The organism is Marinobacter sp. NFXS9 (genome assembly GCF_040148665.1).
Classification (GTDB): Bacteria; Pseudomonadota; Gammaproteobacteria; order Pseudomonadales; family Oleiphilaceae; genus Marinobacter_A; species Marinobacter_A mangrovi.
Genome location: NZ_JAGDDW010000005.1, coordinates 57,672 through 115,064, shown reverse-complemented (window position 1 = coordinate 115,064; position 57,393 = coordinate 57,672). Strand labels below are relative to the sequence as shown.

The following is a 57,393-nucleotide window of genomic DNA, read 5'->3' as shown; positions in this document are numbered from 1 at the left end:
CGCGGGCTTGCGGGTACCGGCCACCGGTGCATCCAGGAAACGAATGCCCGAAGCCTTGGCTGCTTGTGCCGCCTCGCGGGAGAACGACGGATTCACGGTGGAGCAGTCCACCCAAAGGCTGTCGTTGGGCATTGCCTGCAGGAAGCCTTCTTCGCCGAACGCCTGGGCGGCCACCACTTCGGGTTTGGCCAGCATGGTAAAGACGACGTCCGCTTCCGCAACGGCCTCAGTGAGAGAGGTTGCGGCGGTTGCGCCGTCCGCGGCCAGCGCTTCCACCGGCTGCGGTGAGCGGTTGAATACGGTGAGTGTGCAGTGCGGGAGCAGGTTGCGGGCCATGTTCTGGCCCATGATGCCGAGACCGATAAAAGTGACGTTCATGGTGTCCTCCTGTTTCGCGGGCGGGCGCGCTGGGACGCAGCCCGTGATTCCGGTGACTCTGGAACATCATGATACGCGTGACATCGGCGTCGGATCGATGCCTTGCCGGAGGGAGTTGAGTTGGATCAACGACCGCCGAAGAAGCGATGCAGCTCGCCGATGATGCCACGGCGGAACACCAGTACACAGACCACGAAGATGGCCCCCAGGATCACCTGCACCCAGGAGCCAAAGGCGCTGAGTTCGTGGCTGAGTGAGCCGACCGTGATCGCGCCGATCACCGGCCCGAACACCGTACCGAGGCCACCCACCAGCGTCATCAGGATGACTTCGCCGGAGGTCTGCCAGTGGGCTGTGGTCAGGGCGGCGAACTGGAACACCACGGCTTTGGTGGCTCCGGCCAGACCGGCCAGGGTGGCGGAGATCACGAACGCCTGCAGCTTGAACTTGTCCACGTCATAGCCGAGGGACAGTGCCCGTGATTCATTCTCGCGAATGGCCTGCAACACCTCGCCGAAGGGCGAATTGATGGTGCGGTAGATGACGCAGAAACCGAACAGGAAAACGGCGAACACGAAGTAGTACATGGCCAGCGGCTGGTTCAGATCGATGAAGCCCAGCAGCTTGCCCCGGGGGACGCCCTGCAGACCGTTCTCCCCACCGGTGAAGGGCAGTTGCAGGATCATGAAGTAGATGATCTGGGCCAGGGCCAGGGTAATCATCGCAAAATAAATGCCCTGGCGTCGGATCGCCAGGAACCCGAAGATCGCGCCCAGCACCGTCGCAAACAGGGCGCCGGCGGCGATGCCCAGCAACGGCGGGAATCCCCAGGCCTTGATCACATAGCCGGCGATGTAGGCCGCGCCGCCGAAGAAAGCCGCGTGACCGAAAGAGAGCAGCCCCACGTAGCCCAGCAGCAAATTGAACGCGCAGGCGAACAGGGCGAAACACAGCAGGTCCATCACGAAGACCGGGTAGGCGTAGAAGGGTGCCGTCAGTCCGAAGACCAGCATGATGACCCAAAGCACGCGATTAACCATGATGGATCACCTCTCCTTGCCAAACAGACCGGCGGGACGGAACAGCAGTACCAGCACCATGAGGAAGAAAATCACGGTACTGGCCGCTGGCGGATAGACCACCTTGGTGATCCCTTCCACCAGCCCCAGGGCGAGACCGGTGAGGATGGCGCCCATGATCGACCCCATGCCGCCGATCACCACCACCGCGAACACGACGATGATCAGGTCGGCCCCCATCAGCGGGCTGACCGAGTAGATCGGCGCGGCCAGCACCCCGGCCAGGCCTGCCAGGGCACAGCCGAAGCCGAAGGTCAGGGTAATCATCAGCGGCACATTGAGACCGAAGGCCTGGGTCAGGGTGGGGTTCTCCACGCCGGCCCGCAACCTTGAGCCCAGCCGGGTGTGTTCGATCACGAACCAGGTGGCGAAGCACACTACGATCGAGAAGACGATGGCAAACAGCCGGTAGGTGGGGAAATACATGAAACCGAGATTGACCACGCCGCTCAGTGATTCCGGCTGGCCCGGGTAGGGTGTGCCGGAAATGTTGAAATAGTTGGAGAAGAGCCCCTGCAGGATCAGGGTGATGCCGAAGGTCAGCAGCAGGCCGTAGATGTGGTCCAGTTCGTAGAGCCGCTTGAGCATGGTGCGTTCGATGATCATGCCCAGGACGCCCACAAACAGTGGCGCAACGATCAGCGAGGCCCAGAAGCCGATCTGCAGGCTGATGCCGAACCAGTCGTCCAGCAGGCTGTAGCCGATCAGGGCAACAAAGGCGCCCAGCATATACATCGCCCCATGGGCGAAGTTGATGATGTTGAGCAGCCCGAATATGACCGCCAGACCAAGGCTCAACATGGCGTAGAACACGCCCACATTCAGCCCCAGTAGCGCCTGGGCCAGGATCACCTGCATCGACACGTTAGCAACTCCTCAAAAGCCCGGCCGGACAGCGGCGTGCTGCCCGGCCGCAGCGTTTACTTCAGCAGCGAACACTTGCTTTCGGACAGCGGGATGTAGGCCTGCTCAGCCGGGATCTTCGAAATCACCTTGAGCAAATCCCAGTCTTCCTTGGATTCGTCCGGCTTCTTGGCTTCCACCAGGTACATGTCATGCAGCATCAGGCCGTTGGGGAGAATCTTGCCGCCCTTCACGAACATGTCGTTGAGCTCCATCTCACCCAGCTGCTTGCGCACGGCATCGGGATCGTCGGAGCCCACGGCGTCGATCGCCTTGAGATAGTTGGTTACAGCGGAATAAACCCCGGCCTGCACCATGGTCGGCATCGCGCCCTGCTTTTCATAGTAACGGCGGGACCATTTCTCGGCCTCGTCATCCTGGTTCCACACGAAGGCGGTGGTGAACTGGAGACCCTGGGCGATGTCCAGGCCCATACTCTGGATGTCGGTGATGAACACCAGCATGCCGGCCAGTTTCTGGCCGCTCTGGACGATGCGGAACTGGTTGGCCTGCTTGATGGCGTTAACCGTGTCCTGACCGGCGTTGGCCAGGCCGATCACGTCAGCGCCGGAGGACTGGGCCTGCAGCAGGTAGGACGAGAAGTCGGTAGTGCCCAGCGGGGCGTTCACGTTGCCGACCACTTCACCGTCCAGGCTTTTGACCACCGCAGAGGTGTTTTCCTGCAGGGAGTGTCCGAAGGCGTAGTCCGCGGTGATGAAGAACCACTTTTTGCCGCCGTTCTTGACCATGGCCGTGGCGGTGCCCACCGGCAGGGCGTGGGTGTCATAGACGTAGTGGATGCCATAGGGCGTGCACTGGTCCTCGGTCAGGGCGGTGGTGCCGGCGCCGGTATCCATAGTGATGACTTTCTTCTCGGACGCCAGGCCCTGGACGGCGAGGGCGACCGAGGAGTTGTCCAGCGCGGTGATCATGTCCACCTGCTTGGCGTCGATCCACTCCCGCGCCGTGCTGGCGCCGATGTCAGGCTTGTTCTGGTGGTCGGCGGAGACAATTTCGATGGGCTTGTCCAGCACCTTGCCACCGAAATCCTCCACCGCCATCTTGGCGGCGACAACGGCCCCGGGGCCTTCCAGCGACTTGTAGACGCCGGACATGTCACTCAATACGCCGATCTTGACCTTGCCGTCTGACAGGCCTTCGGCGGCGCTCAGCGGGCCGGCGGCGACCATCAGGCCCAGTCCGGCAACAATGCCATGTAGCAGTTTGCGTTGGTTGAACATAATCCTTGCCCTCACTTTCGCTCTTGTTGTTGGTTACCCCGGTTGGCGGGGTCATTGCCGGGCCAGTCACGACGTCAACGTGGTGGCGACCAAGCTTCAGACACTCAGGTGTCGGTTCAACTGCTCCTGTTTTTCCTCCAACTCGTCCGCGGCGATCTGCTCCACCACACGACCGTGTTCGATCACGTAATGGCGATCGGCCAGGGGCGCCGCGAAGCGGAAGTTCTGCTCCACCAGGACGATGGTAAAACCGCGCTCGCGCAGCTTGCGGATAACCTCGTCCAGCGAGCGCAGAATGACCGGAGCCAACCCTTCAGTGATTTCATCGAGCAACAGCAGGGTAGCGCCGGTGCGCAGGATGCGGGCAATGGCCAGCATCTGCTGCTCCCCGCCGGAGAGCTTCGAGCCCTGGCTCTTGCGGCGCTCCTCCAGGTTGGGAAACATCCGGTAGATCTCGTCGATGGACAACCCGCCGTCCGCCAGTTTCGGCGGCAACGCCAGGTTTTCGTCCACATTCAGGCTGGCGTAGATGCCGCGCTCTTCCGGGCAATAACCCAGGCGTCCCACATGGGCGATACGGTGGGTGGGCAGGTGGATGGTTTCCTGCCCGTGCAGCTTGATCGAACCGGTGCGCCGGCCCACCAGGCCAAGAATGGACTTGAGCGTGGTGGTGCGCCCGGAGCCGTTACGCCCCAGCAGGGTAATCACCTCACCCTCGTGGACGGTCAAAGTCATGCCATGGAGGATGTGCGATTCGCCGTACCAGGCGTGCAGGTCTTCGATGCGCAGCAGTTCGGCGTGACGGTCACTCGGCATCGCTGGCCCCCATGTAGGCTTCCATGACTTCGGGATTGCGGGACACCTCGTCGTAGGGGCCTTCGGCCAGGATCTCGCCGCGGTTGAGTACCGTGATCCGATCCGCCAGGGTCGAGACCACATTGAGGTTGTGCTCCACCATGATGATGGTGCGCCCCTTGACCACGCGGCCGATCAGGTCGGTGACCGCGCCCACGTCCTCGACACCCATGCCCTGCGTGGGCTCATCGAGCAGCATCAGGCGGGGTTCCAGGGCGATGGTGGTGGCAATTTCCAGTGCGCGTTTGCGGCCGTAGGGCATCTCCACGGCGCGGGTTTCGGCGAAATCCTGCAGGCCCACCTGTTCCAGCAGGGCGACGGCTTGCTGGTTCAGCTGGTCGAGTGTTCGGATCGAACGCCAGAAATGGTAAGACACGCCCAGCTTGCGCTGCAGTGCAATGCGGACGTTGTCCCGGGCCGTCAGGTGCGGAAACACGGCGGAAATCTGGAACGAGCGGATCACGCCCTGCTGGGCGATGGCGGCGGGCTTGCGACGGGTAATGTCGGCGCCGTCGAACACGATGCTGCCGGCACTGGGCGTCAGGAACTTGGTCAGCAGATTGAAAAAGGTCGTCTTACCGGCGCCATTGGGGCCGATCAACGCATGAATGGTGCCTTCCCGCACCTTGAGGTTCACATCCTTGACGGCGGTAAAGCCCTTGAAGTCTTTGGTCAGACCTCGGGTTTCCAGAATACAACGACTGTCCTGGCCTGGCTCGCTCACTGGTTGTGGCCCCGCGTGGTATGCTCCGGATCAAGCCGGTCAGGCTTTAATCCAGGCGTTTGTTATTATTGGAAAATCTGATGCTCCGGTGCGCCGGAGGATAACCGGTACGCCTGCCGGAACATTGCAGCGATCGCGGCACGATTGAATTCGATCTGTTCGATTGAGTTAAGACGGTGGGAGGCTGAGCTGTCAAGGCAGCCCCCTTAGACGTTGGCATCATGAAAAATGTCGCGCGCCGATGGCTCCGGCCTGACAGGCCGGGTATTGTCAAAGGTGGAGAGCGGCCCGAATATCGAGGGAAAACCTATGACCACTGTGGTCGGAATATTCTTGTTTGATGACGTCGAGGTGCTGGATTTTGCCGGTCCCTACGAGGTGTTTACGACCGCTTCGCGGGTCTATCGCAAGGCGCACCCGGTCGGGCCGGAACCTTTTTCGGTAGTGACCATTGCCCAGCATGAGGCGTTGGTCCACTCGCGAGCCGGCCTGAAAGTGTCTGCGGATTACACCATCGCCAATCATCCGTCGATTGACCTGCTATTGGTGCCCGGTGGTGTGGTGACGGCGGAGCTGGAAAAGGGCCCGGTGATTCGCTGGATCGAGAACACAGCCGAACAGGTACCGTTGACCGCTTCGGTGTGTACCGGCGCCTTCCTGCTGGCCGCCGCCGGCCTGCTCAACGGCCACACTGCCACCACACACTGGGAGGATATGGACGACCTGCGTCATATGTTCCCCGCCGTGAAGGTGTTGCCCGGCCGCCGCTGGATCGATCAGGGCGACGTGGTGACTTCGGGCGGCATCTCCGCCGGAATCGACATGAGTCTGCACCTGGTGGAGCGGATTGCCGGTCGCGACCTGGCCCTCAAGACTGCACGTCAAATGGAATTCGACTGGACTGAAAATGGCTGACACCGACGCGCTGATTGCTGACACTCCCGAGCCGCCGTATTACGTGGTGATCTTCACGTCCCTGCGCACGGACGTCGATCAGGGTTACGACGCCATGGCCCGGAAGATGGTGGCCTTGGCCGCCGAGCAGCCCGGTTTCCTGGGCGTTGAATCCGCCCGGGAAGCGGTCGGCATTACCGTCTCCTATTGGCGCGACACCGGCGCCATCCGAAGCTGGAAAGCCCATGCCGAGCATCTGGTCGCACAGGAACTGGGACGTGGGGCCTGGTACCGGCAGTATGCCGTTCGGGTGGCCCGGGTCGAACGGGCCTATTCATTCGGGGAGGCGTAACCATGGCTCACTGGCTGGTCAAGAGCGAACCGGACGAATGTGGCATCGATGATTTCGCCGCCAGGCCCGACGACACGATTCCGTGGGACGGAGTCCGCAATTACCAGGCCCGTAACTTCCTGGCGAAGATGGCGCCGGGGGATGAGGTCTTCCTGTATCACAGCAGCTGCAAACGAATCGGTGTGGCAGGGATCATCCGCGTGATGCGGGCGGCCTATCCGGATCCCCTTCAGTTTGATCCCGATTCGTCGTACTACGACGCCAAGAGCCCGCCGGATAAGCCCCGCTGGCAGGCGGTGGATATGCAGTTTGTCGAAAAGTTCGACGACGTCGTCCCGCTTCAAACCCTCAAGGCCCAGGCAGAGCTGTCTGATTTGCCCCTGGTTCGCCGAGGGGCCCGCCTCTCTGTCATGCCCGTGTCCGACGGGGAATGGCATCACATTTTGTCACTGGCCATTCGGGAAAACCCAGCAAAATAAGCCGATCCGGGGTTTGCAATGACTGACTCCACCGTGTTAATTGTCGGGCCTGCTCAGCCAGGGATGGGCTGTGAGTTGGCTTCGGAACGGCGTTGTCCGGGCATCCGCGAATCTTCGTACTTGGCGCCCGTCGCCATGCTGATAATGTGCATCCCCTAATAGATGCAGTCAGGGGCCGTTCCAGCCTCGTTGCCACCGACCCGTCGTTCTTCTTCCAGAAGAGAGTCTCTGGCAAGCCGTGTGACAGGCAATCCCTGTCCCGGTGATGCCGTTCATGTTTCGCCTCCCGATGGTTGGGCGGGCGTATCTGACGACAACGATCCCTTCCGCTGTTTGCATCCTGCGGTGCCCTTGAGGCCGAAAAACATTCTCGGGGGCTTCCGTAAAATCCGTGCAAACTTGACGGGCGTCATTGTGTACATAAAAAGCGCCATGTTCCGATAGATTGTCAACATGGGGTTGTATGGAATTCCCAGAGATGAAAGAAAAAGAAAATAAACTCGTCAACGCACGCAAACCGACCCAGGAGCGCAGTCGCGAGCGGGTGGAACGCATGTTCCAGGCTGCTGAAAAACTGCTGCTCGAGCAGGGGCCGGAATCCCTGTCCATTCCCGAAGTCGCCAAGACGTCAGGCTTGCCGCGCTCGTCGGTCTACCAGTTTTTTCCCAGCAAATACGCGCTTCTGCTGGCCATTTCTGATCAGTACGAGCAGAAGCTGGTGGATCGGATAGCGGGCCTTGATGCGGTTCTGGGGAACCTGGCACTTGCCGACGTCATGGGCAGCCTGGCGCGCACTGCGGCGGATTTCTACAACGAACACCCGATAGCCTGCATCCTGATTCTGGGAGGACCCATGAGTCGGGACGGATTTCGCGCCGGGGAGGACAGCCGCATGGGGACCGTCAACAGCATCCGTTACCTGATCGAGAAACGGATGTCCGGTGTCGAGTTCCCGACAGAGCCGGATGTGATTGCGTTTGCCATCGAAATCGCCCGTGGGTGTTTCAAGTACGGCTATTTCCGGGAAAAGACCATCAGCGACCAGACGGTGGCCGAGACGCGCACAGCGACTTACGGCTACCTCAGTACCCGCCTGCGCGCATCAAAGCCAGCCACCGTAGACTGAGCGCAGGCAGTCCACCAGCCAGGGCAACAACGCCGAGGTGGCGAACGCCGACAGGGCCATCGCCAGTCCGGAGAACGCCCCCATCACCGGGCTGACGTGGAAGGCCCGGGCGGTCCCTATGCCATGGGCGGCCACGCCCATGGCAATGCCTTTCACCCGGTCATCGCGAATGTGCAACAGGGCGAACAGGCGGGTGCCCATCAGCGCGCCGAGAATCCCCGTGACCACCACCAGCACGGCCGTCAATGACGGAATCCCGCCAATCTGCTCTGAAATCCCCATCGCCACCGGAGCGGTCACGGATTTGGGCGCCAGCGACAGTTGGGTCTCGGGAGAGGCGCCAAACAGCCAGGCAATCGTGATCGAACTCACCGCCCCGACCACCACGCCGATCAGGAGCGCGACCACCACCGGTACCAACACCGCGCGCAACCGGGAGAACTGCTGATACAGCGGGACAGCCAGGGCCACGGTGGCCGGCCCCAGCAGGAAGTGGACGAACTGGCCGCCTGCAAAATAGTCCTCGTAGGAGGTGCCGGTCAGCTTGAGAAAAGCGATCAGCATCAGAATGGCCGTAATCACTGGGTTGAGCAGCGGGTTCTGGTTGGCCAGCACATAGAGTCGATGAGCGGCCAGATAGGCTACCAGGGTGACCGTCAGTCCCAGCAGGGGCGAGGCGGACAGGTAAACCCAGATTTTCGTGAGATCCGTCTCAACCATTGCGGCGTTGCCCCCGGGTCAGCACCTTCTGGGTCGCCAGCATGGCGCCGGCGGTCACCACCATGGTGATGGCGGTGCCGAGCACCAGCGACAACGCAATGGGTAGCCATTCCTCCAGGATACGACTGAAATACACCATCATGCCCACGCCGGCGGGTACGAACAGCAACGACAGGTGGCTGAGCAGGCCATTGGCGGCCGTGTCCAGGGACTCGCTGCTGCGCTTGCGGATCACCAGTGTCAGGAACAGCAGGACCATGCCCAGGACCGGGCCGGGAATGGGCAGGCCGAACAGGCGCACAGTGACTTCGCCCACCAGTTGATAAACCAGCAGGAGCGTGATGCCATTGAGGAATTGCATGCGGGATCTCTTCCGGCAGACAGGCTGATATCGGCCTATGAAACCATTGCTGCCGGGCGATGTCACCCCACGCCCTGACGGGGTGCCAGGGCGTGGGCCGTCAGGGCCGGTTAGTCGTCGTCATCCAGATGGTGCGGGGGAATGTGGAATTCCTCCACCACAGTGCCGTCGTCGACACTCTCCAGGTGGACATCGAAGCCCCACAAGCGGTGGACGTGACGAATGACCTCCACGGTGCTGTCGCCAAGTGGTACGCCATCGACCGGCACGTGGCGCAGGGTCAGCGAGCGATCACCGCGCAGGTCCACGTTCCAGACCTGGATGTTGGGCTCCCGGTAACTGAGGTTGTATTGCCGGGCGAGTTTTTCACGTAGGGCGCGGTAGCCCATTTCGTCGTGGATGGCGGTTATGCGGTAGACGTCTTCCTCTTCATCGCTGGAGATCGCGAACAGCTTGAGATCCCGCATCACCTTGGGCGACAGGAACTGCTGGATGAAGCTCTCGTCCTTGAAGTTCTTCATCGCGAAATGCAGGGTTTCCACCCAATCCGAGCCGGCGATGTCCGGGAACCATTCCCGGTCCTCGTCGGTCGGATCCTCGCAGATGCGGCGCAGGTCGGAATAGATCGAGAAACCCAGGGTGTAGGGGTTGATGCCGGAATACCAGGGACTGTCGAACGGCGGCTGGTAGATGACGGCGGTGTGGCTTTGCAGGAATTCCAGCATGAAGCCGTCGGTGACCAGGCCCTTTTCATACATCCGGTGGAGCAGGGTGTAGTGCCAGAAGCTGGCCCAGCCCTCGTTCATCACCTGGGTCTGGCGCTGGGGATAGAAATACTGACCGATCTTGCGCACGATGCGGATCAGCTCTCGCTGCCAGGTTTCCAGCAGCGGCGCGTTCTTCTCGATGAAATAGAGCAGGTTTTCCTGGGGCTCTGACGGATAGCGCTTGCGCCGGCGTTCGTCGTCATCGCCGTCGGCGCCCATCCGGGGAATGGTCCGCCACAGGTCGTTAAGCTGGCGTTGCAGGTATTCCTCCCGCTCTTTCTGGCGACGCTGTTCCTCCGACGCCGAAATGGGGGCCGGGCGCTTGTAGCGATCGACGCCGTAGTTCATCAGCGCGTGGCAGGAGTCCAGGATCTGTTCCACCGCGTCCACGCCGTGCCGTTCCTCGCACTCGGCCACGTAATTGCGGGCGAACACCAGGTAATCGATGATCGCGCTGGCGTCGGTCCAGGTGCGGAACAGGTAGTTGCCCTTGAAGAAGGAGTTGTGGCCGTAGCAGGCGTGGGCGATCACCAGCGCCTGCATGGGCAGCGTGTTCTCCTCCATCAGGTAGGCGATGCAGGGATCGGAGTTGATCACGATCTCGTACGCCAGGCCCATCTGCCCCCGGGTATAGCCTTTCGACGTGTTCAGGAACTGCTTGCCGAACGACCAGTGATGGTAGCCCACCGGCATCCCCACGGAGCTGTAGGCATCCATCATCTGCTCGGCGCTGATCACTTCGATCTGGTTGGGATAGGTGTCCAGACCGAACTCCGCGGCGCACTTGGCGATTTCCTCGTCGTATTTGCGAATGAGATCGAACGTCCACTCGGACGTGGTCGATATCGGCTTGTTACCAACGGGCGGCTTTTCAGCGGTACCGGTCATGCGGCTTTCCTCTCGAACAACTGGCGGAAGACCGGGTAAATGTCGCCCGGATCCGCGATCTGCTGCATGGCAAAACTGTTCGGGTCCTGCTTCAGGATCTTCTCGTATTCGTACCACAGCATCTGGTGATCCTGCGGCGTGATCTCCACATAGGCGTAATACTGCACCAGTGGCAGGATCTGGTCGGCCAGGATCTTGCCGCAGATGGGGGAGTCGTCGTTCCAGTTGTCCCCATCCGACGCCTGGGCCGCGTAGATGTTCCACTCCGACGGCGAGTAACGCGCATCCACGATCTGTTTCATCAGCTTCAGGGCGCTGGAGACGATGGTCCCGCCGGTTTCCCGGGAGTAGAAGAACTCTTCCTCATCCACTTCCTTGGCGCTGGTGTGATGGCGGATGAAGACCACTTCGATGCGCTTGTAGTTCTTCTTCAGGAACAGGTACAGCAGGATGAAGAACCGTTTGGCAATGTCCTTGTGCACCTGCGTCATGGAGCCGGAGACGTCCATCAGGCAGAACATCACCGCGCTGGTGGCGGGTTTCGGTTTCTTGATGTGCTGACGGTAGCGCAGGTCGATTTCGTCGATCCAGGGGATGCGGCGGAGGTTGCCTTTCAAGCGCTTGATCTCCGCCTCCAGCGCGTCGATCTGGTCCTGCGGGCTGAAGGCGGGATCCGGTTCCTCCGGATGGGCCTTGAGTTCGGCGAGTTGGGCTTCCAGCTCCCGCAGCTTGCGCTTGCGGGCCCCGCCCAGACCCAGCCGTCGGGCGTGCGCGCCGCGAAGGGAGCGAACCACATCCAGCTTCGCCGGGATGCCCTGGGAGGTAAAGCCGGCGCGTTCGTACTTGAACGCCTCGGTATCCTTCAGCTTCTTGCGGGCCAGGTTCGGCAACTCGAGATCGTCGAACAGGAAGTCCAGGAACTCGTCCTGGGTGATCTGAAAGGCGAATTCGTCCATCCCCTCACCGTCGGGGCTGGCGCTGCCCTGACCCTGGCCGCCACCGCCGCCCTGGGGTTTCGGCACGGTGTCGCCAGCCACGAATTCCTTGTTGCCCGGATGAACGACCTCACGATGGCCGCCCGGACCGTGGTGGAAAATCGGCTCGTCAATATCCTTGGTCGGGATGCTGACATGCTCACCCCGTTCGATATCGGTAATCGACCGACGGTGGACGGCATCCGTCACCGCTTTCTTGATGTGGTGGCGGTAACGGCGCAGGAAGCGTTCGCGGTTCACTGCGCTTTTGTTCTTGCCGTTCAGGCGGCGGTCGACGACATGAGTCATCCCCATAACACTCTCCAGTTCTCGGTGGAGGTCGTCCCTGAAGGCGCAAATTGCTGCGTTGCGCAGTGCTCACACGCTCACCTACCGGACGGTATGCCTCGCGTGTTGCGCGCTGGGCGCCTTGCACTTTGCACCTTCATGAACGCCCCGGACCTCGAGTCAATTCCAGGGAGTTTCACCTTTCCTTTTTGCTGACTCCCAACCTGGTTCAGGGTCGGGTCGCTGCCGCGGTCAGGCGGCGAGCGGCCGTTCCGTTACTGGGACTTCCTGACCCGCAGGTACCATTCGGCGAGCAGGCGGACCTGCTTCTCGGTGTACCCGCGTTCGACCATCCTTTCGACGAACTGTTTGTGTTTTTTCTGATCTTCCTGCGACGCCTTCGGGTTGAAGGAGATGACCGGAAGCAGGTCCTCGGTGTTGGAGAACATTTTCTTCTCGATCACGCTGCGCAGTTTTTCGTAGCTGAGCCAGGAGGGATTCTGGCCCTGGTTGTTGGCGCGTGCCCGCAGGACGAAGTTGACCACTTCGTTGCGGAAATCCTTGGGATTGCTGATGCCGGCCGGTTTTTCGATCTTTTCCAGCTCGTCGTTGATGGCGGAGCGGTTGAGGATCTCGCCGGTTTCCGGATCCCGGTATTCCTGGTCCTGTATCCAGAAGTCCGCGTAGGTCACGTAGCGATCGAACAGGTTCTGGCCGTACTCGCTGTAACTCTCCAGGTAGGCGGTCTGGATTTCCTTGCCGATGAACTCGACGTAGTGCGGCGCCAGGTACTCCTTGATGAAGCGCAGGTAGCGTTCCTGTACTTCGTTGGGGAATTGCTCCTGTTCGATCTGCTTCTCAAGCACATAAAGCAGGTGGACCGGGTTGGCCGCGATTTCGGTGGTGTCGAAGTTGAACACCTTGGACAGGATCTTGAAGGAGAAACGGGTCGACAGACCGTCCATGCCCTCGTTCACACCGGCGGAATCCCGGTACTCCTGGATCGACTTGGCCTTGGGGTCCGTGTCCTTGATGTTCTGGCCATCGTAGACCCGCATCTTGGAGAAGATGCTGGAGTTTTCCGGCTCCTTCAGGCGGGACAGCACGGTGAACTGGGCCAGCATGTCCAGGGTGTCCGGCGCGCACGGGGCACCCTGCAGCGAGCTGTTACGCAACAGCTTGCGGTAGATGTCGATTTCTTCGGTCACCCGCACACAATAGGGCACCTTGACGATGTAGACCCGGTCGAGGAACGCCTCGTTGTGTTTGTTGTTGCGGAAGGTCTGCCACTCGGACTCGTTGGAGTGGGCGAGGATGATGCCGTCGAACGGCACCGAACCCATGCCTTCGGTGGTGTTGTAGTTGCCTTCCTGGGTGGCGGTCAGCAGTGGATGCAGCACCTTGATGGGCGCCTTGAACATCTCGACGAATTCCATCAGACCCTGGTTGGCCTTGCTCAGGCCGCCGGAGAAACTGTAGGCATCCGGATCATCCTGGGAGAACTCTTCCAGCATGCGGATGTTGACCTTGCCCACCAGGGCGGAGATGTCCTGGTTGTTGTCGTCACCGGGCTCGGTCTTGGAAATGCCGATCTGGTCCAACACCGAGGGATAGCGCTTGACCACCTTGAACTGGCTGATGTCCCCGCCGAACTCATGCAACCGCTTCACCGCCCAGGGCGACATGATGGGCTTGAGATAGCGGGTGGGGATGCCGTATTCCTCTTCCAGGATGGCGCCGTCCTCGTCCGGATCGAACAGACCCAGCGGGGACTCGTTCACCGGGGAATCCTTGATGGCGTAGAACGGCACTTTCTGCATCAACTGCTTGAGCTTTTCCGCCAGGGAGGACTTACCGCCGCCCACCGGGCCCAGCAGGTAGAGGATCTGTTTCTTCTCTTCCAGGCCCTGGGCCGCATGCTTGAAGAAGGAGACGATGTTCTCGACGGCGTCTTCCATGCCGTAGAACTCGGAGAATTCCGGGTAGCTCTTGATGACCTTGTTGGAAAAGATGCGTGAAAGGCGCGGATCACGGGAGGTGTCTATGTGTTCCGGTTTGCCGATTGCCATCAACATCCGCTCGGCTGCGGTGGCGTACGCCGACTTGTCGCTTTTGCAGATCTCCAGGTATTCCTCAAGAGTGAATTCCTCCTCCTGAGTTGATTCATACCGATCTTTGAAGTGCTGCAGAATGCTCATATAGGCCCCTCGCTCGCAATATGTTACGCACAACTACACGTGTCAGTTCCCCGATTCAGATCGTCAGGCTTGCCTTATACCGGCGCCCAGTAGATGGATGGAAAGTTTGGAAATGGGAGTGTCGAAACCCGAATGCGCCGGTCGTCGGATTCCGGTTCGACTGCTTTCAGCTTAGTTCAGCTTCTGCACCTTGGACAGTTACGAAAGGTTTTTGTTTCAGGATTATTGCTGCACATTTTTGAAGCATTATGTAAGCCGCCTGAAGACACACCGAACGCTGTTAGCGTCATGGTAGTTCGGTATGAGTCCGTGCAGGATAGAACCTCTCAATGGCTTTGATAAGGAATGCAGGATGGAGTTCAGTGAAGTCATGGCACGCCGCCACAGTGTGCGCTCCTTTGCCCCGGAACCGGTGCCGGATGCGGTGTTGAAGGATCTACTGGCGACAGCCGTGACGGCGCCCAGCTGGTCCAATACCCAGCCCTACCAGTTTGCGATTGCCCGGGGTGACGCGCTGGAATCCCTGCGCACTGAGTTGCCCCGGCGTTTTGACCGGGTGGCCGAGCTGCAGAGGGCTCCGATGCTCAAAAAGGCATTGGCCTGGGCCACTCGGGGTGGCCTGCCGGATGGCGACTTCCAGCCGGTCCACCAGTATCCATCCGATCTTCAGCCCCGTCGGGCCGCCACCGGCTATGGCCTGTATGAGATGTTGGGCATTGATCGGAAAGACTTCAAAGCCCGGCACGAACAGATGGCGGAAAACTTTCGCTTCTTCGGCGCGCCGGTCACCCTGTTCCTGTTTGTCCACGAAGGCCTGGGCGTCTACAGCGTGCTGGACGCGGGCATTTTCCTGCAGAGCCTGATGCTGGCCGCCACCGACCGGGGGCTGGGCACCTGTGCTCAGGGCGCGCTGGCCCTGTGGCGATCGCCACTGGAAAAACACTTCACGATCCCGGAGCGCTATAAACTGCTGTGCGGCATTTCCATCGGCTATCCATCCGATCACAGAATCAACGATTTCCAGCCCGAAAAGTTGGGCGTGGACGCGCTGACCATTCCCGAACGGTCATAAGCTGCTCATTTTCATCCTGATATGCCTTGCCTTCGTATATGGGTTGCTTAGACTTGAAATCAGACTGCCCTGAAAAAAATCAGCAAGGAGAGTGTCCGTGTCCCTCATTTCGCGTATTCGTCGCAGCCTGCCTGCGCTGCTGTTGGTCGTGGCCGGACCGGTGCTGGCCGCCGAGCCGGTCGTGGTGTCCTCAAAGATCGACACCGAAGGCTCGGTGCTGGGGCAGATGATCCTGCAGAGCCTGGAGCGGGCCGACATCCCGGTGGAAAACCGGATCCAGCTCGGGGCCACCCATATTGTGCGTAACGCCATCAAGGCCGGCGAAATCGATATCTATCCCGAATACACCGGCAACGCCGCCTTCTTTTACGACAAGACCGACAGCGACGTCTGGAACAAGGCGGGCCCGGCCTATGAGATGGCCAAGAAGCTGGATTACGACGCCGAGAAAATCGTCTGGCTGACGCCGGCCGATGCCAACAACACCTGGGCCATGAGCGTGCGCGGCGACCTGGCTCGCAAGGAAAACCTGGAAACCCTCGACGACCTGGCCGCCTACATCAACAACGGCGGTGCCTTCCGATTTGCGGCCAGTGCCGAGTTCGTGGAATCTGCCAGCGCCCTGCCGGCGTTCCAGAAAGCCTATGGCTTCAGTTTGAAGTCCGACCAGTTGCTGATCCTGTCCGGCGGCAACACCGCGGCCACCATGCGCGCCGCGGCGCTCAACGACAACGACGTCAACGGCGCCATGACCTACGGCACCGACGGCGGCCTCAACGCCCTGGACCTGAAAGTGATGACCGACACCAAAGGCGTGCAGCCGGTCTACCAGCCGACGCCAATCATCCGCGAGCCGGTGCTCAAGGCGTATCCGCAGATCCGCGACATCCTCAAGCCGGTGTTCGAGTCCCTTGACCTGGAAACCCTGCAGCGCCTGAACGGTGAAGTGGCCGTTAACGGTGCCCCGGCCGAGAAAGTGGCCCGGGATTACCTGGATTCCCTCAAACAGGATTGAGTTTGCCTTCCCTCGACGAACCGCCCAATCGGGTTATCACCGCACTGGGGCTATTGGCCCTGGTGCTGGTGTGGGTGCTGGATCTGGGAACGGTCCAGCCCAACCGGATCGTGCCCGGAACCGGATATGGCCTCTTTGATGCCGCCGGCTGGCTGGGGGCAGCGACCGTCTCTGTCGGATTGTGCGCCCTCATTGTGCTGGCGATCCTCCCGCTGCGCCGGCGTTATGTGCTACTTGGCCTCTTACTGACACTGGCGCTGGCGGCGCTGCCGGACCTGCTGGTCCTGTTCACCTCCGCCCACCTTCCCAAGGATTCGCCCTACGCTCGTACCGCCGTCGGCGCCGGCTTCTGGTCGCTGCTGTTCCTGCTCGTGCTGATGCTGATTGAAGTGGTGGGCCGGTTACGGATCGGGCGGCGGGGCCAGCTCGGCATTCTGGCGGTGATCTTGGCGGGCTGGGCCCTGCTGATCCGACAGGGTGGCCTCGACAGCCTGTCCCTGATGCGCGAGTTCGACAACCGGCCCGACCAGTTCCTTCAAGCCCTCTGGGCCCATCTCACGCTGGCGCTGGGCGCGGTGGCGATCAGCTTCGTACTGGCGTTTGCCCTGGTGTTGAAAATGATGCGCTCGGAAGCCTGGCGCCGGCCGGTGTTTGGTGTCGTCAGCTTTCTGCAGACCATTCCCAGCCTGGCTTTGTTCGGGCTTCTGATCGCACCGCTCAGCGCGCTGACGGCCGCATTCCCGCTGCTGCAAAGCCTGGGCATTCGTGGCATTGGTTGGGCCCCGGCGCTGCTGGCGTTGATCGCCTACAGCCTGCTGCCGATGGTGCGCAATACGTTTGTAGCGTTGACGGAAGTCCCGGACTCGGTGATCGATGCCGGACGGGGCATGGGCATGACCGAACGCCAATTGTTCCTGCAGGCGCGATTGCCGCTGGCGATCCCGGTCATCATCGAAGGCGTTCGCATTACCACTATCCAGGCGATGGGACTGACCGCAGTGGCGGCACTGATCGGCGCAGGCGGTTTCGGCACCTTTATTTTCCAGGGGCTGGGGCAGGCAGCCATGGACCTGGTCATGCTGGGCGCCTTGCCGACGATCGGACTGGCTCTCGCGGCCGACGTGGTGCTGTCCACCCTCGCCAACGCCTTGCAGCCGCGGCCCGCAGCCGCACTCCCGCAATAAGAGGACATCCAGCGGATGATCGAACTGAAAAACGTCACCCGCCGGTTCGGCCAGACCGTGGCCGTGGATCACATCGACCTGACGGTGGAAACCGGCGAAGTCTGCGTACTGGTGGGCAGTTCGGGGTGTGGCAAGTCCACCACGCTGCGCATGATCAACCGACTCCTGCCGGCCAGCAGCGGCGAGATCCTGGTCGACGGTGAGGACGTCACCGGTATGGACCTGCAGCGTCTGCGCCTGAACATGGGCTACGCCATCCAGGGCACCGGCTTGTTCCCGCACTGGACAGTGGCGCGCAACATTGCGCTGGTGCCCCGGCTCCTCAAGTGGCCGAAAGAGCGCATCGACGCCCGCGTCACCGAACTGCTGCAGATGCTGGAAATGGACCCGGCCAGCTTCGCCGACAAATACCCCCAGCAACTGTCCGGCGGCCAGGCCCAGCGGGTCGGTGTCGCGCGAGCGTTGGCGGCGGATCCCAACATCCTGCTGATGGACGAGCCGTTTGGCGCGCTCGATGCCATCACCCGGGAAAACCTGCAGCTGGAGATGCTGCGCCTGCAACGCCAGCTGAAGAAAACCACCGTCTTCGTCACCCACGACATCGACGAGGCCCTGCGCCTGGCGACGCGGATTGCCGTGATGGACCAGGGCCGCATCGTCCAGCACGACACGCCGGAGAACATCCTGCGCCGACCGGCGTCAGACTTTGTGGGAAACCTGGTAGGCAAACAGGATCGCGGCCTCAAACTGATGGCCCTGCGACCCGTGCGTGACCTGATGACGCCCCATGACAAGCCGCGCCCCGCCGAACCGGGTGCCGACGGTTTGAAGGAAGACGACAGCCTGCGGCTGGCCCTGTCGGTCATGCTCTGGCAGGACCTCAGACAGGTGGCGGTGTTCGACCACCAAGGCAACGAAACCGGTGTCCTGCTGCGTGAGCGCCTGATCGAGGGAGGCGTTTAATGCGCATCTGGCGGACGCCGATTCTATGGTTGGCCGTGTTGCTGGCGCTGACGCTGGGCATGGATGGGCTGGAACCCCTGTTCCGACTGATCCAGCCGGACACGCAAAGCGTGATTTACCAGCGGGAGACGTTCCTGTTCCTGCTGGGCAATCACGTGCTGTTGGTGCTGATTTCGGCGACGATCGGCACATTTGCCGCAGTTGCCGGCGGCATTTTCGCAACCAGGCCGTCGGGCCGGGACTTTCTGCCGCTGGTCAGCCAGATCGCCTCCATTGGCCAGACGTTCCCGCCGGTGGCGGTCCTGGCCCTGGCCGTTCCGGTGCTGGGGTTCGGGGAAGGGCCGACGCTGGTGGCACTGGTGCTGTATGGCCTGCTGCCGGTGCTGCGCAACACCCTGGCGGGACTGGACGGCATCGATCCCGCCGTCACCGAGGCGGCCCGGGGCATGGGCATGTCGGCCCGTCAGGTGCTGTTCCAGGTGGAAATTCCGCTGGCGGGCCGTGTGATCCTGGCAGGCATCCGCACCTCGGTCACCATCAACATCGCCACCGCGGCCATCGGATCGACCATTGGCGCCCGCACCCTGGGGGACCCGGTGATCGCCGGATTGGTCAACGGCAATACCGCTTACGTGCTGCAAGGTGCGCTGCTGATCGGCCTGCTGGCGCTGATGACGGACAGTCTGTTTGAAACCCTGGAAAAGCTCTGGGCCCGGCGATTGGCGCCGACGGTTTCACCCGCCTGAACCGTTCCCGCGCCGGCAAACAGCACCTATGATGGCGGAGTGTTCAGCTGATAGGGAGACCACGATGAAATACATCTTCGAAGTCCGCATCAAGGAAGGGCACACCGCCGAGGAATACGCGGATGCCTGGGTGCGTGCCAGCGAGCTGATCCAGCAGGCGCCGGGTGCCCGGGGTACCGAGCTGCACCGGATGATCGGCGATCCCATGCGTTTGATCGCCATTGCCCAGTGGGACAGCAAGGCCAGTCGGGATGCGATGGAGGGCGAGCCTAACGACGAGATTCGGGCGATCATTCGCAGCGCGGCGCCGTTTGTGGAGATTCGCCGCATCGGTGAGTTTGAAGATCCGGAATGGGTGGTGATGCCGGACAAGTCGAAAAACTGAACAGCAGTTCACGGACATTCGGTATATTGTGTGTACTATTGCGATAGTTTTCGATAGTACTGACGAGCTGCCCGCCGGGGGTGGCGATTTCACAGGGATGCGACATGTCCGTCAGCTTGCTGGTGAATGCTGCTGAAATACTCACGTTGATGTTGCTGGGCCTGTTGGGCGGTCAGATCTGCCGTCTTTGGCGCGTCGATCAGCGGCCGGCGGTTTCCAGCCAAGTGATTGCGCAGTCACCTGCCGACCTTTCCGGTCAACCGGACGTCATTCTCGCGGACTACATCGGTGAGCTGATGGCCGGCACGCAGGCGCCGCTGCCTGAACTCGCTCTACCGGACCGTGTCCCGGTCGTACCCCCGCCAGCAGACATACAGCCGAAACCCCTACCGAGTCAGCCCGAGGCAACCGCCCGGCCGTCTGATTACCCGTCGGTCGCTGCGTTGCTGGCCCACCGCTGCGACACGTCATCCGCCTGATTGATTGCCGTCGTTGGCCGGAAGCTGCTGATACCAATCCGCGTAGGGCGTGTTTGCGACCAGGCAGCGGTTATAGTCCGGCGCTCCATTGGTCCACCAAACCTCACCGCGCTCGCCCAGCGCCCGTTTCGCCTCGTCCACTGATGCCCGTGCTGCTTTTAACGCCCTGCTGTTATCGGTCTGTTTCGCATCTCGGACCTCGCGGCGGGCTGCCATCAACTGCTTCGTCCAGTACTCGCGGTCGCTGGCCGGCAGCTCTGGATTCGTGGCACGCCAGAGCCGGCCCCGTACGACGATGTAGCGATCATCCGGTGTTTTCAGCGCGGGCACGTCGCTCTTCCTCCCATCCATGACAGAATCGTCAGGTGAACCGTTCAAGTATGCTCCGGTTTGTGGGTTACACTGAGGATCAGGTCGTCGGCCATTGGTTGAGGTGGCCGGCAAACGTCGCCGTCAGACTACGGAGGACGCCGAATGGAAATCAAGACGTTTGAGGACCTCATCGACTGGGCGCGTCAACTACACGCGCACCTGGCCCGTTCCCTGAAGGAATCGGCCGGAGGCAACCAGAACGAGCGGGCCAGCGCTCTGCTCGGCTACCTGTCCGAACACGAGTCGGAGCTGGAACGCATCACCGCGGAATTCGAGAAGCAGGCGGATCCCAAGGCGATGAAGACCCGCCTGTATGATTTTTACAACCATAAGCCGTTCGACTCCTACCGCAAACCCGACCACGATTACGCCAAACTCAGCTTTGACGAGATTGCCGAGGAAATCTTCCATTTCCACGATGAGCTGATGGCGCTCTATCAGGCGTTGCTGCGCAAGGCCGAGCTGCGCGAAGTCGCCGACCTGGTTCAGGAGCTGCTGGACATGGAGCAGAACGAATCCATGCGCCTGGCCCGCCAGGTGCGCAGTATGGACGACGTCTGAACGCGTCCGACCGGATCAGGCCCGTCTTGCCCGCATTCGGGTGCCAGTGAGACGGGGCCGCCCATTCACTCCTGCACGCACCGTAAGGAGCGCGCATGGCCAGAGAAACCGCAGTCGCCGCCGACCATACGGCTGACATCGATTCATTGGTGACCGCCCTGGAGGCGGTCATCGACGGTGAAGTCCGTTTCGAAATGGGCAGTCGGGCCCTGTACGCCACCGACGCCTCCAATTACCGTCAGGTGCCGACCGGCGTCGTCATTCCTCGTCACGAGCAGGACATTGAGCAGGCGGTTGCCGTGGCGCGCCGGTTCGACGCGCCCATCCTGATGCGCGGGGCAGGGACCAGCCTGGCCGGCCAGACCTGCAATGCCGCTGTGGTCCTGGACACCTCGAAATACATGAATCGTGTGCTGGCGGTGGAACCGGAGGATCGGACCGCGGTCATCCAGCCCGGGGTTGTCTGTGACGTCCTCCGGGACGCCGCCGAGCAGCACGGCCTGACCTTCGGGCCGGATCCTTCGACCCACACCCAATGCACCCTGGGCGGCATGATCGGTAACAACAGCTGCGGTGCCCATTCCGTGATGGCCGGCAAGACCGACGACAACACCGAATCCCTGGAGATCCTGACCTACGACGGTGTGCGCATGACGGTCGGGCCCACGTCCGAGGACGAGTTGGCCGATATCATTGAGGCCGGTGGCCGCAAAGGTGAGATCTACCAAGCTCTGCGCGATCTGCGGGACCGCTACGCCGATCACATCCGCAGCGGTTTTCCCGACATCCGGCGGCGGGTGTCGGGCTATAACCTGGACGCGCTGTTGCCGGAAAACGGCTTCAACGTAGCCCGCGCGTTGGTTGGCAGCGAAGGCACCTGTGCGGTCACGCTGTCGGCCCGCATGCGATTGGTGGACAGTCCGCCGCACCGGGTGCTGGTGGTGCTCGGGTATGAGGACATCTGTCAGGCCGGTGACCAGGCACCGGCGATCCTGAAAACCGGGCCGCTTTCGGTGGAAGGCCTTGATGAGCGCATCGTCGAGGACATGCGCAAGAAAGGCTGGGGGCTGCACGCCATCGAGGGGCTGCCGGACGGCAATGGCTGGATCCTGTCGGAGTTTGGCGGGAATTCCATTGAAGAGGCGACCCGGGCTGCACAGAAGGCCATCGACAGCCAGCAGGCTCACTGCGTCGACAGCAAACTCTACACGGACCCCGACGAGGCCAATCTGGTCTGGAACGTTCGCAAGAGCGGTTCGGCCGCCACTAACGCACTGCCGGGCGAGGACGAGAGCTATCCCGGCTGGGAAGATGCGGCGGTGGACCCCGAACGGGTCGGCGACTACCTGCGCGACTTCCGCAAACTACTGGACCGCTACGGCTATCGGTCCTCACTCTACGGGCATTTTGGCGACGGCTGCATCCACGGCCGCATGACGTTCGACCTGTCCAGCCACGAGGGCGTTGCCACTTGGCGCCGTTTCCTCGATGAAGCCGCCGACCTGGTGGTGGCCTATGGCGGGTCGCTGTCCGGCGAGCACGGCGATGGGCAGGCACGGGCGGAGCTCTGGCCCAGGATGTTCAGCCCGGAATTGATGGATGCTTTCCGGGCATTCAAGACGATCTGGGACCCGCAGGGCCGTCTCAATCCCCACAAACTGATCGATCCGTACCGCATCGACGAGCACCTGCGAACCGGCCCGGACCATGACCCCGTCGAACCGGAACCGCTGTATTTCAGTTTTCACCGGGACGAGGGGCGTTTCTCCTCCGCGGCCCATCGTTGTGTGGGCGTGGGCAAGTGCCGCAGCTACGCCGGGGGCACCATGTGCCCGAGCTATCGGGGCACACAGGAAGAGAAGCATTCCACCCGGGGACGGGCGCGGCTGCTGTTCGAGATGCTCCACGGCGACACGCTGGAAGGTGTCTGGAACAACGAGTCCGTGCATGAAGCCCTGGACCTCTGCCTCGCCTGCAAAGCCTGCCGGCAGGAGTGCCCGGTGCAGGTGGACATGGCCACCTACAAGGCCGAGTTCATGGCCCACTACTACGAGCATCACCGGCGCCCGCGCCAGGCCTGGACGCTGGGGCTGATCCACGAATGGTCCCGGGTGGCGGGAAAGGCGCCGCGCCTCTTCAACGGGCTGACGCGGCTGCCCGGCGCCGCCGCTGTCGTTCGCCAACTGACCAGTATGACCGCTGAACGGGATCTGCCGTCATTTTCGCCCCATCCGTTCACCCGGGATTATCGATCGGTATCGGTGCCGGAAGGGCGCCCGGCGGTGATGCTGTGGCCTGATACGTTCAACAACTTCCTGCAATCCGACTGTCTACAGTCGGCATCTCGGGTGCTGGAGCACCTGGGCTATGCCGTCCAGTTGCCGGGGCGACCGGTCTGCTGCGGCCGGCCGCTGTACGACCACGGCATGCTCGAGCGTGCCCGCTGGCGCCTGAGGCAGGTGCTGGAAACGCTGGCACCGGCGATCGAGGCCGGTATTCCGGTCGTGGGGCTGGAGCCCTCCTGTATGAGCACGTTCCGCGAGGAACTGCTGAACTTCTTCCCGGACGACCGGCGCGCCCAATGGCTGGCGGAGAACACCTGGTTGTTCCCGGACTTCCTGGCGCAGCAGACGGATCTGTCACTGCCGAGTCTCGATGGGGACGCCTGGGTGCATGGCCACTGTCACCAGAAGGCTCTGGCCGGCATGGCAGGCACCCGCTCGCTGCTGGAAGGTCTGGGGCTAAAGGTGAGCCTGCCGGATAATGGTTGCTGTGGGATGGCGGGCGCGTTCGGCTTCGATGCCGACAAGTACCCGGTCTCCATGCGCATTGCCGAGTCGGCGATGCTGCCGTCACTTCGGGAGACGCCGCAGGACACGTATCTGATTGCGGACGGCTTCAGTTGTCGCGAGCAGATCCGGCACGGCAGCGGTCGCACGGCGTTGCACACGGCCCAGTTGCTGGACCGGGCCATGCAGGGCAGGGAAGGCTAGCGTGCGGCTTTATGCGGCTGGCTTGACCGGTGTCATACTGGGAGCCCGGCCGCTGTGAGAGCATCAACCGATCAGCCCCTTGGCGATCTCGTCAGACTTCGATGGCGCGCGGGGCGCTACTACGGCGGGGATGCTTCTTATGGAAATCAGGACCTTTGAAGATCTCATCGACTGGGCGAGGCAGCTCCACGGGCATCTGTCCCGCAGCCTGGATGAGTGCAGTGGCCGCAATGAAAACGAGCGGGCCAGTGCCTTGCTCCATTACCTGTCCGAGCACGAGGCGGAGCTTGAGCGTATCACCGCCGAATTCGAGCGTCAGGCCGATCCCAAAGCGCTGAAAACGCGGCTGTACGACTTCGTCCGCCATCATGCCTTCCAGACCGACCGCAAGACCGATGCCCACTACGCCACGCTCGGTTTCGACGACATTGCCCGGGAAATCTTTGCCTTCCACGATGAGTTGATCGCCCTTTACGAGTCGCTCGTCCGCAAGGCTGAAATCCCCGAAGTCGCTGAGCTCATGGCGTCGCTGTTGGCGATGGAAACCAATGAGTATATGCGTCTCGCCCGACAGGTGCTCAGCATGGATGATGTCTGATCCTGGCGGAGCGACAGCCAGGTGCTCCGCCAGGGCTGAGATTAATGGGTGTTCGTGATTCGGGTGACCACCGCGTCCACCACGTCGGGATGCCAGAGCAGGCGATGATGGCCCAGACCGCGAGTCTGAAGCACGTCAGCGACCGTCCAGCTGACCCGGACCCGTTCACTCTGGGGCGGCGGAACATGCCGGTCATCGCTGTCGTACACCACCAAACCGTTGCCGGGCAGTCCCGACGCCAGATGCGGGAGTGACAGTTGGTTCCACAGGTCCTCCCCAAAACGGTCTTCCATCATTCGGCGGTGATCGCGCAGGACGCCGGTGGGAACGCCCAGCGTAGCCCCCAGCCCATTGACCACCGATGATAAGTCGGACGGCGGCGCCAGCAGAACCAGGTGAGTCGTGCCCAAGCCGCGCGTTAACGCCCGGGCGGCCGCCAGTGAACCCAGAGAGTGGGCCAGGATGGCACGCACGGGCCCGGCACTCTGTCCGACACGCCGAACCACCTCCGCCATTTCAAACAGATCGGTCTGCGAACCCTGGGCCCGTCCATGGGCCGGCGCATCGAACAGCACCACCCGATAGCCGGCGGCCACTAACGGTTTGACGTAGGCACCGAACTGGATACCCGCACCGGACCAGCCATGCACGCCCAGCACCGTCGGCCCTTCACCCCAGCTGTAGATCGGGATGGTATGGGCGCCGTGGTGGAGCTGGGTGTGGCTGTCGGCTTCGTCCAGCAGGTACTCGTAGCGGGAGGGCATCGGCAGTCGCGAAGGACGGAAGAATTGCCGATTCACCAGACTGGCGGCTCCGGTCGGCGAAACCCGGGCGTACAGCGAAAGGCCTAGTCGCCGCAATGAGCGGTTCAGTCCCGGCCGCGCGGATCGGGGCTTGTCAGGGAGACGGGTGACGGCCGGAAAGGCTTTGACGGGAACGTTCATGATCAGCACTCCTGGCAGGGATCCTCGGTGGATCCCGGTGGATGACAGGATCAGGTTACGGCTTGCCCCGATTCGCCAGGAGTGTCATATTTGACATATAAAGTGCTGAATAGGTCATTGCGTCATGATCACGGTTGCCATCGTTGCCCAACCATACTGCCATGCCAGCGGCGTCCATGGCGTGATGGATTTCTTCGCCACCGCGAACTACTGCGGCCGCAAGATGTCCGAACAGCCCCTGTTTGAGTGCCACATCGTGACGGCCGACAGCGAGCCGGTGCGAGGCTATAGCGGCGCGCTGGTCACGCCGACGGCGCGCCTTGACGATCTCAAGCCGGATCTGATTGTGGTGGGGTCGGCGCTGGAGGCCGTGGTGGTCGATACCTACGTCGAGCGCGCGCTGGACGCCGCCCGGCCGTTGTTTGGCTGGTTGCGATCGGGGGCGGATCGCGGCGCCCTGTTGGCGAGCGTCTGTACCGGCAGCTTCGTGCTGGCGGAAGCCGGGCTGCTGGACGGCATGGCTGCCACGACACACTGGCGCGCAGCGAACCTGTTTCAGCAACGCTATCCCGACGTGCGGCTGGAGGTGGATCAACTCCTGGTGGATAACGGCCCGGTGATATGCGCCGGCGGGGCATCGGCGTTTTCCGACCTCTGCCTGTACCTGGTGGAACGGCTGGCTTCACCGGCGGTGGCGCTGGCGTGCAGCAAACTGCTCGTGTTGGACAACCGGCGCATGGAGCAGACGCCCTACATGCGATTCTATGGCCACAAGGCGCATCAGGACGCGTCCATCCTCAAGGCGCAGACCTGGCTGGAGACCCATTACGCCGAGCCTGTGGCCATCGATCAGGTGGCCGACATCGCCGCGCTGGGGCCGCGCACGTTCAAACGCCGTTTCAAGGATGCCACCGGGGAGACGCCCATTGGTTACCTGCAGCAGCTGCGGATTGAAGCCGCCAAACATTTCCTGGAATCGAGCCGCGACCAGACGGCGCAGATCATCTGGCGGGTGGGTTACGAGGATGCTTCATCCTTCAGACGCCTGTTCAAGCGTTCCGTGGGCTGCACTATGGAGCAGTATCGCAAGCGGTTCAGCTACGTCGTGCCGCTGACGGCATAGCTGCCAAGGGCGTAGCAATTTGGATGTTTGAATGGGGTTGTGCTGACGACAGCGTCGGCCTAATCTTCCTGAACAGGCAGAGGGGAAGTTGCCTGCAGTCGCACCAACACTGTCACCATGTCACCGTACATCCTCCACGGAAAAGGAGTGGTTGCCATGTCCGATGTTCCCGTTACATCCATTCTGGTTATCGCCTCGACGTCCACCGTCGCCAATGCCGGGTCCAATATGTTCGTGGAGGTCCTGATCCCGCAGGTGGCGGCCTCTGAGGTATCGCTGCCCGGATCGCAGGGCTCGACGCAGGTCATTACCATGCCGGCCTCCGGCACCAAAACCATCAGCGAGATCACACCGGCCGATATCAACCTGAGTACCGAGCCGCCCAATGAGGGGGACGCCTGGCTGCCCTCGGCGTTCTATGTGCTGGGTAAAGGGGATTCCGGCGATTATGAGGTCATCTGCGCGATTCCCGAGTGGCCCACCGACGTCTGGTTGAGTGAGGATCCCAATGACCCCAATGCCTATCCGGCGGTCACGCTGGCTCAGGTCCTGAGCCACGTCTGATCCAGCTCCAACCGTTCATCAACACGTGCAGTGAATGCAGGCCGGAGCGTGAATCCGGCCTGCCGTTCAGTTCTTGCGGCGCAGACGAAACACGCTTTCAGAGCCGTTGTTCAGGCCTTTGCGTTTGGCGAAGGGATGGTCCTTTTCCAGTGGGTTGGTCAGTATGCGGTCGATCTCGAATTCATCGCCGAACAGGGCATGCACTTCGTCGTTACTCACGTTGAACGGCGGGCCTTTCATCTCGCCCGGATCGTAATCCAGAGTAATCAGCAGGATGGCCGCCTGATCCGGCAGGATGGCCTCCAGGTGATCGGCGTAATCCCGGCGCATCTCGGGCGGCAGGGCGATCAGCGCCGCCCGGTCATAGACCAGGCGCACATGGCGGACATCGTCGGGCACCAGCTGGAAAAAGTCGCCGCACCAGAGTTCCAGCTCATCGTCGTGGATATACCGGGTGAAGGGCTGGCCGGGCAACACCCGCGCCTTGGCTTCGGCCTCCTCGAAGAAGTCCTTGCAGGCAATGGCGCTGAGTTCGATACCCATCACCGGATGACCCCGGTCGTGCAGCCACCACAAATCTTTTGACTTGCCGCACAGGGGCACGAGAACCGTCTCGTTACCGTGGTGGACCATCTCGGGCCAGTGCTCGTGAAGATAGCGGTTGACCGTTCCCTCGTGGAAACCGATTTCCTGGTTTTTCCAGCGGGCGTGCCAGAATTCGTGCTCCATCGGCGAACCTCCTGCCTGTTATTTGCCAAACAGTATGGACCGGGATGGCGTCCGGTGTCAGTGGGTACCTGAACATACAGATCAACGGCATGGTCATACGTTCCTGTCATGGACTCGTCTGTCGTCTTTGTCATGATGGAGGACGTGAAGCCGACCTGGCGAGCGTGTAATCTGTTGGCAATACTGACATTTGCCGCCAAGGACACCTGCTTATGAAAGCCGTTTTCCTCGATGCCGCCACCCTGGGTCATGATGTCGATCTCGCCCCGATCCGCGAGGCCGTCGACGAGCTGGTCCAATACGAGCAGACCACACCGGACCAGGTCGAAGAGCGGATCGCCGGTTTCGATACCGTGATCACCAACAAGGTGGTGCTGGGCGAAACCCATTTTGACGCCCACCCGGACATCCGCCACATCGTGGTGACGGCCACCGGCACCAACAACATCGATCTGGAGGCGGCGAAGGCTCGCGGCATCAAAGTGGTGAATGCCATCCGCTACGGTCGCGCGTCCGTTGCCCAGCACACCATGACCCTGATCCTGGCCCTGGCCACCCGGCTGATCGACTACCACCAGGACGTGGGCGCAGGGTGCTGGGAGCAAAGCAGCCAGTTCTGCCTGATGGACCACCCCATCATGGAGCTGGAGGGCAAGACGCTGGGCATCGTTGGCTACGGCGATCTGGGCCAGGGCCTGGCCGAGCTGGCGAAGGCTTTCGGCATGAACATCCTGCTGGCCGCCCGGCCGGGGCAGGAGGCCGGCGAAGTGGACGGCATACCGCGCATTCCTCTAGACGAGCTGCTGCCACGGGTGGATGTCCTGTCGCTGCATTGTCTGCTGACGGACGACACGCGCAACCTGATCGACGCCGACGCCCTGTCGAAAATGCAGAAGCACGCCTTGCTGATCAACACCAGCCGCGGCGGCCTGGTGGACGAAAAGGCCCTCGCCGACGCCCTGCGCAAGGGGCGCATCGGCGGTGCCGGATTCGACGTACTGACCGAGGAACCGCCAGCGAATGGCAACGTCCTGCTGTCACCGGATATTCCCAACCTGATCGTCACACCGCACTGTGCCTGGGCCAGCAAGGAAGCCCGGCAGCGGATGGTGCAACTGACGGCGCAGAATCTGAAAGGGATCAGCAACGGCACCCAGTCTCGCTGGGTGGTGTGAAACGGATCGGGATGCGGCCCCGTCAAAGACCGCTGGGTGATTTTTGCGCAAAATTTGCATTCAAACGCTAGACTTGGCAACACAGGACAGTATCGTATCGGTATCTCAGACGGGCCATCCTTTAACACCGGATCTGTTACGCTGCCCGTTGAATGATGCGGTCAGGCCTTCGGTGCTGACGGACCACCACAGGAGAAACGCGTGTGAAGCGGATGATTTGGCCATTACTGGGTTGCCTGGTCGCACCCTTCGTCCAGGCTGCTGGCGATCAGGTCCAAATGCGGACGCAAGTGGATACGGACTACACGCTCAGCGAATTCACCGGGTCACGCAGTCACACTCTTTATTTGCCGCAGCAGTCCGGTGGCGATCTGGTCTGGCGGGAACGGAATACCAGCGGCGGTGTCTATATCGGGCCCCGGGTGGGAGCCTCGCACATGGCAGATCACGATGTAGACGATGCGACTCTCAGTTCAGCTCTCGGTGTCGAGGCGGGCTATCTGCAATCCCTGGCGCCTCTGGATCCACAGCTGAAAACGCTTCAGTTTGGCCTTTACTTCCGTCAGATTTACTCGAACCTCCACAATCAACGGTCCATCAGCGCCGGCTCGGTTGGGCAGGATGTCGATGGTGACGGTCAGTCCGAACTGGGCCTGCAATTCCTCTGGCAGCCTGAATAGGACTGCCTCCAATCCTGGGTCATTGCGGCGTTACTGGTGATGATCCGGGGTTGCGCCCCGGCGACGAGACTCTACGCCGGTAACCTACCCCCCCACTTTTGTCCTGCCGGAATGACGCGGGTCTTGTGCGTCGTCCCATACACTGACTCCCTGGCGCACTCCGGGACGATAACGCCTGGCTTTGCGCTCCCATGACAATAACAAGACCGGTGTGTCCGGGCCTGCCCGCCACACCACGGCGACTGTTGTGCCGGGGATGGTGCAAGACCTCCACTTGAGCCGTTCCGCGTTCGCGCATCTGGGCGCCGGCTATTGGTGGAGTCGACCATGCGTATCGCAAGCATCCGTTTTATCTGTGTTCTGCTTTTTCTCTTCAGCGTGCTTACCCAGCCTGCATGGGCGGTGGAGCGTGGCACATTGCACATCTGGATCAACAACGACAAGGGCTTCAATGGGCTGGCCGAAGTGGGTCGGCGGTTCGAGGCCGATACCGGCGTTCCCGTTGTCGTGGAGACTCCGGCCGACCTGACCAGCCAGTTCGATCACGCCGGCTACACCCGCGAGGCGCCGGACATCATCATCTGGCCCCACGACCGGTTCGGGTCCTGGATCAACGAAGGCCTTCTGGAAGCGGTCGAACCGTCCGCGCCCGTGAAGGAGGCCCTGGCTCCGTTTGCCTGGCATGCGGTCACCGTGGGCGACAAGGTCTACGGCTACCCGATCGCGACGGAAGTGGTCAGCCTCATCTACAACAAGGCGCTGGTCAGCCAGCCGCCCCGTACCCTGGATGACGTGGCCGCGCTGGATAGCGCGCTGCGTAAGAAGGGCAAGCGGGCGATCGCCTGGGATTACAAGAACGTCTATTTTTCCTGGCCGATCATCGCCGGTGCCGGCGGCTTCAGCTTTGGCAAGACCGACGGCAACTACGACCTGGCCAAGGTGGGCGTGGACCAGCCGGGCGCCATCGCCGCGGTTGACAAGATCCGGGCGCTGCTGCGCCAGGGCGTCATCCGGGAGGACGACGACTATGGCCGCATGATGACGGGCTTCAAGGCCGGCGATACCGCCATGATCATTAACGGCCCCTGGGCCTGGAGCGAGCTGCGCGAAGCCGGCATCGACATTGGTATCGCCGATGTGCCGGGTATCGATGTCAAACATCCGGGCAAGCCCTTCGTGGGCGTGTTGGCCGCCGGCATCAGTGCCGCCTCGCCGAACGCGGAACTCGCCCAACGGTTTATCGAACATTACCTGCTCACCATGGACGGGCTGACAGCCGTCAATGACGACAAGCCCCTGGGCGCTGTTACGCATCTGGCGATGGAGCAGACCCTGGCCCAGGATCCGTTCATTCGCCACACCTTCGAGTCCGCCAGTACCGGTGAAATGATGCCCAACGTGCCGGAGATGAAACGATTCTGGGATCTGCTGACCCGCCGTTTCGCAGACATGATGGCCGGCGAGAAGCCCATACGTCCCACTCTCAACCATGCTGGCGACCTGCTGCGACGCCTTGATTCGATGCGCGGCTGGAACCGTCGCCACTATCTGGTTCAGTCATCTGCTCGTGGTCACGAGAAGGAGTAATCGTCATGCGTCTGTCTGCTGCTTCAGCACCGCGCGGTCTCCGCACGCTGTCTATTCGGGCCAAAGTCATTGTGTTGTTTGCGCTGCTGACCGCCATTGCGGTGGGCGCGTCGGCGTTGGTGATCCAGCGCATCGGGACCATCGGCCAAAGCGTCGACCGCCAGCAGGCCAGCATCACCCGACAGCTGGAAGCCACCCGCCACCAGGGCGAGTTGATTCGCCAGCAGCGGGAGCTGGCGCAGCGCGCCCAGGGCGTCAATGAAGCGCAGCGCCAGCTCGAAGCGCTGCAGTACTGGTATTCCCATGCCGCGTTGACCGCCGACCAGGAATCCCTGGACAACGCACACGCGGCGGACAAGGCCTTTGTGGCCGAGCTGGACAGTCTGGTGGCGGATAATCCGGATCTCGGCAAGACCGTCGAGTCGATGAAGAAAACCCTCAAGGAATACCGCATGCTCGGCGAGAAGATGTTCAACTTCTTCGAGAAGTCGATGATGCTGATGGGGCGCTCGATGGGGGAGGCGGCCCGGGAGCGGGCGGTCACCCTGACCAAACAACTGGATGGCATCCGCGAGGATTACCGGCAGCAGGAGCAGGCGCTCGGCGACGGCGTGCTGGGCGCCGGCGACGACGTAGAGGCGGCCAGCGGTGCCGTGGCGGATTCGGTGACGGCCATCCGCGGTGACATCGACCAGGCCACCACAGTCAGTCTCGGCATGATGGTCGCGATGGCGGGTTTTGCGGTGCTGTTCGGCGGCATCTTCCTGTGCTCGGTCCTGAAGCCGATCCGTGCCCTGGGGCGGCGTATCGATCACATCCAGACCCACAACGACCTGACGGCCAGTCTCGATTATCGCCGCAATGACGAGTTGCAAGTGATCAGTCAGGCCTTCGACGGCATGCTGGCCCGCTTCCGCGAGTTGATCCGCCAGTTGGGACTGTCCACCTCCGAACTGGGCGAGGTTGCGACGACGGGGCGTGAGGGCAGCCAGGCCCTGGCCACCCAAGTGGACCAGCAGTTACAGGAAACCAGCCTGGTGGCCACCGCCACCAATCAGATGACGGCAGCCGCCGAAGGCATCCAGCAGAGTACCGGCGATGCGGCGCGCCTGGCGGAGGCCGTCAGCGAACTGACCCGACAGGGCGGCACGGCGGCCGAAGAGTCTGTACAGGCGATGGAATCGCTGACCGGCCGCATCGACACGGCCAGCGGTGTGATCCATCAACTGGCCGAGCGCAGTGAATCCATTGGCACCGTGCTGGATGTGATCCGGGGCATCGCCGAGCAGACCAATCTGCTGGCTTTGAACGCCGCCATCGAAGCCGCTCGCGCGGGCGAATCCGGCCGGGGCTTTGCCGTGGTGGCCGACGAAGTGCGCGGGCTGGCCAGTCGCACGGGGGATTCCACCGTGGAAATCCAGAGCCTGGTGGAAAACCTCCAGACCGACGCCCAGCGCGCCGTGGCGGAAATCCGGGAAAGCCTCGAAGAGAGTCGGGTCACCGTCGACCGCATCCGGCACTGCCGCAGTAGCCTGACCGACATCGAATCCAAGGCCGGTCAGATGCAGGACCTGAACCAGCAGGTGGCCCAGGCCACCGCCGAACAGAGCGACGCCATCCAGAGCATCGACCGCAACCTCACCAACCTGGCGCGCCAGATTGAAGCGATTAACGGGCACGCGTCGGATACTGGCTCAAGGACCGAAAGGCTGGCGTCAATGGGGGATGAGTTGCAGGCAGCAGTGTCGCAGTTCAGGTATTGAAAATATGGAGTAGGTCGACTCCCCCTCTCCCATGGGGGCGAGGGGAGCTTATGCGCCTAACTCGGGGATGACCTCCCTCTCCCCTGGCGGGAGAGGGTTGGGGAGAGGGGGGAGAATCCGATGAATCAGGTACGGCTGGTCACTTCCAGCAGGTGATAGCCGAACTGCGTCTTGATCGGCCCCTGAACCGTATTCACTTCACCGTTAAAGACCGCCTTGTCGAACTCCGGTACCATCTGGCCCGGGCCGAAGGAGCCCAGATCGCCGCCGTTGCGGCCGGATGGGCAGTTGGAGTGGGCGCGGGCGATTTCGGCGAAATCGGCGCCGTCTTCAATCTGCTTTTTCAGATCGTTGCACTGGGCTTCGGTGTCGACGAGGATGTGGCGTGCAGTTGCTTGTGCCATGATGAGGTACCTTTTCTCGATCGTTGCTGGTTGAACCGGGAATGCTGCCGCGCCATCGCGCCAGTGGCAAGCGGTTTGTGAACCAATAACGTGGATTGGCTGTCTAGCAACCTGATAAATCGCCCATTTCCCGGAATCAACGCCGAAGGACCCGGATCACCCGAGCATGACGTTTTACTCGAGATCACACCGTTTGCTGGCGGCCCTGGCGCTGATCGGCCTGCTGTCCGGCTGCTCTGTGTTCCAGCAGCGGGACGAAATGGCCCGCTTCAACAGCGCCTACGACCGCGGCGACTACGGGTTGGCGGCCAGCGTCATGGCGGTCAGTGACAAGAGCGATTCCGAAAGCAAGCACGTGTTGCAGTACCTCCATCGCGGCGAAGCGCTCAGGCTTGAGGGAGACTACCAGCCATCCATCGACGCGTTCGACCGGGCTGAAGCCGGCATGAAGTACCTGGACACCGAAGGTTTTGCGTCGGCCGCCTCGGAAAATGTGATGTCGGTGCTGGTAAACGATTCGACCCGCGACTACCGTGCGCTCATGTCCGAAGCCATCCTTGTGAACACCTACAAGGCACTCTCCTTCCTGGCCCTGGGCAACGACGACTACGCCCGCGTGGAATTCAACCGGGCCGACGATCGCACCCGCCGGGCGGTGGATTTCTTCTCCGAGGAGATCGCCGAGCAGAAACGCGCCCTACAGAACGACCCGGCCAACGCCCGCACCGTCCAGCGCAGCATCGACAGCGGCAGCATGCGCTCGGTTATCCAGAGCAACTACGGCGATCCCTCCGCCTGGAGCGTCTACCCCGACTACATCGTGCCGGCCAGCACCTATCTTTACGGGCTCTACTTCCTTGCGAACGGCGGCTCCGACGTCCAGCGCGCGGTGACGTCCTTGCAGCGGGTCTCGGATATGGCGCCGGGCAATGCGACGGTGAAGGCGGATGCGGATCTGGCCGAGGGCCTGGCATTGGGCAAGCTGTCGCGGCAGGACCAGCCGGACCGTGTCTGGGTGGTTTATGAGAACGGCCTGGGGCCGGTACTGGAGGAAGTCCGGTTCGACGTGCCGCTGTTCTATTCCTATCACGGCGATGCGCAGGTCATCCTCACCGGCATAGCGCTGCCGCGCTACCGGGACCGGACGGCCGTCAGCGGACACCTGAGCGCCAACGCGCAGACGACCACGGATTTTGCCCAGATGGGCAAGGTGATTCGTACCGAGATGCAGGAGCGGTTTCCCAGTGTCCTGACCCGCGCCATCTCGGCGGCGGTGGTGAAAGGGCTGATCCAGCACAAGGCCACGGAGTCGTTTGGTGCCGCGGGTCAGCTCGGGTCGATTATCTATACCCTGGCCACCACCCAGGCGGACCTGCGGGGCTGGCAGGCAATGCCCGACCACTGGGAGGTCGCACGGCTGGAACGTCCGGCGGACGGACGTGTCGAACTGACGGACACCTTGCGAGGGGATCTGGGAACGGTGAGTGTCCCGGATCAACCCTATACCCTGATCTACGTGAAACGGCCTACCGCGGAAGCGCCGGCTACAGTAATGTTACTGGACCTGCAGGGAAAACGGCCGGGCGAATGCCTGCAACTGAGCGGCGGCGGTACGCCGGCCCGTCCCTGTACATCCTGACTGGAGGATCTCATGACACGAGTGAAAGCCCTGATCGGCATCATCTGCCTGTCGTTTTTAGTGGCGGCCTGCGCTCCGGTGCAGCCGAAACGGGAATACGTCCAGCGGGACGACCTGAAGGTGGACCCGGAGATTCGCCAGTCGGTCCAGGTCCAGGAGTTGCTGGATAAGCGGGTCAGTCTGCCCAGTGGCGGCAGTCTGCTGCGCATCCAGTTCTCGGTCCAGGCCTATCAGGACACCGATATGGAATGGGCGGTCACCTGGTTCGACGAGGATGGCATGGTGGTGCCGGGCGTCGGCGAAGGTTACCGTCCGGTCCGCATCCTGCGGGACCAGACCCGCTTCTTTACCGCGACGGCTCCACAGGAAAAGGCCGTCAGCTACCAGTTGCACCTGCGTGAGGACAGAGCACCATGATGTTGAATGGAACCAAAAGCCTGATGGTGGCCGCCGTGGCCTCGTTGATGTTGTCGGCCTGCGCCACGCACACCCGCTATGTGGATCCGGCCGCGGATGATGGTCCTGTCGCGATGACACTGGATTATCGGGACTTCGAGCGGGCCGCCGACAACGCGGTGCAGGATCTGCTGTCCAGCGGCGCTGTGGATAACCCCTCCGGTGAGCGGTACATCATGGCGGTCAGCCGCATCACCAACGACACCATGCAGCGCATCGACACCGACCAGCTCACCAAGAAAATCCGCGTGGCCCTGCTGCGCTCCGGCAAAGTGGTGACCACCACAGCGGTAGGCGTCGACGGCGCCGAGGACCAGATGAGCCAGCAGGCCCGGGAGCTGCGCAACAACGACGAGTTCGACCAGTCCGGCGTGCAGCAGAAAGGCACCCTGAAAGCGCCGGATCTGAGCCTTTCGGGCAAGATCATCCAGCGCAACCACAAGGTTGAAGATGAGCAGCAGGTGGAATACTACTTCCAGCTCAGCCTGACCGACCTCAAGAGCGGCCTGGCCATATGGGAAAACGAAACGCCGATCATCAAGCGTGGTCCCAACGACACCGTCGCCTGGTAATCGGCGATGTCTCAGGCGGTCTCGAGCGTAAAGCCCTGCCGGGGCAGGTGAATATTCACCGTCCCCACGCGGGGGTGGTCGTGGGCGACGATCCAGCCGTGGCCGTCGTCCGCCACGAGGGTACCGGTGACCGGAATGCGGCCGTAATCGTCCGGGGTGATGGTGACAGCCTGGCCAATGGCGGCATTGGCCTGTGATTCCGGCAGGGCGCGGGGCTGGCTCTTGTAGGCCTCGCGAATGGCGGTTTCGGCGCTGATCGCCTCCTCGGTGCCGTGCCCGAAGGCGCGCATACGATCCATCCAGGCCCGGACGCGGGGTGCGTCTTTCAGCACCGGTTTACCCGCCAGGTCAACCACGAACCAGAGCCCATGATACGCCGAAAAGTCGGCCACGCATGGTGTATCGCCAAACAGAAAATCGTGGGTTAAACGCTGCTCAAGATCGGTGACATGCTCTGCCACCCGCTGCTTGGCCTGTTTCGGGTTCATCGCCCGCACCCGGGATTGCTTGCCCATGGCAATACGGTCCTTCAGGAAGCGGTAGGTGTGCAGGATGGATGTACTGCGCACCAGCTTGAACAGCAAGCCACCACCGCTGGCAGAAATCACGCAGGCGAGAAAAACTTCCAGGTCCACCACCCGGACGAAGTCCTGAACCTCGGCCGGATTGTTGTCCAGCGCCAGCTCCGGCTTGCCGGCCAGGCGGGCGATTTCGCGGGTAATGGTGCGGGTATCGCAGAACACATCGGCGCCGATCTGGGCCACCGGAATCTTGCGGTAGCCGGAGGCCAGCGGTTCCAGCTCCGGTCGCGGGGGCATCTCCTGCACAGTGACGGATTGCCATTTCAAACCTGCGTAGCCCAGCATGCCCCGGATCTTCTCCGAGAAAGGGGACAGGGCATAGTGATGGAGGATCAGGTCAGACATGGTGTGCTCCGGGGAGGTCGTTTGGGTCGATGACATTACACAGGACCAACGTCGGAATCATCCGTTCCCGGGACGGTTTGCCCCGATTTTTGAACGATTCGCCGTTTTTGGCCTCCATTCCCATACGCGGCTATAACGATCGGCGATGACCGGTCGTTCGAACCCATCGGCACACTTGTTACAGTGACGCACATCCACGGACTCAATGAACTCAACAGAGAGGACGCCTATGTACATCGCCATGAACCGTTTCCGCATTGCCCCGGGCAAAGAGGACGAATTCATCGAAATCTGGCGCAACCGGGAAACCCATCTCGACGAGGCGCCCGGTTTCAAGAGTTTCAATCTGCTGCAGGGGCCAAGCCACGAGGATCACACCCTGTTTTCCTCCCACAGCGTCTGGGAATCGGAGGAGGCCTTCGTCAACTGGACCAAGTCCGAGGCCTTCCGCAAAGCGCACGCCAATGCGAAGCCGGCCAAGGACATCTATCTGGGGCCGCCGCAGTTCGAGGGTTTCAAGTCCGTGCTGTAGCCACGTTTGGATTAACCGCCAAGGCTCATCGTTGGGCGCATCCGGCCAGCTCTTCCCGGGTGTGCTCGACTTTCGTGTCGAGCGCGACCTAGGGAATTTCCCGAGCCATCGCAAGAGCGGCTTCGCCACCGTTGTTCGCCAGCCCTTCTTTCACACCTTCCCGGTTCCGCTCCGGCTGGTTCTGACTGGCCTTGGTTTTCCCTTCCAGGCGATCGATGGTGATCTCCAGCCCCACAATCGCGCCCATCATTTTCTCGAGGTAATCCGCCGGGGCATCGCGCACGGACCAGGGTTCCGGGCGACCCTGTTCGTGGAGGTCGGTGAGGTGGTTCAGGTGTGTCCACAGCCAGTCGCGGTCCTGGATAGGCGTGGCCTGCCCGTACGCATGCACCACCTGGTAGTTCCACGTGGGAACGGCCTTGCCGGTGTCCTGCTTGGTGGGATACCAGTTTGGCGAAATATAGGCGTCCGGCCCCTGGAAAACCACCAGCACGTTCGGTGACTCGACAATCTGCTCCCAGACGGGATTGTTGCGGGCCACATGGCATTGAAGCCTGCCGGACGCATCCAGGTGGAGCGGCATGTGGTTGGCCTCTGGGCCGTCAGGTCCGACGGTCACCAGCGTTCCGAAGCCACGGCTTCGAATAAAGGCCTGTAGACGTTCAAAGTCGGTCTCGGCGAAGTGCTTCGGGGTGTACACGATGGGCTCCCTGACGAATGGCGGTTAGGCGAGTATAGAAAGTCTTCGGCTCTCGGTTAAGGGACAGATGGATGCTTCCAGAACCATGACAGTCAGGCCGGCGCTGCATGCCTGGCCAGCGTCTGCGAGGGCAACTCGCCGAACAGCTGCTTGTAGTCCGCCGAGAACTGGCTGAGATGGTAGAAGCCGTTGTAACCCGCGGCGTCGGACACTGAGTCGGAACCGCCGGTGCTGAGCATCCGCTTGACCCTGTTCAGGCGTGTGACCCGCAGGAACTGGAGTGGGCTAATCCCGAGAATGGACTCGAAACTGTACTGCAGCGTGCGGCGGCTGACGCAGGCCTGTTCGCACAGTTCCGCCATGGTCACCGGCAGGTCGCTGGCCTGTTCCACGTAATCCTTGATGCGTTCGACCACCGCCTTGCGGTGCAGATAACTGGGCGGCACCGCACCGTTCGGGGTTTCCCGTTCGAGGGTTTCCAGCAGGGCCATCATCAGTAGATCCCGGTGGATGCAGCCATCGAGGCGTTCCGGGTTGGACTGCACGATCCGCCCGATCAGGTAGCGCACGTTCGTCAGCGTCTGTTCGGGCAGGCGCAGGCGGGCCACCTGGCGGGCGTCCTCGGTGGAGATGTCGATGCCCTGGGCGGCAGCCGCCGTCATCAGGTCTTTCTCCCGCACGACGATGCCCAGCATATCGAAAGCCGCGGGCGTCACCAGCTCGAACTGGGTACTGCCCGGCCGGCACAGGATGTCGGTCGCCTCCAGGCTCTGGCCGTTGACCCGGCAATCCTCCCAATTGCTCGGAATACCGAACCAGATGGCATCGGGCCAGACCAGGCACTGCTGGCGCAGGGCGTGGCTGCTGTGCTCGTTGTAGACCTGCATGGCGCCCAGATGCAGCTCGTCGATGCGGCCGTAGAAGCGGCCGGGGCTGACCTGGTCGTATTGCTGGTCCCAGTTGGTCAGGTTGTCGGCCTGTTCATGGGCATCGTCGGTAATGGCGGTGCACCGAACCGGTGCGACCTTTCTTGTTTTATGGTGCACGATCACCTCCGGGGCTTCGCTTGCTGGTGTCCCTTAATACAAGTTCGCAGCATTTCAGAGCCTGTATCAGGCTCTACGGCAAGGCGCGCTCCGCCGGGAATGTGGCTCTATTGCCAAGGGGCGCAACGCCGTCGTAGTGCCTGATACAGGCTCCCGAAGGGCGAGCCATACGAAGCCCCTGGCGGTGTTGCGACTCTTGGCAAGGGCTACGGCCATTCCCGGCGAGCCGCGCCTTGCCAGGGACTTCGTACGGCACGCTGAAATGCTGCGAACTTGTATTAAGGGACACAACTAGCATGGTCTTCATTGCTCACCTCCGCCACCGCGCCTTTATGCCTAATGACATGGCACTTTAGTGTCATTTCAACTTTGCCAAATTTCGATAACCCGCCCCGGAGGCCGGGGTTACAGTGAAAAGACAGGCAAGTTCTGTTCCCTGGCTCACGCGAACTGCGGGGAACGCCCACACAGGACAAGGCTATGCAACACACTTATTCCTACACGCTTGGCCCCCGGACCTGGCAGTTCCGGGACCTGGCCGATCTGATGGCCAAGGCCACGCCGGCCCGGTCCGGGGACCGGCTGGCCGGGGTGATGGCCGAATCGGCGGAAGAACGGGTCATCGCCCAGATGTGTCTGTCGGAGGTGCCGCTGAAGACGTTCCTGACGGAGGCACTGGTGCCCTATGAAGACGACGAGATCACCCGGCTGATCCTGGACACCCATGACGCCGACGCCTTCGCACCGGTCAGTCACCTCACCGTGGGCGACTTCCGCAACTGGCTGCTCGGAGATGCCGCCTCCAGCGAGATGCTGACCCGCATCCGTCCGGGCCTGACGCCTGAGATGGTCGCCGCCGTCAGCAAGATCATGCGCAACCAGGACCTCATTCTCGTCGCCCGCAAGTGTCGGGTGGAGACCGCGTTCCGGGACACCATCGGCCTCTCGGGTCATTTATCCACCCGGCTGCAGCCCAACCATCCCACGGACGACATGACCGGGATCGCCGCCAGCATTCTCGACGGTCTGCTCTACGGCAACGGCGATGCGGTCATCGGTATCAATCCCGCCACGGACAATGTGGCCCAGGCCACAAAGCTGATGCGGATGATGGATGAGGTCATCCGGAAATATGAGATTCCCACCCAGTCCTGCGTGCTGACCCACGTGACCAACACGCTGGAGGCCATCGAGCAGGGCGCGCCGGTGGACTTGGTGTTCCAGTCGATCGGCGGCACAGAGGCCACCAACCGCAGCTTCGGGTTCGACCTGTCCACATTGAAGGAAGCGCGTGATGCAGCGTTGGGACTCAAACGCGGCACCGTCGGCCAGAACGTCATGTATTTCGAGACCGGCCAGGGTAGCTCGCTGTCCGCCGATGCCCATCACGGCCTGGACCAGCAGACCTGCGAGGTCCGCGCCTACGCTGTGGCCCGGGCATTCGATCCGCTGCTGGTGAACACGGTGGTGGGGTTCATCGGTCCCGAGTACCTGTTCGACGGCAAGGAAATCATCCGCGCCGGGCTCGAAGACCATTTCTGCGGCAAGTTGATGGGCGTGCCCATGGGCTGCGACATCTGCTACACCAACCACGCCGAAGCCGACCAGAACGACATGGACAACCTGCTGACCCTGCTGGGCGTGGCCGGTTGCACGTTCATCATGGGCATCCCGGGGTCGGACGACATCATGCTCAACTACCAGACCACCTCCTTCCACGACGCACTCTACGCGCGCCGGGCCCTGGACCTGCGTCCGGCGCCGGAATTCGAGGCCTGGCTGGAGACAATGGGCGTGTTCGATGACGTGCGTCGCCACGAACCCAGCGCCGGCGTGCCCGGGCTGTTCGGACCCAGTCTCAAGGGCCTGACCGGTGGAGGTGCCGCATGAGTGATCAACCCAAGCCGCCCGTGATCGACAATCCCTGGCGCGTGCTGCGCCAGTACACCGATGCCCGCATCGGCCTGGGGCGCGCCGGCATCAGCCTGCCCACGTCCGAGATGCTCGAGTTCCAGCTGGCCCACGCCCGGGCCCGGGACGCGGTGCACTTCCCCCTGGACGTGGAACCGCTGCTGGCCGAACTCACCGCGCTGGAGGACAAACACCTCACCGGACTGCCGATGCGTCTGCACAGCCAGTCGGAGGACCGGTTCACCTATCTGCAGCGGCCGGATCTGGGGCGAAAGCTGTCCGAGGCTTCCCGCAACGAGGTGGTGGCTGCGGCCGACGATGCCGGTGAAGCCTTTGATCTGGCGCTGGTGGTGGTCGATGGCCTGTCGTCATCCGCCGTTCAGAACAACGCCGTCCCGTTCCTCCGCGCGTTCCTGGCGGACCTGGAGCGGGAGCCGGTGGATCTCAAGCTGGCGCCGATCACCGTCGTAGAGCAGGGCCGCGTGGCCATCGGGGATGAGATTGGCGGAGCCCTGAATGCCCGGGCGGTGGCGGTCCTGATCGGGGAGCGCCCGGGGCTCAGTTCGCCGGACAGTCTCGGCGTGTACCTCACCTGGAATCCGCGGCCCGGCCTCAACGACGCCGACCGTAACTGCATTTCCAACGTGCGTCCGGCGGGGCTGCGATTTGAGTCCGCCAGCCAGCGCCTCCTCTACCTCGTGCGTGAGGCCTTCCGCCTCAAGCTGTCCGGGGTCGGTCTGAAGGATCGGACCGAAGAGGCGGCGGTGGTCGATGCGTCCTCTGATAACAAGAACTTCCTCACGAACTAAAAAATTAACGCTTCTCGGAGAATGATCATGACAACACCCCATGTAGATGACGATTACCTGGCCAAGCGCCAGCTCAAGAAGGGCTCGGCCGGCTGGATCCTGCTGGCGGGCCTGGGCGTGTCCTATGTGATTTCCGGCGACTTCGCCGGCTGGAACTTCGGTATTGGCGAGGCGGGCTGGGGCGGCTTCGCCATCGCCATGGTGCTGATGGCGGTGATGTACTTTGCGCTGGTGCTGTCACTGGCGGAGATGTCCGCGGCCATTCCCGCGGCCGGCGGCGGCTACAGTTTTGCCCGCCACGCCATGGGCGCGACCGGTGGCTACCTGACCGGCCTGGCCGTGTTGATCGAATACGCCCTGGCACCGGCGGCCATCGTGATCTTTATCGGGGCCGCGGTGGAAGAACTGCTCGGCGTCAACGGGCCGTGGGTCTACGCGCTGTTTTATGCGGTGTTCGTGGGCATTCACCTGGCCGGCGTGGGCGAGGCCCTGAAGGTGATGATGGTGATCAGCGGCCTGGCGGTGTTTGCCATTCTCGCGACAGCCGTCGCGTTGGTAGGGGACTTCGATGCCGCCAACCTGTTCGACATTGCGCCGTCGGCCGCCGCGGGCGCCAGCGATGTGCTGCCGTTCGGCTGGTACGGGGTCTGGGCGGCGCTGCCGTTCGCCATGTGGTTGTTCCTTGCCGTGGAAGGTGTTCCGCTGGCGGCCGAGGAGTCCAAGGATCCGACCCGCGACATGCCCCGCGGCATCATTGGCGCCATGATTTTCCTACTGTTCACGGCGGTTCTGGTGGTCTTCCTGCTGGCCGGGGCGTCCGGGGCCGAGATGATCGGCGCGAGTGGCGTGCCGCTGGTGGATGCGCTGAAGGCGACCGGGCAGGGCACACTGGCGACGGTGATCAACGTGCTGGGCCTGGCGGGTCTGATCGCGTCCTTCTTCTCCATCATCTTCGGCTACAGCCGACTGGTGTTTGCCCTGTCCCGGGCCGGTTACCTGCCCAAGGCCCTGTCGCTGACCAGCCAACGCAAGGCACCGGTCTGGGCGCTGATTGTGCCGGGCGTGTTTGGTTTCCTGGTCTCACTGACCGGTGAAGGCGACCTGATCCTGGGCATGGCCGTGGTCGGCGCCACCATCTCCTACGCGCTCATGGCGGGCAGCCACATCCTGCTGCGCCTGCGTAAGCCGGATCTGGAACGCCCCTACAAGACGCCGGGCGGCATGTTCACCTCCGGCATCGCGCTGGCACTGTCCCTGGTGGCCATGACCGGTGTCTACGCGTTCGACCCGCGCGCCTTCAACTACACCATCGTGCTGTTCGTGATCGGCGCCGTGTACTACTTCGTCTACGGCAAGAACCATCTGGTGGCCAAGACGGCGGAGGAAGAGTTGGCTCTGGTGTTGGATGCCGAGCATGCGCTGGATGAAGAGGACGAGACGAGTCCGGAGGTGCGGGCAGCTCAGGCCTGAAGACGTGTATGAAGTGAAAAAGGCCGGCGGGGAAACCTTCCGGCCTTTCTATTGTTAAAAACCAAGTTGAAAATTGATGTTTCCGAAAGTTCCTGGTTTTGGTGGCTATTTCGTTAAGAATTGTAAAGCTGCCGAGCCTCGCCTTGCGTGCCGTGCCCTTGGCTGATAAAAAGATTAACTTCTGTTCATTAGTGCAGTGAAGGGTACAAGGATTGACCAACTCTTCTACTGAATCTGGCAAACAGGAAAGGTTATTGCCAGCTTCCTTATCGTTTTGCCGCTTTGCGCCGTAGAGTCTGAAAAGTTCCGCGATATGAACTTTCCGGTCTCTCGGGAATACAGTGCTCAGGATTTGCACATCGATATTTCAGGGAATGAATGTGAATAATCTGTTTAAGAATGTCTTTGCCAAAGTTCTCTTTGTATTACTGACTCTGGGGTCTTCTGCGGCTTCGGCAGATTCATTTGACTGCGATGAAAATCACTGCAATTTGTTTGCTCGTGGCACCTATCCAAATCTTGTCGTTGGTGAAGTGGCCGCAGTAGCCAGTGATAAAGAGGCGATTAAGGTTTTTCGGTGGGCGAAATCGCATGGCTATTGGCCGACACTCCCCGATGATGAATCAGCTTTCGTTAAGCTTGTACAGGTCATGTCCATTGCTGTGCCAAATGACGGCGAGACAACTGAGTTGACGCTGTTAATGTCTCGGGAGGAATTTGAGACAAGCGAAATTTACCCCGGTGATTTTGCGCGCTATACATCCCACCTTTTTGACGAACCCATGTCAGCCACATTCGAGAGTAAGACGGCTCGCCTGTACTGGGATTTGTTTGGTTGTATTGCCGTTCTCTGTCGCGCCGATGATAAAGATTGCCCGAATCGATACGCTCCCGGCGTCTACCGAGTCAAGGATGGCATCGGCCTTGATCCAGAAACCGGGAAGCCTTTGACGCCGGTTAGGAAGGTGGACCCCGAAACCTATTTCCCGTTGTAGTCGCAAAATTTGTGAATCGTGCACTGAACGCAGAAAGGACTTTGAATCATGAAATGGATACTTCGCTCTTCTCTCTTGGGGTTGCTCATCGCTCTTCCCCTGTCGAGTTACGGCAATATCGTCGATCAAGCTGAAACGCTGGAATCATCACGGTTTGGTGTCTTCCATGAACCGTTGGTGGCGTTCAATGAACCGAATCCATCTCAGCGCCAGGTGCTGAATCAGGCTGTTGAGCGTTATCGAAAAGGAGGCGACCCCGCTGATATCGAACCACTGGCGTCTTATCTTGCGTTGTCGCCGGATAGCCCGTGGAAAGCTTCCCTGATGTTCAATATGGGTATGGCCAAGGAACAGGCAGGCTACTACTCGGATGCCTTGACGTTGCTGGAGAGCGCCGTTCGCGCTGGCAAGTCTGCGGATCGTCCACGTGAACAAGTGATTGCAGAGCGTGCTCTTGGCGAGCTGCTTGCTCTGCATACGAAATTCGGGCACCGGGATAAGGTTGCTGAGCTTTTGAAGGGGGTCGATCAATCACCTGCATCAGCCTCCATTACCGAGTTGGTGGCCCAGGCCCGCTCCGGGCTTTGGGAAATGGAGAATGTGCCTGAAGCGGTTTTGCGTTGCGGCATCGTCGCACTGGATACGTTTTTGGCGAAACAAGACGGGCGTGATCTTTTCTCCCCCACATTGGACCAGTTCGATGCTGGACCAAGTGGAACGTCACTGGCCCAGCTTCAGTCGATTGCCAAAACCCAAGGTGCGAAAACACGCGCAGTTCACCGTGACCCCGCGGCGACTATCCCAGTGCCCTCCGTAATGCATTTGCGAGTGGGTCACTTCGCTGCGGTCTTGGATGAGAAAAAGGGCCGGTATCAAGTCTTTGACCCTGCCTTCAATAAGCTTCGATGGATGAATAAAGCGGCTTTGGAAGCAGAATCAAGCGGATATTTTCTGATTGAAGATAATTCGAGTGAATGGAAAACAGTTTCTGCCGAAACGGCAGCCCGGATTATGGGGGCAGGCAACACTTCAAGCAGCCAACCCGACCAGTTGACAACGGATGACGTGACCGAGTGTGACGACCCATGTTCCGATAGCAAAGGCATGCCGCGTTATCGCGTTCACTCAATGCTCGTGAGCTTGAACATAATCGATACACCGCTGAGTTATTCGCCGCCCGTCGGCCCACAAATCGGGATGTCTCTCTCCTACATTCAACGCGCGGCTTACCAACCAGCCACTTATACGTTTAGCAATCTGGGGCCAAAGTGGACGTTTAACTGGTTGTCTTATGTACAGGACGATCCGCAAAGCGTAGGTCGCCGTGTTCGTGCCTATTTGCCGGGTGGCGGCAGTCGGGATTATTCCGGTTACAGTTCCGGTTCGGGGGCTTTTGCCAGTGAGCAGCGTACCGGGGCCCAGCTTGTCATGACTTCGGCTTCGCCGGTGACCTATGAGCGTCGCATGCCTGATGGTCGCGTTTATGTCTATGGGTACTCGGACGACAGCACATACTATCCACGAAGAATCTTTCTTACGAAGGTCATTGATGCTCACGGCAATGCCGTTCAACTCGAATATGACGAGCAGCAACGCCTCACAAAGATCACGGATGCACTTGGTAGAAGCAGCGAGCTTCAATACGAGGAGCCTGAGAATCCTTTACTGATCTCTGGTGTCACAGATCCTTTCGGACGCTCCACCGCCTTTGAGTATGACGATAACGGTCGCCTGATCAGCATTACTGATGCCGTTGGGATGACGTCCAGTTTCGCCTACGACGGTACGTTTATTGAAAAGATGGTGACGCCTTACGGGGAAACCCGTTTCAGTTCGGGCCAGAGTGGTACGCGCCGTTGGCTGGTGGTTACCGACCCTGAAGGTCACAAGGAACGGGTTGAATATCGGCATTCTGCCAGCGGTATTCCCTTTAGCGAATCAAAAGTCCCTTCCGGGATCAGTGCTTTCAACCGGTATATAAACAGCCGGAACACGTTCTACTGGGACAAGGAAGCGATGGAGCGGGCGCCGGGGGATTACTCCAAGGCCAGGATTCGTCATTGGTTCCATAAGCGCACCAACACGTCAATGACAATAGGGGTTCAGGAGAGCATCAAGGAACCGCTTGAAAGCCGGGTTTGGTTTAATTACCCCGGACAAAATTGGGAAGGCGCAGAAGGGACTTTCGATAAGCCATCCAAGATTGCTCGCGTGCTTCCGGATGGTTCCACACAGCTAACCCAGAAATCCTACAACGACTATGGAAACCTGACACGTCAGGTTGATCCTGAGGGGCGGGAACTCACCTACGAGTACGCCGAAAATCAGATTGATTTGCTCCGTGTTAAGCGGAAAAGCAGCAACGGTTACATCACGCTGGCCAGCTATACCTATAATGAGCAGCATCAACCTCTTTCCTATACCGATGCCAACTCCAATAAGACTCAGTACACCTACAATGAAGCCGGGCAACTGACGTCGGTAACCAATGCGCTCGGCCAGAAAACGGTGTTTTCATACGATAGTGAAGGCTATCTGCTCAGCGTCACCGATCCGAACAATGTCGTTGTCGCCAAATACTCCCATGACAATGTCGGTCGCGTTCAGTCATATACAGACGCGAATAATTACACATTGAGCTACCAGTATGACGGACTGGATCGCCTCACAAAGGTGACCTATCCCGACGGAACGTCAGAGTCAGTTGAGTGGGATCGCCTGGATCGTCATTCCTACACGGATCGCTATGGCCAGGTGACAACGTATGCGCACGATGCCGTCAGGAACCTAGTCAAGGTGGTCAATCCGTCCGGCCATCAGAATCAGTTTGACTATTTTGCGAATGGCCTTCGTTCAGGCGCGACGGACGGTGAGGGCAACGTCACTGCGTTTACCCGGGACATTCAAGGTCGGCTGACACAGACATTGCGTCCGGATCAGAAAACCCTGAACAGAAGTTACGACTCTAGCGGTCGTTTGGAATCCGAGACGAATGCCGCCGATGGCATCATCCGTTACGGGTATGCGCACGACAATCAGTTGCAAAGTGTTACAGCTCCGAATTCGGCATCGACGACGTATCAATATGATGCGTACACCGGATTGCTGATCGAGCGTCAAAGTCCTGATAGCGGCGAGACAGCCTATAGCTACGACGATGCTGGGAATCTGGTCTCAAAGACAGATGGCGACGGTCTGACGACCACTTACGAATACGACGCCCTAAACCGTATATCGCAGGTTGTCTATGAAGATGGTCAGTCTGTCGAATACATCTACGACACGGCGGTTAACGGCGTTGGTCGTGTTGCCTTGATTAAGGATTCATCGGGGACAACCTATTTTACATATGACCAGGCGGGCAGGGTTGCAGCCCGACGGCATGTTTCCACCGATGGCGTCGAATTATCGATGAGCTATCAGTACACACCATCCGGGAAACTTTCCCGTCTGACTTATCCCTCTGGCGCTGTTGCTGAATACCACTACGACCGCGATCGGCTGGAGAGCGTGTCGGTCGATGGCCAAACGTTGTTGGATGGTGTGGAGTACGCTCCATTCGGGCCCATCAGTGGCTGGGCCTGGGGCAACGGTCTCGCCATGAACAGGGCGTTCGACAACAACGGTCGGATTAGCAACCTGAAAACAGCAACGAATGAGTCCCGTAACTTCGAATACGACGCACTCGGCAACATCGTTTCGATTCTCGGCAATGACGAGCAACACTTTGAGTACGATGCCGAAAACCGGTTGAAGGTGGCGCTGTCGAATGACTTCAGTCTGGGATACGACTACGACGCCAATGGCAATCGCACCTGGGAAACCGTCGACGGCGCCGAGCGTGAACTGACCTACTCGCCGGAAAGTAACGTTCTCAAGACCGTCGGCGGCATCGCCTACAGCTATGATGGCCGCGGAAACACGGTTAACGATGGTGAACATACCTACCAGTACGATGCCCGGAATCGATTGGTCAGCGTGGATGGCGGTGATACTGCAGAGTACGGATACAACGCCATGGGTGCGCGAGCTTTCAAGCGAACCCACGAAACCTATCGCATTAGCGCAGACCTCAACCAGGATGGCAGAAAATCCGTTGCGGATTTGTTGACCCTGCTGGAGTTTATTCATCGCAGAGAGTCGCCGGTCCGAGCCGATCTTAATCAGGATGGCAAGGTGAACCATCGGGACATTTCCTGCATGGCCACGCATCTCACCCACAACTGGTTCCTCGAGCGGTTCCTGCATTGTCGGTTTGGCCAACAGATCGAAAGAGAGGCCAAGACTCGCTTCGTCTATGACGGTGCAAACCTGATGGGGGAATATGACAATCAGGGGAATGCTTCCCAAGAGATCGTTTGGGCAGGTAACAAGCCGGTTGGTCTGCTTGAAGACGGTGAGCTCTACTACGTCAGTTCAAACCAGATTGATGCGCCTGTAGCCATAACGGATCAGTCTGGTGAGCTTTTGTGGCAATGGGAGCCACGTCCGTTTGGGGATAGTTCGCCAAACGAGGACGTCGATGGAGATGGTCGCGATCTTGAATTCAATCTGCGGTTTCCGGGGCAGTATTGGGATAAAGAAAGCGGGCTCAATTACAACTATTACAGGGCGTATGACCCAGCACTTGGACGGTATTCTCAGAGCGATCCAATTGGGCTTGCGGGAGGCATCAATACCTATGGGTATGCCGCTCAAAACCCTCTTGTATACACTGATCCCTCTGGCCAGTTCGTTGTAGTGATTGGTGGGGCAGGTATTGCGGTGGCGGATGTGCTTTGGGCAGGTGCTGGTACTGCCGCGGTACTTTCCATAGCTAATTCCATTAAGAATATTTACTACAATGAAGAAATTTCTGATGAGGACAGCTCTAATGAAAGTTGTCCAAGTAGTGATCCTGATAATTGGGAAAAAATTCCAGGTTCTAACCAAGCATATAGACCCAGAGGGGAAAAAGAACCTATTTTTGAAAAAGATAGGGGAGGCGATAGGTCTCACGGAGGGAGTGCATGGAAGAAGTGGGATAAAGCTAAAGATTGGCAAAAGGGCCGGCAAAGAAATGGTACATATGACGTAAATGGCAAAAGGTTGAGGGATTGAAAATGAATGAGTTGCATCGAAAAGTGCTTGACTTAGATGTCACCTTTAACGATAGAGAACTCATGGCTAGGGTTATTTCACTGTTTCCAAAGCGAGTTGTGGTGAAAAGCGGTTTGGTGCAAGTCAAGGGGAGTTATTTGCCACCTTACAGTGTTTATAGCGAAATAGAAGATGCATTATTTGATTTGCGATCTCAATGTGAGGATTTGGAGAGGCAAGTCTTTCTAGAGCTGCTTGAAATAATGTCATGGGCTATATTTCGAGTTTGGAACAAAAATATTAAGGAAGGCTCGAGCACTCCGCAGGAAGTGCTTGAGCTATATCCGGATTCCGAAGACGTGTTGCGACTTTTTTGGGAGAATTTAAATTGTGAAGAGGGGACTATGCTGCGTAGTCGAGTGAAGCGTTCGCCTGATGAGCAAAGTAATTAATGAAGGCAGTGTGCAGAATTTTGCAATATTAATGCGTTGCTTTTTAGTTTTGTTCAAAGCTTTGCTCCAAAAGGTGGTTTGGGCAGGAGCTGATCAAAGCGTGGATTCAACCAATAACCGCAGCACCGCTCATTGATAGCGCTCCGGAGTATTCGCCCCAAAATACCGCTGCCGGTGTCCGGTAGTCCAGCCGTTTTCTGGGCCGGTTATTCAACTGCCCAACCGCTCGGTTGATGTGCGTTTGAGACCGCTTGGCGAAGTCCGCCCCCTTCGGGTAGTGCTGTCGCAGCAAGCCATTGGTGTTTTCGTTCGTGCCACGTTGGCCCGAGCAGTATGGGGCACAGAAATAGGCCGCCAAACCCAACTCTCTAGCCATCTGTTCGTGTTCCGCAAACTCGCTGACGTTGTCCAGCGTCAGCGTTTTCGCGACACCCCGAGTTGGCTGTAAGAGCCAAATCACGGTGCGCGCTGTCTGGCTGGCCGTAAACGACTTCAGATGGCCGGCGAGCAAGTAACCGCTACGACCGCGACCGGCTGGAGAGCGTGTCGGTCGATGGCCAAACGTTGTTGGATGGTGTGGAGTATGCTCCGTTCGGACCGATTAGTGGCTGGGCCTGGGGCAACGGTCTCTCCATGAACAGGGCATTCGACAACAATGGTCGGATTAGCAACCTGAAAACAGCAACGAATGAGTCCCGTAACTTCGAATACGACGCGCTCGGCAACATCGTTTCGATTCTCGGCAATGACGAGCAACACTTTGAGTACGATGCCGAAAACCGGTTGAAGGTGGCGCTGTCGAATGACTTCAGTCTGGGATACGACTACGACGCCAATGGCAATCGCACCTGGGAAACCGTCGACGGCGCCGAGCGTGAACTGACCTACTCGCCGGAAAGCAACGTTCTCAAGACCGTCGGCGGCATCGCCTACAGCTATGATGGCCGCGGAAACACGGTTAACGATGGTGAACATACCTACCAGTACGATGCCCGGAATCGATTGGTCAGCGTGGACGGCGGAGATACTGCAGAGTATGGATATAACGCCATGGGTGCGCGAGCTTTCAAGCGAACCCAGGAAACCTATCGCATTAGCGCAGACCTCAACCAGGATGGCCGTAAATCCGTTGCGGATTTGTTGACACTGCTGGAGATTATTCATCACAGAGAGTCACCGGTCCGAGCCGACCTTAATCAGGATGGCAAGGTGAACCATCGGGACATTTCCTGCATGGCCACGCATCTCACCCATAACTGGTTCCTTGAGCGGTTCCTGCATTGTCGGTTTGGTCAGCAGGTTGAAATAGAGGCCAAGACTCGCTTCGTCTATGACGGTGCAAACCTGATGGGGGAATACGACGGTCAGGGTGATGTCAAACAAGAAATTATTTGGCTAGGCGAGATTCCTATAGGTCTTCTTGAGAATGGAGAAATCTATTTTGTGGAAACTAACCAAGTTAATGTTCCGTTGGCCATCGTTAATGCTGAAAAGGAAAAAGTGTGGCAGTGGAACCTGCGTCCTTTTGGGGAGGGCGCGATAGATGGCGATCCTGATAATGATGGTGAATTGTTAACTTTTCGGTTAAGGCTGCCAGGTCAGTATTACGATAGAGAGACGCGCACAAATTATAACTATTACCGTAGTTATGATACGAGGGTAGGGCGCTATATACAGGCGGATCCCATTGATTTGCGGGGAGGTCTGAATATCTTTGCATATGCGGCAAATAACCCTCTGCGAAATGTCGATAGTTATGGGCTAGCTTACAGTCCGCTTGGGGAACACGGAATGACTAGGAAGCAGGCGGGCATAGCTGGTGGTGCAAGGTGTTACAGCCAGCAAGAAAGGCGTCAAATTGCGAAAATAATTGCTGGTGGTATTGCGGGGTCACCTGCTGGCCCACCAGGTGTAATGATCGGCATGACAGCAGCCTCTATGTCCAATCTGCTTCCAACGGACAGCGCTGTTCAAGGTGCAACTAAAGATGCAGTTCTGAAGAGTGCTTTAGCGCCCAATGGTACGTCAATGCATGTTGGGGAAGCATTAGGGACGGCGTTGTTATATCAACTTTTGCCAGAAAATGGAGATCCGAAAGGCAAGGCTTCCGTTGCTGGAGCCGCTGTTGGTGGAATTGTGGGTGGTGCTCCGGGATATATAAGCGGTGCTACTTTTCCATGGATAGAAGAAGCTATTTATTACTTGTATGGAACTTCTGAGGATTGCGAATGCGCGACTTAGATACTAAGAAAACGATCGTAGGAATTGTGATCGCAGTTGTCTTGGGAGCTGTTTTGTTTGTGCCCGCAAGATTCATTGTGTCATTTTTTAGAGAGAGCTTGGGAGTGAATTTGACCTTTCTGGACTTGCAGTTGATTTACGTTTTTTTACTTGTGTTGATTTGCAGGCTCGTTTTTAAAAAGATCAGTAGGGGATAACCCTAAGCGTTTAGTATCAAAATATTTGATTTGCAGAAAATTTGAAGCTAAAAATAATGTTGGTGTCGCCGGCCAACCCTACATAGTAAGAACTGGGATGTCGGCGGTTATTGGTTGAATCCACGTTCAAAGCAATGATGAACGTGTTGTTTTTAAAACCAAGAAAGGCAATAGTCCAAGTAACAGCTACATAGCCGTAATACTGTCGTTCAAATAGTGATCTTCAAAAGATGAGCAGCAAACATTTCATGCCAAGTGATAGGCAGCTTAACAGCCTGGTCACCTTTTTTGCATTGTCTACCACCTATCTGCTGGCGGCTATCGCAGGAACATGGTGGCTCGATGGCGACCTGCTGCGCGGCGCAATAGCTATTGCTGTATTGGGTATGTTAGCTCTGAATGCAGGCTTAAAAATAGTCAGAGGAAATGGTAGTTACGTCTGGTTTGCGGGGGCGTTTGTGCTCCCTCTTTTAGCGGGAGTTTTAGGTTTTGCATACGGGTTTCTGAGGTAGCTTGGCTGAGTCGGGGCCCAGGATGTTGTGCCTATGTGCTGCTGGCCCTGATGTCTAGGACCGACGAGGAAGAGTTGGCGCTGGTGCTGGATGCCGAGCATGCGCTGGATGAAGAGGACGAGACGAATCCGGAGGTGCGGGCGGCTCAGGCGTGAAAATGTGTTTGAAATGAAAGAGGCCGGCGGGGGAAACCTGCCGGCCTTTTTGGTTTTCGCAACGAATCGCTGGATCCCCCTCTCCCCAACCCTCTCCCGCGGGGGGAGAGGGAGCAGATGCCTCGAGTTTGCGGCCAATACTCCCCTCGCCCCTGGTGGCGCGTAGGCGGAAGAGCGAAGCATCGCTTCGCCCGCCGTAGCGCCCGGAGCCTCTGGCGAAGGGCTGGGGCGCGGAGCGGGGGCTGGGGGAGAGGGGGCTGGAGCTGTCTCGATACACGTCGGCTCGAGAAGTTACTCCGTTGTTTTGGAGTTCATTGCTACATCACCACGAACGCTTCCAGGCGCGCCCGCCAAGGCCCGATACAGATTCACCATCGCCAGCACCGACGCGGTCCGGCCCTGTTCCAGGGCGTTCTCGCTGTCCAGTTGCTCGCGCTCGGCGTCCAGCACCTCGAAATAACCGATATACCCCTGTTCGTAGCGCGTGCGTGCCAGGTTGGCCGCATCCCGGGCGGCGTCCGCGCTGGCGGCCAGTCGCGCGGTGCGCTGCTGCGCGCGAGCGTAACGCACCAGGCGGTTCTCGGTTTCTTCCAGGGCGTCCAGGATCACCTGGCGGTAGTTCGCCAGGGCCGCCTGGGCATCCGCATCGGCCGCGTCGATCCGTGAGCGGACCCGGCCGAAGTTCAGAAACGACCAGTCGATGCCCAGCCCGATCGAGCGGGATTCCGCCGAGCCGGTGAACAGGTTACCGCTGTCCAGGGCGACGGAGCCGATCAGCGCGTTCAGACTGAAGTGCGGATACAGGTCCGCCGTGGCGACTCCGATATCCGCCGTGGCGGCGGCCAGTTGACGTTCCGCGACGCGGATATCCGGCCGCCGGCGCAGAACGTCTCCGGGCGTGCCCGGCGGAATCACCGGCAACGCGGTCGGCAACGGTTCCGGCGCCGACAGTCGCGGGATCAGCTCGCCCGGTGCTCGTCCCGTCAGCACGGCGATCCGGTGCATCTGCACACGCACGTCCGCTTCCAGTTGGGGCAGGGCGGCGCGGGTGCGTTCCAGTTGCGCCTCGGCGCGGCGGACGTCAAACCGGGTGCTGCGTCCCGCTTCCAGGCGTGAACGTACGATGTCGAGGGAATCCCGCTGGATCTGGACGTTGCCCCGGGCCACCGACAGCTGCTGTTGCAGCCCGCGCAGCTCGAAGTAGCTGGCGGCGATCTCTCCGGCCAGGGACACCTTCAGCGCGTTCACCTCTGAGCCGGCGGCCTGCAGGCGGGCCACTTCGGCTTCGCTGGCGCGCCGCAGCTGACCGAACAGGTCCAGCTCCCAACTGGCGTTGGCGTTCACCTCGTAGAGGTCGATGTTGGCGTCCGAACTGCCCGAACGCTCGGCAACGGACAGGTGCTGTGACGCCGCCGAGGCGCTTGCCCCGATCTCGGGCAACTGCTCGGCCTTGCTGCCGCGGACCAGGGCATCGGCACGCTGGTAGCGGGCCAGTGCGGCCTGCAGGCTCGGGTTGTCGGTCAGGACATCCTGGATCAGCGACGCCAGCAGGGGATCGTCAAAGCCACCCCAGAAGCGGGCTTCGTCGGCCGCCGAGAAGGCGGCCGTGCTGTCGGATTCCGTGAATTGCTCCGGCGCCTGCACATCCGGCGCCTGATAGTCGGGGCCGACGGCGCACCCTGCCAGCAGCAGGGGCGCCAGGGCCAGGAAACGGTTACGCATGGTGATCTCCGGTCTGGTGAGTCAGAGCAGGCGGTTCAACGGCCAGCGACTTGCCACTGAGCAGGCGCAGGCCCACGTAGAACACCGGGGTCAGCAGCAGGCCGAACAGGGTCACGCCGATCATGCCGCTGAACACGGTAATGCCCATGGCGTTGCGCACTTCGCTGCCGGCGCCGGAGGCCAGCACCAGCGGCACCACACCGGCGATAAAGGCCACCGAGGTCATGATGATCGGGCGCAGCCGCAGGCGGCAGGCTTCCAGCGCGGCACTGATGGTGTCCATGCCTTCCATCTCTTTCTCGCGGGCGAATTCCACAATCAGGATCGCGTTCTTGCAGGCCAGTCCCATCAGGACCACCAGCCCCACCTGAACGAAGACGTTGTTGTCGCCGCCGGTGAGCCAGACGCCGAACAGCGCGGCCAGCAGACACATGGGTACGATCAGGATGACCGCCAGCGGCAGCACCCAGCTCTCATAGAGCGCGGCCAGTACCAGGAATACCAGCAGGACAGCGAGCGGGAAGACGATCATCGCCGCGTTGCCCTGGGTAATCTGCTGGAAGCTCAGGTCGGTCCACTGGATGTCCATACCGCGAGGCAGTGTCTTCGCAGCGACTTCGGCGACCTTGTCCAGCGTCTCGCCGGAGGACAGGATCGACGGATCGGACTGGCCGATCAGGTCCGCCGCCGGGTAGCCGTTGTAGCGGATCACCGGGTCCGGACCGAAGCTGCGCTTGAGCGTGACCATGGAACTGAGCGGCACCATCTCATTGCGGTCGTTGCGCACGAACAGGTGCTCCAGGTCGCTGACGTCGTCCCGGTAGGGCGCGTCCGCCTGGGCCACCACGCGATACGTGCGGCCGAACAGGTTGAAGTCGTTCAGGTACAGCGAGCCGAAGTAGAACTGCAGCGTGCCGTAGAGTTCATCCAGGCTGACGCCCTGGGCCTTGGCCTGCCGCCGGTCCACGTCCGCATCCAGCTGCGGCACGTTGGCCTGGTAGGAGCTGAACGGATAGCTCAGGCCAGTCTGCTGGCTGAGGGTGCCGGCAAGCTGGTTGGTGGCGTTCTGCAGCGCACCGTAGCCCGCGCCGTTGCGATCCTGCACGTACAGCGAGTAGCCCGAACCGGCGCCCAGACCGAAGATCGGCGGTGGCATGAAGGTCACGGCAAAGCCTTCCTTGATGCCCGCCAGCTTGGCGTTGATCTCGCCGGCGATCTGCTGGGCGGTCTTGTCCCGCTTGTCGAAGTCGTCGAACAGGATGAACACCGTGCCGATGTTGGGCGTGTTGGTGCCCTGCAGCGCGTTGAAGCCGACAAAGGCCGCCGCGTAGGACACGCCGTCGGTGCCCATGGCGATGTCGCTGACCTTGCGGGCCACGTCTTCGGTGCGGTCCAGTGACGCCCCTTCCGGCAGGCGGATGCTGCCCACCAGGTAGGTCTTGTCCTGGGTGGGGATAAACCCGCCGGGCACTTGGTTGAACAGGTAGAACGTGCCGCCGAGCATGGCCACGTAGATCAGGAACACGAGGCCGCGAGTGCGCAGGCTGCGCTTCACGAAGCCCTGGTAACCGTGGGCGCTGCGATCGAAGAAGCGGTTGAACGGCCGGAACAGCCAGCCGAACAGCCGATCGATCAGGCGAGCCGGCAAATCCTTGGGCGCACCGCGGCTTTTCAGCAGCGTGGCGGCCAGGGCCGGCGACAGGGTCAGCGAGTTGATCGCGGAGATCACGGTCGCGATGGCGATGGAGGCGGCGAACTGGCGGTAGAACTGGCCGGTGATGCCGTCCAGGAAGGCCATGGGCACGAACACCGCACACAGCACCAGACAGATCGCCACGATCGGCCCGCTTACCTCGCGCATGGCCTGGTGGGCCGCGGCGATGGGCTTGAGCCCTTCCTCGATGTTCCGCTCGACGTTCTCCACCACCACGATGGCGTCATCCACCACGATACCGATGGCCAGCACCATGCCGAACAGGGTCAGGGTGTTGATGGAGAAGCCCAGAACCGACAGCACCGCGAAGGTGCCGATGATCGACACGGGCACCGCCAGCAAGGGAATCAGCGAGGCGCGCCAGGTCTGCAGGAACAGGATGACCACCAGCACGACAAGGCCGACGGCTTCCAGCAGGGTGGAGATGACCGCTTCGATGGAGCTGCTGACGAACACGGTCGGGTCATAGGCCACTTCCCAGGTCAGGCCCTTGGGGAAGTTGTCGTCCAGTTCCGCCATCTTGGCCCGCACGGCGGCGGACACTTCCAGGGAGTTGGAGCCCGGCGACTGGAAGATCGGCAGCGCCACCGCCTGCTTGCCGTTCAAGAGCGCCCGCAGGGAATCCTGGGAGGCCGCCAGTTCGGCCCGGCCAATGTCGCGCAGTCGCACGACCCGGCCGTCATCGTCGGTCTTGATGACGA

Annotated in this window: 52 protein-coding genes and 1 pseudogene (2 of these 53 running past the window's edge); 32 read left to right on the top strand and 21 right to left on the bottom strand. The window is 60.5% G+C overall.

What is annotated here, in order from left to right; translation table 11 throughout:
- From J3364_RS09820 to J3364_RS09795, 6 genes are all read right to left on the bottom strand, one after another.
- Positions 1–378: the 5' portion of an NAD(P)-dependent oxidoreductase gene (locus J3364_RS09820; protein WP_349558189.1), read on the bottom strand. 492 nt of this gene lie to the left of the window's left edge; only the first 378 of its 870 coding nucleotides appear in the window; it begins with the start codon at positions 376–378; its stop codon lies beyond the left edge, outside the window.
- Positions 379–503: 125 nt separating this feature from the next.
- A complete protein-coding gene (locus J3364_RS09815; protein ID WP_502882497.1) occupies positions 504–1,418 on the bottom strand; it encodes a branched-chain amino acid ABC transporter permease in 915 nt (304 codons plus the stop codon).
- Between the two features lie 6 nt (positions 1,419–1,424).
- Positions 1,425–2,315 carry a branched-chain amino acid ABC transporter permease gene (locus J3364_RS09810; RefSeq protein ID WP_349558346.1) on the bottom strand — a complete coding sequence of 297 codons (891 nt, stop codon included), beginning with the start codon at positions 2,313–2,315 and terminating at the stop codon, positions 1,425–1,427.
- Positions 2,316–2,377: 62 nt separating this feature from the next.
- Positions 2,378–3,601 carry an ABC transporter substrate-binding protein gene (locus J3364_RS09805; protein WP_349558188.1) on the bottom strand — a complete coding sequence of 408 codons (1,224 nt, stop codon included), beginning with the start codon at positions 3,599–3,601 and terminating at the stop codon, positions 2,378–2,380.
- Positions 3,602–3,697: 96 nt separating this feature from the next.
- Entirely contained in the window at positions 3,698–4,417 is a 720-nt protein-coding gene (locus tag J3364_RS09800) for an ABC transporter ATP-binding protein (protein WP_349558187.1), read from the bottom strand.
- Positions 4,407–5,180, bottom strand: coding sequence for an ABC transporter ATP-binding protein (locus tag J3364_RS09795; RefSeq protein ID WP_123635888.1), 774 nt, complete (start codon positions 5,178–5,180; stop codon positions 4,407–4,409). Before J3364_RS09795 ends, J3364_RS09800 begins: the two co-directional genes overlap by 11 nt.
- Positions 5,181–5,489: 309 nt before the next feature.
- Here J3364_RS09795 and J3364_RS09790 point away from each other — a divergent pair, with 309 nt between their 5' ends.
- The 4 genes from J3364_RS09790 (at position 5,490) to J3364_RS09775 (ending at position 8,031) form a co-directional block, all read left to right on the top strand.
- Entirely contained in the window at positions 5,490–6,095 is a 606-nt protein-coding gene (locus J3364_RS09790) for a DJ-1/PfpI family protein (RefSeq protein ID WP_349558186.1), read from the top strand.
- A complete protein-coding gene (locus tag J3364_RS09785; protein WP_349558185.1) occupies positions 6,088–6,426 on the top strand; it encodes an antibiotic biosynthesis monooxygenase family protein in 339 nt (112 codons plus the stop codon). Before J3364_RS09790 ends, J3364_RS09785 begins: the two co-directional genes overlap by 8 nt.
- A 2-nt stretch (positions 6,427–6,428) precedes the next feature.
- A complete protein-coding gene (locus J3364_RS09780; protein WP_349558184.1) occupies positions 6,429–6,905 on the top strand; it encodes an EVE domain-containing protein in 477 nt (158 codons plus the stop codon).
- A gap of 478 nt (positions 6,906–7,383) precedes the next feature.
- The gene (locus tag J3364_RS09775; RefSeq protein ID WP_349558183.1) at positions 7,384–8,031 is read left to right on the top strand and encodes a TetR/AcrR family transcriptional regulator; all 648 of its coding nucleotides are present in this window, start codon (positions 7,384–7,386) and stop codon (positions 8,029–8,031) included.
- Here J3364_RS09775 and J3364_RS09770 read toward each other — a convergent pair.
- From J3364_RS09770 to J3364_RS09750, 5 genes are all read right to left on the bottom strand, one after another.
- Entirely contained in the window at positions 8,008–8,751 is a 744-nt protein-coding gene (locus J3364_RS09770; RefSeq protein ID WP_349558182.1) for an LrgB family protein, read from the bottom strand. The two genes, J3364_RS09775 and J3364_RS09770, sit on opposite strands and share 24 nt — an antisense overlap.
- Positions 8,744–9,112 carry a CidA/LrgA family protein gene (locus J3364_RS09765; protein WP_349558181.1) on the bottom strand — a complete coding sequence of 123 codons (369 nt, stop codon included), beginning with the start codon at positions 9,110–9,112 and terminating at the stop codon, positions 8,744–8,746. Before J3364_RS09765 ends, J3364_RS09770 begins: the two co-directional genes overlap by 8 nt.
- Positions 9,113–9,222: 110 nt before the next feature.
- Positions 9,223–10,767 carry a SpoVR family protein gene (locus J3364_RS09760; protein WP_349558180.1) on the bottom strand — a complete coding sequence of 515 codons (1,545 nt, stop codon included), beginning with the start codon at positions 10,765–10,767 and terminating at the stop codon, positions 9,223–9,225.
- The gene (locus J3364_RS09755; RefSeq protein WP_349558178.1) at positions 10,764–12,056 is read right to left on the bottom strand and encodes a YeaH/YhbH family protein; all 1,293 of its coding nucleotides are present in this window, start codon (positions 12,054–12,056) and stop codon (positions 10,764–10,766) included. Before J3364_RS09755 ends, J3364_RS09760 begins: the two co-directional genes overlap by 4 nt.
- Before the next feature lie 248 nt (positions 12,057–12,304).
- The gene (locus J3364_RS09750; protein ID WP_349558177.1) at positions 12,305–14,227 is read right to left on the bottom strand and encodes a PrkA family serine protein kinase; all 1,923 of its coding nucleotides are present in this window, start codon (positions 14,225–14,227) and stop codon (positions 12,305–12,307) included.
- 352 nt (positions 14,228–14,579) lie between these two features.
- Here J3364_RS09750 and J3364_RS09745 point away from each other — a divergent pair, with 352 nt between their 5' ends.
- The 7 genes from J3364_RS09745 (at position 14,580) to J3364_RS09715 (ending at position 20,071) form a co-directional block, all read left to right on the top strand.
- On the top strand, positions 14,580–15,299 hold the full coding sequence (locus tag J3364_RS09745; RefSeq protein WP_349558176.1) for a nitroreductase: 720 nt from the start codon (positions 14,580–14,582) through the stop codon (positions 15,297–15,299).
- Between the two features lie 97 nt (positions 15,300–15,396).
- The gene (osmF, locus tag J3364_RS09740) at positions 15,397–16,314 is read left to right on the top strand and encodes a glycine betaine ABC transporter substrate-binding protein OsmF (RefSeq protein WP_502882496.1); all 918 of its coding nucleotides are present in this window, start codon (positions 15,397–15,399) and stop codon (positions 16,312–16,314) included.
- A gap of 2 nt (positions 16,315–16,316) precedes the next feature.
- Positions 16,317–17,498: an ABC transporter permease gene (locus J3364_RS09735; RefSeq protein ID WP_349558175.1), complete on the top strand. Its 1,182-nt coding sequence runs from the start codon at positions 16,317–16,319 to the stop codon at positions 17,496–17,498.
- A 15-nt stretch (positions 17,499–17,513) separates the two neighbouring features.
- A complete protein-coding gene (locus J3364_RS09730; protein WP_349558174.1) occupies positions 17,514–18,461 on the top strand; it encodes an ABC transporter ATP-binding protein in 948 nt (315 codons plus the stop codon).
- Complete coding sequence (locus J3364_RS09725) at positions 18,461–19,207, top strand: ABC transporter permease (protein WP_349558173.1); 747 nt, start codon at positions 18,461–18,463, stop codon at positions 19,205–19,207. Before J3364_RS09730 ends, J3364_RS09725 begins: the two co-directional genes overlap by 1 nt.
- Before the next feature lie 64 nt (positions 19,208–19,271).
- The gene (locus tag J3364_RS09720; protein ID WP_349558172.1) at positions 19,272–19,592 is read left to right on the top strand and encodes an antibiotic biosynthesis monooxygenase family protein; all 321 of its coding nucleotides are present in this window, start codon (positions 19,272–19,274) and stop codon (positions 19,590–19,592) included.
- A 104-nt stretch (positions 19,593–19,696) separates the two neighbouring features.
- Positions 19,697–20,071, top strand: coding sequence for a hypothetical protein (locus tag J3364_RS09715; RefSeq protein WP_349558171.1), 375 nt, complete (start codon positions 19,697–19,699; stop codon positions 20,069–20,071).
- On the opposite strand, the gene J3364_RS09710 is transcribed toward J3364_RS09715, so the two are convergent.
- Positions 20,060–20,422, bottom strand: coding sequence for a hypothetical protein (locus J3364_RS09710; RefSeq protein ID WP_349558344.1), 363 nt, complete (start codon positions 20,420–20,422; stop codon positions 20,060–20,062). The genes J3364_RS09715 and J3364_RS09710 overlap by 12 nt on opposite strands.
- A gap of 123 nt (positions 20,423–20,545) precedes the next feature.
- On the opposite strand from J3364_RS09710, the gene J3364_RS09705 reads away from it, so the two are divergent.
- The 3 genes from J3364_RS09705 (at position 20,546) to J3364_RS09695 (ending at position 24,595) form a co-directional block, all read left to right on the top strand.
- Positions 20,546–21,004 carry an ATPase gene (locus J3364_RS09705; protein ID WP_349558170.1) on the top strand — a complete coding sequence of 153 codons (459 nt, stop codon included), beginning with the start codon at positions 20,546–20,548 and terminating at the stop codon, positions 21,002–21,004.
- 95 nt (positions 21,005–21,099) lie between these two features.
- Positions 21,100–23,997: an FAD-binding and (Fe-S)-binding domain-containing protein gene (locus J3364_RS09700; RefSeq protein WP_349558169.1), complete on the top strand. Its 2,898-nt coding sequence runs from the start codon at positions 21,100–21,102 to the stop codon at positions 23,995–23,997.
- 139 nt (positions 23,998–24,136) lie between these two features.
- On the top strand, positions 24,137–24,595 hold the full coding sequence (locus J3364_RS09695; protein ID WP_349558168.1) for an ATPase: 459 nt from the start codon (positions 24,137–24,139) through the stop codon (positions 24,593–24,595).
- Between the two features lie 41 nt (positions 24,596–24,636).
- On the opposite strand, the gene J3364_RS09690 is transcribed toward J3364_RS09695, so the two are convergent.
- On the bottom strand, positions 24,637–25,539 hold the full coding sequence (locus J3364_RS09690; protein ID WP_349558167.1) for an alpha/beta hydrolase: 903 nt from the start codon (positions 25,537–25,539) through the stop codon (positions 24,637–24,639).
- Positions 25,540–25,663: 124 nt separating this feature from the next.
- Here J3364_RS09690 and J3364_RS09685 point away from each other — a divergent pair, with 124 nt between their 5' ends.
- Both J3364_RS09685 and J3364_RS09680 read left to right on the top strand, forming a co-directional pair.
- Positions 25,664–26,662, top strand: coding sequence for a GlxA family transcriptional regulator (locus J3364_RS09685; RefSeq protein ID WP_349558166.1), 999 nt, complete (start codon positions 25,664–25,666; stop codon positions 26,660–26,662).
- Between the two features lie 156 nt (positions 26,663–26,818).
- The gene (locus tag J3364_RS09680; RefSeq protein ID WP_123635865.1) at positions 26,819–27,226 is read left to right on the top strand and encodes a hypothetical protein; all 408 of its coding nucleotides are present in this window, start codon (positions 26,819–26,821) and stop codon (positions 27,224–27,226) included.
- A gap of 66 nt (positions 27,227–27,292) precedes the next feature.
- Here the strand turns inward: J3364_RS09680 and tmpT are convergent, their stop codons facing one another.
- The gene (gene tmpT, locus J3364_RS09675) at positions 27,293–27,955 is read right to left on the bottom strand and encodes a thiopurine S-methyltransferase (RefSeq protein WP_123635864.1); all 663 of its coding nucleotides are present in this window, start codon (positions 27,953–27,955) and stop codon (positions 27,293–27,295) included.
- 212 nt (positions 27,956–28,167) lie between these two features.
- Here tmpT and J3364_RS09670 point away from each other — a divergent pair, with 212 nt between their 5' ends.
- From J3364_RS09670 to J3364_RS09655, 4 genes are all read left to right on the top strand, one after another.
- On the top strand, positions 28,168–29,130 hold the full coding sequence (locus J3364_RS09670; protein WP_349558165.1) for a D-2-hydroxyacid dehydrogenase: 963 nt from the start codon (positions 28,168–28,170) through the stop codon (positions 29,128–29,130).
- Between the two features lie 203 nt (positions 29,131–29,333).
- Entirely contained in the window at positions 29,334–29,810 is a 477-nt protein-coding gene (locus tag J3364_RS09665) for a hypothetical protein (RefSeq protein ID WP_349558164.1), read from the top strand.
- Positions 29,811–30,137: 327 nt separating this feature from the next.
- Positions 30,138–31,397 carry a maltose/maltodextrin ABC transporter substrate-binding protein MalE gene (gene malE, locus J3364_RS09660; protein ID WP_349558163.1) on the top strand — a complete coding sequence of 420 codons (1,260 nt, stop codon included), beginning with the start codon at positions 30,138–30,140 and terminating at the stop codon, positions 31,395–31,397.
- A gap of 5 nt (positions 31,398–31,402) precedes the next feature.
- Entirely contained in the window at positions 31,403–33,160 is a 1,758-nt protein-coding gene (locus J3364_RS09655) for a methyl-accepting chemotaxis protein (protein ID WP_349558162.1), read from the top strand.
- A gap of 125 nt (positions 33,161–33,285) precedes the next feature.
- Here J3364_RS09655 and J3364_RS09650 read toward each other — a convergent pair whose 3' ends face one another.
- Positions 33,286–33,564: a peptidylprolyl isomerase gene (locus J3364_RS09650; RefSeq protein WP_123635035.1), complete on the bottom strand. Its 279-nt coding sequence runs from the start codon at positions 33,562–33,564 to the stop codon at positions 33,286–33,288.
- A 166-nt stretch (positions 33,565–33,730) separates the two neighbouring features.
- Between J3364_RS09650 and J3364_RS09645 the strand changes: the two genes are divergently transcribed.
- Genes J3364_RS09645 through lpoB form a run of 3 tightly spaced genes read left to right on the top strand, consistent with a single transcriptional unit; the run spans position 33,731 to position 36,231 of the window.
- Positions 33,731–35,203, top strand: coding sequence for a COG3014 family protein (locus J3364_RS09645; protein ID WP_349558160.1), 1,473 nt, complete (start codon positions 33,731–33,733; stop codon positions 35,201–35,203).
- A gap of 12 nt (positions 35,204–35,215) precedes the next feature.
- Positions 35,216–35,620 (top strand): DUF1425 domain-containing protein, encoded by a 405-nt coding sequence (locus J3364_RS09640; RefSeq protein WP_349558159.1) that lies wholly within the window; start codon positions 35,216–35,218, stop codon positions 35,618–35,620.
- Positions 35,617–36,231, top strand: a complete 615-nt coding sequence (gene lpoB / locus J3364_RS09635; RefSeq protein ID WP_349558158.1) for a penicillin-binding protein activator LpoB — start codon at positions 35,617–35,619, stop codon at positions 36,229–36,231. The genes J3364_RS09640 and lpoB overlap by 4 nt, the downstream gene beginning before the upstream one ends.
- Before the next feature lie 11 nt (positions 36,232–36,242).
- Here lpoB and J3364_RS09630 read toward each other — a convergent pair whose 3' ends face one another.
- Positions 36,243–37,157 (bottom strand): glutathione S-transferase family protein, encoded by a 915-nt coding sequence (locus J3364_RS09630; protein ID WP_349558157.1) that lies wholly within the window; start codon positions 37,155–37,157, stop codon positions 36,243–36,245.
- Between the two features lie 229 nt (positions 37,158–37,386).
- Here J3364_RS09630 and hmuQ point away from each other — a divergent pair, with 229 nt between their 5' ends.
- Positions 37,387–37,689 (top strand): heme-degrading protein HmuQ, encoded by a 303-nt coding sequence (gene hmuQ, locus J3364_RS09625; protein ID WP_349558156.1) that lies wholly within the window; start codon positions 37,387–37,389, stop codon positions 37,687–37,689.
- A gap of 88 nt (positions 37,690–37,777) precedes the next feature.
- Here the strand turns inward: hmuQ and J3364_RS09620 are convergent, their stop codons facing one another.
- Positions 37,778–38,389 (bottom strand): FMN-binding negative transcriptional regulator, encoded by a 612-nt coding sequence (locus tag J3364_RS09620; protein ID WP_349558155.1) that lies wholly within the window; start codon positions 38,387–38,389, stop codon positions 37,778–37,780.
- A 92-nt stretch (positions 38,390–38,481) separates the two neighbouring features.
- Positions 38,482–39,435, bottom strand: coding sequence for a helix-turn-helix domain-containing protein (locus J3364_RS09615; RefSeq protein ID WP_349558154.1), 954 nt, complete (start codon positions 39,433–39,435; stop codon positions 38,482–38,484).
- 480 nt (positions 39,436–39,915) lie between these two features.
- Here J3364_RS09615 and J3364_RS09610 point away from each other — a divergent pair, with 480 nt between their 5' ends.
- The 6 genes from J3364_RS09610 to J3364_RS09585 all read left to right on the top strand — a co-directional run bounded on the left by J3364_RS09610 (position 39,916) and on the right by J3364_RS09585 (position 50,151).
- Positions 39,916–41,325 carry an ethanolamine ammonia-lyase subunit EutB gene (locus J3364_RS09610; protein WP_349558152.1) on the top strand — a complete coding sequence of 470 codons (1,410 nt, stop codon included), beginning with the start codon at positions 39,916–39,918 and terminating at the stop codon, positions 41,323–41,325.
- A complete protein-coding gene (gene eutC, locus J3364_RS09605; protein ID WP_349558151.1) occupies positions 41,322–42,155 on the top strand; it encodes an ethanolamine ammonia-lyase subunit EutC in 834 nt (277 codons plus the stop codon). Before J3364_RS09610 ends, eutC begins: the two co-directional genes overlap by 4 nt.
- A gap of 27 nt (positions 42,156–42,182) precedes the next feature.
- Positions 42,183–43,625, top strand: coding sequence for an ethanolamine permease (gene eat, locus J3364_RS09600; protein WP_349558150.1), 1,443 nt, complete (start codon positions 42,183–42,185; stop codon positions 43,623–43,625).
- A gap of 380 nt (positions 43,626–44,005) precedes the next feature.
- Complete coding sequence (locus J3364_RS09595; protein WP_349558149.1) at positions 44,006–44,620, top strand: hypothetical protein; 615 nt, start codon at positions 44,006–44,008, stop codon at positions 44,618–44,620.
- A gap of 48 nt (positions 44,621–44,668) precedes the next feature.
- Positions 44,669–49,720 carry an RHS repeat-associated core domain-containing protein gene (locus J3364_RS09590; RefSeq protein ID WP_349558148.1) on the top strand — a complete coding sequence of 1,684 codons (5,052 nt, stop codon included), beginning with the start codon at positions 44,669–44,671 and terminating at the stop codon, positions 49,718–49,720.
- A gap of 2 nt (positions 49,721–49,722) precedes the next feature.
- On the top strand, positions 49,723–50,151 hold the full coding sequence (locus J3364_RS09585; RefSeq protein ID WP_349558146.1) for a hypothetical protein: 429 nt from the start codon (positions 49,723–49,725) through the stop codon (positions 50,149–50,151).
- Positions 50,152–50,257: 106 nt separating this feature from the next.
- Here the strand turns inward: J3364_RS09585 and J3364_RS22615 are convergent.
- A pseudogene (locus tag J3364_RS22615) lies at positions 50,258–50,674 on the bottom strand (IS30 family transposase); the annotation flags it as partial.
- Between the two features lie 110 nt (positions 50,675–50,784).
- Between J3364_RS22615 and J3364_RS09580 the strand changes: the two are divergent.
- The gene (locus tag J3364_RS09580; RefSeq protein WP_349558145.1) at positions 50,785–52,392 is read left to right on the top strand and encodes an RHS repeat domain-containing protein; all 1,608 of its coding nucleotides are present in this window, start codon (positions 50,785–50,787) and stop codon (positions 52,390–52,392) included.
- Positions 52,393–52,819: 427 nt separating this feature from the next.
- Complete coding sequence (locus J3364_RS09575) at positions 52,820–53,101, top strand: hypothetical protein (RefSeq protein WP_349558144.1); 282 nt, start codon at positions 52,820–52,822, stop codon at positions 53,099–53,101.
- Positions 53,102–53,547: 446 nt separating this feature from the next.
- Here J3364_RS09575 and J3364_RS09570 read toward each other — a convergent pair whose 3' ends face one another.
- Complete coding sequence (locus J3364_RS09570; protein ID WP_349558143.1) at positions 53,548–54,978, bottom strand: efflux transporter outer membrane subunit; 1,431 nt, start codon at positions 54,976–54,978, stop codon at positions 53,548–53,550.
- On the bottom strand, positions 54,971–57,393 hold the 3' portion of the coding sequence (locus J3364_RS09565) for an efflux RND transporter permease subunit (RefSeq protein WP_349558142.1). Its footprint extends 754 nt past the window's final position; 2,423 of the gene's 3,177 nt are visible here — the last part of the coding sequence; its start codon lies off the right edge, out of view; the stop codon is at positions 54,971–54,973. Before J3364_RS09565 ends, J3364_RS09570 begins: the two co-directional genes overlap by 8 nt.

Excerpts from the sequence above, each read along its gene's own strand:
- J3364_RS09815 (WP_502882497.1), bottom strand. The coding sequence starts at position 1,418 with ATGGTTAATCGCGTGCTTTGGGTCATCATGCTGGTCTTCGGACTGACG.
- J3364_RS09810 (WP_349558346.1), bottom strand. The coding sequence starts at position 2,315 with ATGCAGGTGATCCTGGCCCAGGCGCTACTGGGGCTGAATGTGGGCGTG.
- J3364_RS09805 (WP_349558188.1), bottom strand. The coding sequence starts at position 3,601 with ATGTTCAACCAACGCAAACTGCTACATGGCATTGTTGCCGGACTGGGC.
- J3364_RS09800 (WP_349558187.1), bottom strand. The coding sequence starts at position 4,417 with ATGCCGAGTGACCGTCACGCCGAACTGCTGCGCATCGAAGACCTGCAC.
- J3364_RS09790 (WP_349558186.1), top strand. The coding sequence starts at position 5,490 with ATGACCACTGTGGTCGGAATATTCTTGTTTGATGACGTCGAGGTGCTG.
- J3364_RS09785 (WP_349558185.1), top strand. The coding sequence starts at position 6,088 with ATGGCTGACACCGACGCGCTGATTGCTGACACTCCCGAGCCGCCGTAT.
- J3364_RS09780 (WP_349558184.1), top strand. The coding sequence starts at position 6,429 with ATGGCTCACTGGCTGGTCAAGAGCGAACCGGACGAATGTGGCATCGAT.
- J3364_RS09775 (WP_349558183.1), top strand. The coding sequence starts at position 7,384 with ATGAAAGAAAAAGAAAATAAACTCGTCAACGCACGCAAACCGACCCAG.
- J3364_RS09770 (WP_349558182.1), bottom strand. The coding sequence starts at position 8,751 with ATGGTTGAGACGGATCTCACGAAAATCTGGGTTTACCTGTCCGCCTCG.
- J3364_RS09765 (WP_349558181.1), bottom strand. The coding sequence starts at position 9,112 with ATGCAATTCCTCAATGGCATCACGCTCCTGCTGGTTTATCAACTGGTG.
- J3364_RS09760 (WP_349558180.1), bottom strand. The coding sequence starts at position 10,767 with ATGACCGGTACCGCTGAAAAGCCGCCCGTTGGTAACAAGCCGATATCG.
- J3364_RS09755 (WP_349558178.1), bottom strand. The coding sequence starts at position 12,056 with ATGGGGATGACTCATGTCGTCGACCGCCGCCTGAACGGCAAGAACAAA.
- J3364_RS09750 (WP_349558177.1), bottom strand. The coding sequence starts at position 14,227 with ATGAGCATTCTGCAGCACTTCAAAGATCGGTATGAATCAACTCAGGAG.
- J3364_RS09745 (WP_349558176.1), top strand. The coding sequence starts at position 14,580 with ATGGAGTTCAGTGAAGTCATGGCACGCCGCCACAGTGTGCGCTCCTTT.
- J3364_RS09730 (WP_349558174.1), top strand. The coding sequence starts at position 17,514 with ATGATCGAACTGAAAAACGTCACCCGCCGGTTCGGCCAGACCGTGGCC.
- J3364_RS09725 (WP_349558173.1), top strand. The coding sequence starts at position 18,461 with ATGCGCATCTGGCGGACGCCGATTCTATGGTTGGCCGTGTTGCTGGCG.
- J3364_RS09720 (WP_349558172.1), top strand. The coding sequence starts at position 19,272 with ATGAAATACATCTTCGAAGTCCGCATCAAGGAAGGGCACACCGCCGAG.
- J3364_RS09715 (WP_349558171.1), top strand. The coding sequence starts at position 19,697 with ATGTCCGTCAGCTTGCTGGTGAATGCTGCTGAAATACTCACGTTGATG.
- J3364_RS09710 (WP_349558344.1), bottom strand. The coding sequence starts at position 20,422 with ATGGATGGGAGGAAGAGCGACGTGCCCGCGCTGAAAACACCGGATGAT.
- J3364_RS09705 (WP_349558170.1), top strand. The coding sequence starts at position 20,546 with ATGGAAATCAAGACGTTTGAGGACCTCATCGACTGGGCGCGTCAACTA.
- J3364_RS09700 (WP_349558169.1), top strand. The coding sequence starts at position 21,100 with ATGGCCAGAGAAACCGCAGTCGCCGCCGACCATACGGCTGACATCGAT.
- J3364_RS09695 (WP_349558168.1), top strand. The coding sequence starts at position 24,137 with ATGGAAATCAGGACCTTTGAAGATCTCATCGACTGGGCGAGGCAGCTC.
- J3364_RS09690 (WP_349558167.1), bottom strand. The coding sequence starts at position 25,539 with ATGAACGTTCCCGTCAAAGCCTTTCCGGCCGTCACCCGTCTCCCTGAC.
- J3364_RS09685 (WP_349558166.1), top strand. The coding sequence starts at position 25,664 with ATGATCACGGTTGCCATCGTTGCCCAACCATACTGCCATGCCAGCGGC.
- J3364_RS09680 (WP_123635865.1), top strand. The coding sequence starts at position 26,819 with ATGTCCGATGTTCCCGTTACATCCATTCTGGTTATCGCCTCGACGTCC.
- tmpT (WP_123635864.1), bottom strand. The coding sequence starts at position 27,955 with ATGGAGCACGAATTCTGGCACGCCCGCTGGAAAAACCAGGAAATCGGT.
- J3364_RS09670 (WP_349558165.1), top strand. The coding sequence starts at position 28,168 with ATGAAAGCCGTTTTCCTCGATGCCGCCACCCTGGGTCATGATGTCGAT.
- malE (WP_349558163.1), top strand. The coding sequence starts at position 30,138 with ATGCGTATCGCAAGCATCCGTTTTATCTGTGTTCTGCTTTTTCTCTTC.
- J3364_RS09655 (WP_349558162.1), top strand. The coding sequence starts at position 31,403 with ATGCGTCTGTCTGCTGCTTCAGCACCGCGCGGTCTCCGCACGCTGTCT.
- J3364_RS09650 (WP_123635035.1), bottom strand. The coding sequence starts at position 33,564 with ATGGCACAAGCAACTGCACGCCACATCCTCGTCGACACCGAAGCCCAG.
- J3364_RS09645 (WP_349558160.1), top strand. The coding sequence starts at position 33,731 with ATGACGTTTTACTCGAGATCACACCGTTTGCTGGCGGCCCTGGCGCTG.
- J3364_RS09640 (WP_349558159.1), top strand. The coding sequence starts at position 35,216 with ATGACACGAGTGAAAGCCCTGATCGGCATCATCTGCCTGTCGTTTTTA.
- lpoB (WP_349558158.1), top strand. The coding sequence starts at position 35,617 with ATGATGTTGAATGGAACCAAAAGCCTGATGGTGGCCGCCGTGGCCTCG.
- J3364_RS09630 (WP_349558157.1), bottom strand. The coding sequence starts at position 37,157 with ATGTCTGACCTGATCCTCCATCACTATGCCCTGTCCCCTTTCTCGGAG.
- hmuQ (WP_349558156.1), top strand. The coding sequence starts at position 37,387 with ATGTACATCGCCATGAACCGTTTCCGCATTGCCCCGGGCAAAGAGGAC.
- J3364_RS09610 (WP_349558152.1), top strand. The coding sequence starts at position 39,916 with ATGCAACACACTTATTCCTACACGCTTGGCCCCCGGACCTGGCAGTTC.
- eutC (WP_349558151.1), top strand. The coding sequence starts at position 41,322 with ATGAGTGATCAACCCAAGCCGCCCGTGATCGACAATCCCTGGCGCGTG.
- eat (WP_349558150.1), top strand. The coding sequence starts at position 42,183 with ATGACAACACCCCATGTAGATGACGATTACCTGGCCAAGCGCCAGCTC.
- J3364_RS09590 (WP_349558148.1), top strand. The coding sequence starts at position 44,669 with ATGAAATGGATACTTCGCTCTTCTCTCTTGGGGTTGCTCATCGCTCTT.
- J3364_RS09585 (WP_349558146.1), top strand. The coding sequence starts at position 49,723 with ATGAATGAGTTGCATCGAAAAGTGCTTGACTTAGATGTCACCTTTAAC.
- J3364_RS09580 (WP_349558145.1), top strand. The coding sequence starts at position 50,785 with ATGAACAGGGCATTCGACAACAATGGTCGGATTAGCAACCTGAAAACA.
- J3364_RS09575 (WP_349558144.1), top strand. The coding sequence starts at position 52,820 with ATGAGCAGCAAACATTTCATGCCAAGTGATAGGCAGCTTAACAGCCTG.
- J3364_RS09570 (WP_349558143.1), bottom strand. The coding sequence starts at position 54,978 with ATGCGTAACCGTTTCCTGGCCCTGGCGCCCCTGCTGCTGGCAGGGTGC.